Source organism: Haloferula luteola (assembly GCF_014201715.1).
Classification (GTDB): Bacteria; Verrucomicrobiota; Verrucomicrobiia; order Verrucomicrobiales; family Akkermansiaceae; genus Haloferula; species Haloferula luteola.
This window is the reverse complement of the sequence record NZ_JACHFD010000013.1, coordinates 115,343-156,127: the sequence shown is the minus strand read 5'-3', so window position 1 is coordinate 156,127 and position 40,785 is coordinate 115,343. Positions and strand designations below refer to the sequence as shown.

The 40,785-nt window shown below is 59.3% G+C and carries 42 protein-coding genes and 2 tRNA genes (1 of these 44 running past the window's edge); 30 read left to right on the top strand and 14 right to left on the bottom strand.

The annotated features are described in order from the left end of the window. The 4 genes from HNR46_RS21525 to HNR46_RS13665 all read left to right on the top strand — a co-directional run. Nucleotides 1-156, top strand: a 156-nt coding sequence (locus HNR46_RS21525; protein WP_184019735.1) for a transposase domain-containing protein, incomplete at its 5' end; no start/stop codon positions are given. A 515-nt stretch (nucleotides 157-671) separates the two neighbouring features. Further along, on the top strand, nucleotides 672-1,268 hold the full coding sequence (locus HNR46_RS13675) for a hypothetical protein (RefSeq protein WP_184019733.1): 597 nt from the start codon (nucleotides 672-674) through the stop codon (nucleotides 1,266-1,268). Nucleotides 1,269-1,382: 114 nt separating this feature from the next. Continuing rightward, on the top strand, nucleotides 1,383-1,898 hold the full coding sequence (locus HNR46_RS13670; RefSeq protein ID WP_184019731.1) for a transposase: 516 nt from the start codon (nucleotides 1,383-1,385) through the stop codon (nucleotides 1,896-1,898). Nucleotides 1,899-2,195: 297 nt separating this feature from the next. Continuing rightward, nucleotides 2,196-3,566 (top strand): L-serine ammonia-lyase, encoded by a 1,371-nt coding sequence (locus HNR46_RS13665; protein ID WP_184019729.1) that lies wholly within the window; start codon nucleotides 2,196-2,198, stop codon nucleotides 3,564-3,566. Between the two features lie 10 nt (nucleotides 3,567-3,576). Here the strand turns inward: HNR46_RS13665 and HNR46_RS13660 are convergent, their stop codons facing one another. Further along, nucleotides 3,577-4,626 carry a class I SAM-dependent methyltransferase gene (locus HNR46_RS13660; RefSeq protein ID WP_184019726.1) on the bottom strand — a complete coding sequence of 350 codons (1,050 nt, stop codon included), beginning with the start codon at nucleotides 4,624-4,626 and terminating at the stop codon, nucleotides 3,577-3,579. 85 nt (nucleotides 4,627-4,711) lie between these two features. On the opposite strand from HNR46_RS13660, the gene HNR46_RS13655 reads away from it, so the two are divergent. The 3 genes from HNR46_RS13655 to HNR46_RS13645 all read left to right on the top strand — a co-directional run bounded on the left by HNR46_RS13655 (nucleotide 4,712) and on the right by HNR46_RS13645 (nucleotide 9,666). After that, nucleotides 4,712-7,126: a transglycosylase domain-containing protein gene (locus HNR46_RS13655; protein WP_184019724.1), complete on the top strand. Its 2,415-nt coding sequence runs from the start codon at nucleotides 4,712-4,714 to the stop codon at nucleotides 7,124-7,126. A gap of 174 nt (nucleotides 7,127-7,300) precedes the next feature. Continuing rightward, on the top strand, nucleotides 7,301-8,269 hold the full coding sequence (locus HNR46_RS13650; RefSeq protein WP_184019722.1) for a hypothetical protein: 969 nt from the start codon (nucleotides 7,301-7,303) through the stop codon (nucleotides 8,267-8,269). Next, complete coding sequence (locus HNR46_RS13645; RefSeq protein ID WP_184019720.1) at nucleotides 8,266-9,666, top strand: TonB-dependent receptor; 1,401 nt, start codon at nucleotides 8,266-8,268, stop codon at nucleotides 9,664-9,666. Before HNR46_RS13650 ends, HNR46_RS13645 begins: the two co-directional genes overlap by 4 nt. Before the next feature lie 7 nt (nucleotides 9,667-9,673). Here the strand turns inward: HNR46_RS13645 and HNR46_RS13640 are convergent, their stop codons facing one another. Beyond that, on the bottom strand, nucleotides 9,674-10,099 hold the full coding sequence (locus HNR46_RS13640; RefSeq protein WP_184019718.1) for a hypothetical protein: 426 nt from the start codon (nucleotides 10,097-10,099) through the stop codon (nucleotides 9,674-9,676). A 129-nt stretch (nucleotides 10,100-10,228) separates the two neighbouring features. Next, nucleotides 10,229-10,666 carry a septal ring lytic transglycosylase RlpA family protein gene (locus HNR46_RS13635; protein WP_221285167.1) on the bottom strand — a complete coding sequence of 146 codons (438 nt, stop codon included), beginning with the start codon at nucleotides 10,664-10,666 and terminating at the stop codon, nucleotides 10,229-10,231. 211 nt (nucleotides 10,667-10,877) lie between these two features. On the opposite strand from HNR46_RS13635, the gene HNR46_RS13630 reads away from it, so the two are divergent. Continuing rightward, nucleotides 10,878-11,552 carry a hypothetical protein gene (locus HNR46_RS13630; protein WP_184019714.1) on the top strand — a complete coding sequence of 225 codons (675 nt, stop codon included), beginning with the start codon at nucleotides 10,878-10,880 and terminating at the stop codon, nucleotides 11,550-11,552. A gap of 26 nt (nucleotides 11,553-11,578) precedes the next feature. Then, nucleotides 11,579-11,932, top strand: coding sequence for a cupin domain-containing protein (locus HNR46_RS13625; protein ID WP_184019712.1), 354 nt, complete (start codon nucleotides 11,579-11,581; stop codon nucleotides 11,930-11,932). Nucleotides 11,933-11,939: 7 nt separating this feature from the next. Here HNR46_RS13625 and HNR46_RS13620 read toward each other — a convergent pair whose 3' ends face one another. The 3 genes from HNR46_RS13620 to HNR46_RS13610 are packed head-to-tail and all read right to left on the bottom strand — an operon-like array spanning nucleotide 11,940 to nucleotide 13,809. Beyond that, nucleotides 11,940-12,362, bottom strand: coding sequence for an HIT family protein (locus tag HNR46_RS13620; RefSeq protein ID WP_184019710.1), 423 nt, complete (start codon nucleotides 12,360-12,362; stop codon nucleotides 11,940-11,942). Nucleotides 12,363-12,391: 29 nt separating this feature from the next. Further along, nucleotides 12,392-13,228: an alpha/beta hydrolase gene (locus tag HNR46_RS13615; protein WP_221285166.1), complete on the bottom strand. Its 837-nt coding sequence runs from the start codon at nucleotides 13,226-13,228 to the stop codon at nucleotides 12,392-12,394. A 50-nt stretch (nucleotides 13,229-13,278) separates the two neighbouring features. After that, nucleotides 13,279-13,809 carry a gamma carbonic anhydrase family protein gene (locus HNR46_RS13610; RefSeq protein ID WP_184019741.1) on the bottom strand — a complete coding sequence of 177 codons (531 nt, stop codon included), beginning with the start codon at nucleotides 13,807-13,809 and terminating at the stop codon, nucleotides 13,279-13,281. Nucleotides 13,810-13,926: 117 nt separating this feature from the next. On the opposite strand from HNR46_RS13610, the gene HNR46_RS13605 reads away from it, so the two are divergent. Continuing rightward, nucleotides 13,927-14,748, top strand: coding sequence for a hypothetical protein (locus tag HNR46_RS13605; RefSeq protein WP_184019706.1), 822 nt, complete (start codon nucleotides 13,927-13,929; stop codon nucleotides 14,746-14,748). Between the two features lie 34 nt (nucleotides 14,749-14,782). Here the strand turns inward: HNR46_RS13605 and HNR46_RS13600 are convergent, their stop codons facing one another. The 3 genes from HNR46_RS13600 to HNR46_RS13590 all read right to left on the bottom strand — a co-directional run bounded on the left by HNR46_RS13600 (nucleotide 14,783) and on the right by HNR46_RS13590 (nucleotide 18,681). Next, nucleotides 14,783-16,048, bottom strand: a complete 1,266-nt coding sequence (locus HNR46_RS13600; RefSeq protein ID WP_184019703.1) for a Gfo/Idh/MocA family protein — start codon at nucleotides 16,046-16,048, stop codon at nucleotides 14,783-14,785. Nucleotides 16,049-16,229: 181 nt separating this feature from the next. Beyond that, entirely contained in the window at nucleotides 16,230-17,186 is a 957-nt protein-coding gene (locus tag HNR46_RS13595; RefSeq protein WP_184019701.1) for a thioredoxin family protein, read from the bottom strand. Between the two features lie 67 nt (nucleotides 17,187-17,253). After that, on the bottom strand, nucleotides 17,254-18,681 hold the full coding sequence (locus HNR46_RS13590; protein ID WP_184019699.1) for a class I SAM-dependent methyltransferase: 1,428 nt from the start codon (nucleotides 18,679-18,681) through the stop codon (nucleotides 17,254-17,256). A gap of 153 nt (nucleotides 18,682-18,834) precedes the next feature. On the opposite strand from HNR46_RS13590, the gene HNR46_RS13585 reads away from it, so the two are divergent. Beyond that, nucleotides 18,835-18,909, top strand: a tRNA-Cys gene (locus HNR46_RS13585). 1,133 nt (nucleotides 18,910-20,042) lie between these two features. On the opposite strand, the gene HNR46_RS21215 is transcribed toward HNR46_RS13585, so the two are convergent. Then, nucleotides 20,043-20,168, bottom strand: a complete 126-nt coding sequence (locus HNR46_RS21215; RefSeq protein ID WP_281375585.1) for a hypothetical protein — start codon at nucleotides 20,166-20,168, stop codon at nucleotides 20,043-20,045. A gap of 450 nt (nucleotides 20,169-20,618) precedes the next feature. Here HNR46_RS21215 and HNR46_RS13580 point away from each other — a divergent pair, with 450 nt between their 5' ends. The 4 genes from HNR46_RS13580 (at nucleotide 20,619) to nadS (ending at nucleotide 22,570) form a co-directional block, all read left to right on the top strand. After that, nucleotides 20,619-21,164 carry a hypothetical protein gene (locus tag HNR46_RS13580; RefSeq protein WP_184019696.1) on the top strand — a complete coding sequence of 182 codons (546 nt, stop codon included), beginning with the start codon at nucleotides 20,619-20,621 and terminating at the stop codon, nucleotides 21,162-21,164. Nucleotides 21,165-21,375: 211 nt separating this feature from the next. Further along, nucleotides 21,376-21,756, top strand: a complete 381-nt coding sequence (locus HNR46_RS13575; protein WP_184019694.1) for a hypothetical protein — start codon at nucleotides 21,376-21,378, stop codon at nucleotides 21,754-21,756. A 209-nt stretch (nucleotides 21,757-21,965) separates the two neighbouring features. Next, complete coding sequence (locus HNR46_RS13570) at nucleotides 21,966-22,283, top strand: type II toxin-antitoxin system RelE/ParE family toxin (protein ID WP_184019692.1); 318 nt, start codon at nucleotides 21,966-21,968, stop codon at nucleotides 22,281-22,283. After that, the gene (gene nadS, locus HNR46_RS13565; protein WP_184019690.1) at nucleotides 22,280-22,570 is read left to right on the top strand and encodes a NadS family protein; all 291 of its coding nucleotides are present in this window, start codon (nucleotides 22,280-22,282) and stop codon (nucleotides 22,568-22,570) included. Before HNR46_RS13570 ends, nadS begins: the two co-directional genes overlap by 4 nt. Before the next feature lie 787 nt (nucleotides 22,571-23,357). Here the strand turns inward: nadS and HNR46_RS13560 are convergent. Then, nucleotides 23,358-23,430, bottom strand: a tRNA-Lys gene (locus HNR46_RS13560). An 88-nt stretch (nucleotides 23,431-23,518) separates the two neighbouring features. After that, on the bottom strand, nucleotides 23,519-24,160 hold the full coding sequence (locus HNR46_RS13555) for an HAD-IIIA family hydrolase (RefSeq protein ID WP_184019688.1): 642 nt from the start codon (nucleotides 24,158-24,160) through the stop codon (nucleotides 23,519-23,521). Nucleotides 24,161-24,245: 85 nt separating this feature from the next. On the opposite strand from HNR46_RS13555, the gene HNR46_RS13550 reads away from it, so the two are divergent. The 5 genes from HNR46_RS13550 (at nucleotide 24,246) to HNR46_RS13530 (ending at nucleotide 30,127) form a co-directional block, all read left to right on the top strand. Further along, nucleotides 24,246-25,448, top strand: coding sequence for a NupC/NupG family nucleoside CNT transporter (locus HNR46_RS13550; RefSeq protein ID WP_184019686.1), 1,203 nt, complete (start codon nucleotides 24,246-24,248; stop codon nucleotides 25,446-25,448). Between the two features lie 46 nt (nucleotides 25,449-25,494). Then, nucleotides 25,495-27,045, top strand: a complete 1,551-nt coding sequence (locus HNR46_RS13545) for an excinuclease ABC subunit UvrC (protein ID WP_184019684.1) — start codon at nucleotides 25,495-25,497, stop codon at nucleotides 27,043-27,045. A gap of 47 nt (nucleotides 27,046-27,092) precedes the next feature. After that, entirely contained in the window at nucleotides 27,093-28,643 is a 1,551-nt protein-coding gene (locus tag HNR46_RS13540; protein WP_184019682.1) for a thiamine pyrophosphate-binding protein, read from the top strand. Further along, nucleotides 28,636-29,559 (top strand): MBL fold metallo-hydrolase, encoded by a 924-nt coding sequence (locus HNR46_RS13535; RefSeq protein WP_184019680.1) that lies wholly within the window; start codon nucleotides 28,636-28,638, stop codon nucleotides 29,557-29,559. The genes HNR46_RS13540 and HNR46_RS13535 overlap by 8 nt, the downstream gene beginning before the upstream one ends. Before the next feature lie 61 nt (nucleotides 29,560-29,620). Then, entirely contained in the window at nucleotides 29,621-30,127 is a 507-nt protein-coding gene (locus HNR46_RS13530) for a hypothetical protein (RefSeq protein WP_184019678.1), read from the top strand. Nucleotides 30,128-30,300: 173 nt separating this feature from the next. Here the strand turns inward: HNR46_RS13530 and HNR46_RS13525 are convergent, their stop codons facing one another. Beyond that, nucleotides 30,301-30,771: a hypothetical protein gene (locus HNR46_RS13525; RefSeq protein WP_184019676.1), complete on the bottom strand. Its 471-nt coding sequence runs from the start codon at nucleotides 30,769-30,771 to the stop codon at nucleotides 30,301-30,303. Nucleotides 30,772-30,813: 42 nt separating this feature from the next. Here HNR46_RS13525 and HNR46_RS13520 point away from each other — a divergent pair, with 42 nt between their 5' ends. The 10 genes from HNR46_RS13520 (at nucleotide 30,814) to thiE (ending at nucleotide 40,281) form a co-directional block, all read left to right on the top strand. After that, the gene (locus tag HNR46_RS13520) at nucleotides 30,814-31,416 is read left to right on the top strand and encodes a YceI family protein (protein WP_184019674.1); all 603 of its coding nucleotides are present in this window, start codon (nucleotides 30,814-30,816) and stop codon (nucleotides 31,414-31,416) included. Nucleotides 31,417-31,427: 11 nt separating this feature from the next. After that, complete coding sequence (locus HNR46_RS13515) at nucleotides 31,428-32,357, top strand: polyprenyl synthetase family protein (RefSeq protein WP_184019672.1); 930 nt, start codon at nucleotides 31,428-31,430, stop codon at nucleotides 32,355-32,357. 67 nt (nucleotides 32,358-32,424) lie between these two features. After that, a complete protein-coding gene (locus HNR46_RS13510) occupies nucleotides 32,425-33,537 on the top strand; it encodes an ABC transporter permease (RefSeq protein WP_184019670.1) in 1,113 nt (370 codons plus the stop codon). After that, entirely contained in the window at nucleotides 33,537-34,199 is a 663-nt protein-coding gene (locus tag HNR46_RS13505; protein WP_184019668.1) for an ABC transporter ATP-binding protein, read from the top strand. The genes HNR46_RS13510 and HNR46_RS13505 overlap by 1 nt, the downstream gene beginning before the upstream one ends. Beyond that, complete coding sequence (locus HNR46_RS13500; RefSeq protein ID WP_184019666.1) at nucleotides 34,196-35,407, top strand: hypothetical protein; 1,212 nt, start codon at nucleotides 34,196-34,198, stop codon at nucleotides 35,405-35,407. The genes HNR46_RS13505 and HNR46_RS13500 overlap by 4 nt, the downstream gene beginning before the upstream one ends. Beyond that, the gene (locus HNR46_RS13495; protein ID WP_184019664.1) at nucleotides 35,404-35,784 is read left to right on the top strand and encodes a hypothetical protein; all 381 of its coding nucleotides are present in this window, start codon (nucleotides 35,404-35,406) and stop codon (nucleotides 35,782-35,784) included. The genes HNR46_RS13500 and HNR46_RS13495 overlap by 4 nt, the downstream gene beginning before the upstream one ends. Then, nucleotides 35,781-37,574, top strand: a complete 1,794-nt coding sequence (locus tag HNR46_RS13490) for a cbb3-type cytochrome c oxidase subunit II (RefSeq protein ID WP_184019662.1) — start codon at nucleotides 35,781-35,783, stop codon at nucleotides 37,572-37,574. Before HNR46_RS13495 ends, HNR46_RS13490 begins: the two co-directional genes overlap by 4 nt. A 124-nt stretch (nucleotides 37,575-37,698) precedes the next feature. Then, the gene (gene accB / locus HNR46_RS13485) at nucleotides 37,699-38,178 is read left to right on the top strand and encodes an acetyl-CoA carboxylase biotin carboxyl carrier protein (RefSeq protein WP_184019660.1); all 480 of its coding nucleotides are present in this window, start codon (nucleotides 37,699-37,701) and stop codon (nucleotides 38,176-38,178) included. A gap of 59 nt (nucleotides 38,179-38,237) precedes the next feature. Beyond that, a complete protein-coding gene (gene accC / locus HNR46_RS13480; protein WP_184019658.1) occupies nucleotides 38,238-39,590 on the top strand; it encodes an acetyl-CoA carboxylase biotin carboxylase subunit in 1,353 nt (450 codons plus the stop codon). Nucleotides 39,591-39,642: 52 nt separating this feature from the next. After that, nucleotides 39,643-40,281 (top strand): thiamine phosphate synthase, encoded by a 639-nt coding sequence (gene thiE, locus HNR46_RS13475; protein WP_184019656.1) that lies wholly within the window; start codon nucleotides 39,643-39,645, stop codon nucleotides 40,279-40,281. Between the two features lie 15 nt (nucleotides 40,282-40,296). On the opposite strand, the gene HNR46_RS13470 is transcribed toward thiE, so the two are convergent. Further along, on the bottom strand, nucleotides 40,297-40,785 hold the 3' portion of the coding sequence (locus HNR46_RS13470) for a PfkB family carbohydrate kinase (RefSeq protein WP_184019654.1). It continues 471 nt past the right edge of the window; the window shows 489 of its 960 coding nt (coding positions 472-960); its start codon lies off the right edge, out of view; it ends in the stop codon at nucleotides 40,297-40,299.

Below are 40,785 nucleotides of genomic sequence, written 5' to 3'. Positions count from 1 at the left end.
GTTGAGAACTGTCGGCGGCTGGGCATCGACACCCGGGAGTATCTTGAGGACGTGCTCACCCGACTGCCGGCAATGAAAACCAGCGAGGTCGATCAACTCGTCCCGGGGAACTGGCTGCAAGCACAACAGGGAAAACGAGCACGGAAGGCTGCCTGATAACCGCTGCCGCCAAGAAAAATCAAACGGCGGCACAGACCACGGTTACGAATGGCTGGCTCGGGGAGCGTCTTGCCATGGGTCATCCCGGCAGTGTCAGTCGGGAGGTAGGACGCGTCGCAAGGGACCCAGAATTGGCGAGACGAGCGAAGAAAATGGCTAAGGTGCTTGGGTGAGTGTTAAAGTGCGAGGACTGACCCGAATGGCATGACCCGAATGGCACGGGAAGGAGACGAACCTATCGCATATGGGCTACTTGCGGTTGTGGCGGCGGATACCCGCGACTAGGTATAGCGTTTATGACGTTAAAGCCTTGAAGGCAGCTGGTGCCGGACTTATGATGGCTTGCTTGCTCTTTCTCGATGAATCTAAGGGAGTGAAGTTCGGGAATCTCGCATATGATTATATGAGAATCGGAGACCCTGCTTCTTTCGCTGAAGCCACAATCCTCCTCGATTCCATGGGATCGGGATGGAATGAGTGGGGAAATGTGATGCAGCGACTTGACAAATAGTATGCTAACAAAATACAAGACAGGCATGACGCAAGGACCAATTTCGGCTATTCGGCGCCCTGCTTCCGGCGATACGTATGCTCTGCTTTTTTGGTGTGTAGATAAGGAAGGCGATTTCGATGAGCTTTGGACAGAAGATATGATCTATTCGGTCTCAGACCTGTTTGGTATGGAGGACACGTGTTTCGGTGACTACGATATCAGAAATGTAATCCCCGAAAATGTGAGCTTAAAAGGCTGGCTAGCTCCTATTGTCCTAACGAAGGGATGGGATTTAGTTGGAGGGCTCTTTCTAGGTGGACATGCTAGAAGATTTGGGTTTCGCATGATCGAGATAGCAGCCGCATGTGTTTGCGAAACAAAGAGCATCTCAAAGTTCGTTAGCACCCAGCAGTGTACAGATCAGGCGCAAATTCGTGGACTCAAGATTCTTTTGCAATTAGTTGAACAAAGGAGCCAAATGGTTTTCGTGATGCAGATTGGGGGATGGGACTATGTCGAGGATGGGGAAGGATTTGAGAATCAAGATGGATGGCGAGCGTCTGGATTTCCTATTTCGGAGCGGGCGATGGGCCTAATTGGAGAGCGGTGCTCGTAAACGGTTCTCTTCAAAGGGGTCAGTCCTCGCACTTTAACATTGCGGCTGTCAAAGGGGTCAGTCCTCGCACTTTAACATTGCGGCTGTGGGCGTCACTTCGCACTCTCTGGGATCATGGCCCGTCCACTCCGCTATGAAGCAGTAGGCGCCGTTTACCACGTGATGGCGCGCGGCGACGGAGGGAGGGAGATTTTCGAGAGCGATCAGGACCGGCTGGATTGGGTGGATCGAATCGAGCGGGCATGTGGACGTTTCGGCTGGCAAGTGCATGCTTACGTGCTGATGGGGAACCATTTCCATTTGCTGCTTGAGACGCCGGAGCCCAAAAGTGTCACCGGTGACGGCGCACGTGCCCACGATGAGGCGGAAGCCGAGCGGTTGGTGGTGGCGGGCTTGGAGCATCTCGGATTGCCACCTGACTCGGAAGATCAGGCCGGCCGGGGACGGTTCCGAGACGAGAAGGCACTCGTCGCGTGGTGGACCCGGCAGCGTACGGCGGCGACGAATGGCTGGCTCGGGGAGCGTCTTGCCATGGGTCATCCCGGTAGTGTCAGGCGGGAGGTAGGACGCGTCGCAAGGGATCCAGAATTGGCGAGACGAGCGAAGAAAATGGCTAAGGTGCTTGGGTGAGTGTTAAAGTGCGAGGACTGACCCCTCTTCTCTCTCTGACCCCTCTTCTTGGGGGGATCTTACGAAGGGGGCGATTGGTCGAAGGCCTCGGGCACAATGGGCGAGTGCTGAGGCTGTGAAGTTTTGGGGAGAGAGGGGTGGAGAAGGGCGGGAATTTCCCGAGATTTCGAGGATTTACCTGAAAAGTGGGTGGGGAATTGGTATGCCGCCCGCTGTGATGGGAATCCGATGCCTTCTCCCTCTGCTACGACCGTGTCTGTTGCTCCGAGAAACTCCGCTGCTGCTGCGGGGGCCAAGATGATTTCCGCCTTAGATTTGTTCAGTATTGGCGTCGGGCCCTCCTCGTCGCACACGGTCGCGCCGATGCGTGCGGCCCGAAGTTTCGTGGAGCAATTGGAAGCGAATGGTTTGGGCAGTGAGGTGATGCGAGTGACGTGCACTTTGTATGGATCACTCGCGGCGACGGGGAAAGGTCACGGAACGGATGTTGCGATCCTGTTGGGATGGCTGGGGCACGACCCGGAGACCGTGGATGTGGACCGGATTCCTGAGTGGGTCGGTGAAGTTCGGGCGACTGGACGCTTGAAGCTTCCGTGGGGCCGAGAGATTGAGTTCAAGGAGAAGCGAGATCTGGATTTTCGTCGAATGAGGCCGCTGCCTCTCCATGCGAATGGGATGCATTTTTCGGCCCTTGACGGGGACGATGGGGTGCTGGCGGACCGGGTGATGTATTCGTTGGGGGGAGGGTTCGTGGCCGATGAGGAGGAACTGAAAGCGCGACGGGAAGCGGGGCAAGAGGTGCCAAGGCCCTTCATTTCTGCCAGCGGACTGTTGGAAATCTGTGAAGGAGAGGGGCTGACGGTCAGCGAGGTGATGTTGGGCAATGAGGAATCTTTCCGGCCGGAATCAGAGACTCGGGAGAGGCTGGATCGGATCTGGGTGGCGATGCAGGACTGCGTAGCCCGTGGGTGTGTGGGGGAGGGAACGTTGCCGGGTGGGCTGAATGTGGCCCGTCGAGCTCGCCGGATTCATGAATCTCTGCGGTCCCGGCCGGAGCAATCGTTGTCGGATCCACTGACGGTGCTCGACTGGGTCAATCTCTACGCATTGGCGGTGAACGAGGAGAATGCCTCGGGCGGCCGCGTGGTGACGGCTCCGACCAATGGAGCTGCGGGGATTTTGCCGGCGGTGCTGCACTATGCGGTGCGGTTCCGCAGTTCTCCCCATGGTGATGGGGTGCATCGTTTCCTGCTGGCGGCGGCGGCGGTTGGCCTGCTTTACAAGCGGAATGCTTCGATTTCGGGAGCGGAGGCGGGATGCCAGGGAGAGGTGGGAGTGGCGTGTTCGATGGCCGCGGCGGGGCTGGTGGAGTATCTGGGTGGAAGTCCGCGTCAGGTGGAGAATGCGGCGGAAATCGGGATGGAGCATCACCTGGGGATGACCTGCGATCCGATTGGTGGCCTGGTGCAGATTCCTTGCATCGAGCGCAATGCCATGGGGGCGGTGAAAGCGATCAATGCGGCCCGGCTGGCGATGGCTGGCGATGGCGAGCACAAGGTGTCTCTCGACAAGGTGATCCGAACGATGTGGGAAACCGGTAGGGACATGAAGGCGAAGTATAAGGAAACTTCACGCGGCGGCCTGGCGGTCAATGTGGTGGAGTGCTGAGGGTCTCGTTTCAACGAAACGAGGCTTCCATGATGTGAAATCGACTCCCGAGCTGTGCTGGGTGGGTCAGGGTCTGGAAGTTTCTTAGCAGTTTGGCGGTTTCTCGATCCGTGCGTCCTTCGAGCTTGAGCAGCCAAGGCCGGGCGATCTCGGTGAGGAATCGCGCTTGATTGGTGAAGTGTTCGACTTGGCCACCGAGGGCTTCGAGGGCTTCTCGAAGAGCGGAGAAATCGACGTGGGCTGTGAGATCCCGGGAGCCTGGGTCTTGCAGGGGATGGCCTCCCCGGCGGTGGGCCTGAAAGGTTTCGAGGGTGCCATCGGTGCGGGCGGGGTCGAAGTAGTCCTCCCGTTCGAAGCCGTAGTCGATGAAGAGCATTTTTCCCGGCGAGATGCAGGGCGCCAAGGGGGCGAGAAAAGCGGCGAGCTGCGGGCGGACTTCGGTACGGTAGCCTGCGGGCCGAGAGGGAAGGCCGAAAATGAGTGGGGGAGCAGCAGGACCGAGGGATTTCCAGATGAAGGATCCCTCGGGATCGAGGCCCACACCGAGTTCATCCCAACCGTCTCCTGTGGATTCGATTCGATGGCAGGTGAGGGCGTCGATCAATTCGTTGGCGACGAGGATGCCTGGGCGGGGATCCAAGGCATGAGGGGTTTCGACGATGCGAAGGTGAGCGGAAAAAGGAGCAAGAAGTTCGCGTTGGCGGGCGGCGAGGCTGGGGAGGGGTTCGATGATGGCGTATTCGAGGCGGGGAAGGAGGTCGGGATGTTCTTGTGTGAGGGCTTCTAGGATATCGCGTGCGAGTTGGCCGTCGTGAGCGCCGAGTTCGAGGATGCGGACGGGCCCGGGTTGATGGGAGAAAAAGGAAGCGAGGTGTTGGGCGAGCAACTGGCCGAAGAGGGGGCCGACGGAGACGCTGGTGAAGAAGTCGCCAAGGCGACCCACTTGGCGCCCGGGACGAGCGTAGTAGCCTCCTTCGGGGTGGTAGAGAGCGGCCTCCATGAAGCGGGCGAAGGAAATTCCACTGGAATGGACGATTTCCTGGTGGAGTTCCGCTAGCAAGCCGGGGATTGCCTGACGGTCCGGTTCCCGATATGCCGGAACCGGTTTCTCGCCCCCCGCGGGGAATGTTGCCTCATCTTTTGCCATGTCCAAAGCCACCCAAGCCGTCCGGAACAAGCGCAGGCGCCCGATCTTCTTCAAGCGGAAAGGATTCTGGATGGGCGTCCTGGTTCTCCTCGTGGTGATCGGTGTGGCGGGCTGGATGGTGGCTGACCGGATGTTGGAACCGTATCGCCAGCGGGCGATGGAGTATGATTTGTCGCTGGTCGACAAGGTGGAGGTGCCCAGTGTGATTTTGGGCCATGATGGAGGCGAGGTGGGACGGGTTTTTGTGCAGAATCGGAGTGTGATTGGGATCGATCAGGTGCCGGAGCGGTTCATTTCTGCGTTGAGGGCGGGGGAGGATAAGCGGTTCTACAAGCATCACGGGGTCGACTACTTCGGCATTGCCCGGGCGGCGATCGATTGGCTGCAGGCGGGCAAGGCCGTTTCGGGGGCATCGACGATCACCCAGCAGTTGGCGCGAGGCGCCTACGATTTGCAGGCGGACTGCAAGCGGCGGGGGGAAACGAGCATCGAGCGGAAAATCATTGAGGCGTTTCTGGCCCAGCGGATTGAGACGGTGTATTCGAAGCCGGAGATTTTGGAGTATTACCTGAACCGGATCTATTTCGGCAGTGGGTTTTATGGGATTCGCTCCGCGTCGTTGGGGTATTTCGGGAAAGAGCCTGAGGCGCTGACGGATGCCGAGTGCGCGACGATTGTCGGACTGATCAAGAATCCTTCGGGGCTTTCCCCGCTGAATGATATCGAGGCCTGCCGGGTGGCTCGTAACATGGTGATCGCCCGGATGATGAATCTCGACATGATCCGGCCAGCGGAAGCAGCGCGGATGCGAGCGGCGCCCATTGCGCTGAATCCGAAGCCGTTGCAGCGGGGGACGAGCCACCTTTACGAGCGGATTGCGACAGAGATCCGCAGTTTGCTGGGAGAAGATGCATTGGCTCAAGGGGGCTACACGATCCGCACTTCGATCGATTCGACGGTGCAGCACGCCGCGGAAGAGAAGTTGGAGGAGATGCTGCGGCAGGCGGAGAATCACTCCGGCTATCAGCACCCGAAGCGGGGCACGGGGGATCCCAAAAAGTGGCTGCAAGGAGGGGTGTTCATGGTGGATCAGCGCAGTGGTGGAGTGATTGCGCACGTGGGAGGGCGGGACTATGCGGATGTGCCATTCGATGTGATTGAGCTGGGACGCAGTCCGATGGGCACGGCGTTTTTCCCGTTTGTGTATGCGGCGGCGCTTGAGCGGGGTCTGACGCCGGCGAGCAAGGTGGACGATGAAGCGATGGACAATCGGGCGGTGATGGTGGGAGGTCGTGAGGGGATTCTCGGGGAATGGGGGATGGAGGTTTCCAATCCGCGCTACGAAGGTTCGGTGACGTTGCGGAGGGCCCTTGAGAGCTCGAAGGTGGCGGCGACGGTGCGAGTGGCGAATCAGGTGGGGCTGGATCATGTGCGGAGCACGAGCGCCGGATTTGCCTTGCCTGTGGCGGAGGCGGAGTTGTTGCCGCGTTTGGCGGTGGGCTGGGAGCCGGTTTCGCTGAAGGATTTGGTGCGGGCTTACACGGCTTTTGCTGACGGGGGCCGGCTCGGACCCAGCCAGCTATGGTATGTGGAAAGCATTCGCGATGCGCAGGGATCGATTCGCTATGAACGCTCGGTGCCGCATGCGGTTGGTGAGACGGCGGTGAGCCAGGCGACCGCGTTTCAAGTTCACTCGATTCTTCAGGGTGGAATGACGCGCGGAAGCGCCCAAGGGGTGCTCGATGAGTTGGTGGAAAAGCCGTTTCATGGTGCCTGCAAGACGGGAACGACGCATGATTTTTCGGACGTCTGGACGGTCGGATACAATGCCAACGTGACCTGTGGGGTTTGGATGGGCTTTTTGAATTCTGGGGAGCCGATTTATGAAGGCGCCTTTGGGCGGGATTTGGCGATGCCAGTTTGGACGGACGCGATGAATCAGGCTGCGCGGAATTATGGTGGTCGAGGCATTCCCCAGCCGGCGAGCGTGGTTGAGGTGGAGATTTGCCGGGTTTCCGGTGACCGGGTGACGCCCTATTGTTACGAGCAGGTGGAAGATCCGGTGACCGGGGCGATTCGTTCGCGGCCAGCCGGCATTCGTGAGTTTTTCCGGAAAGGCACGGAGAATCTGCCGTTTTGCCCGGTTCACTCGGGGTCGGTGGCGGAGGATCCGTCCCGCGGGGTGCTCGATATGACGGCGTTGGCGGTCATCGATGCGTCACCGGTGCGGCCGAAGAAGCCGGCCTTGTTGGGGGACGATCCTTTCCACAGCATTCAGATGACGGAGGATGATATTCCGCAGATCCGTGTGCGCCGGGAGCGAACCAATGTGCTGGATTCGTTCGATCTTGAGGACGGATTGAGGGAGATGTCGCTGCCACGGCCCGGGCGGTTGGAGATCGCCCCGGAATAATTTGCGGTCGCTGCCTTGCGTCGGAGGGCAAGTTCGGGACATCGTTGGGGCGTGCCGGAATCGCCGCCCCAATCCCGCCGCTGGAATGCCTTTGTCTGCCCGGAGTGCCGGCAGGTTTTTCGCGTTCGTGGAGATCACGAGGGCCGCGGGGTGGTATGCCCGGCTTGCCATCGCATGTTGAAATTGCCGGTGGAGGGCGATGCGTTGCCGCCATTGGTGGTAGAGCGGGTCCAAGCGCCGGAGGCGGACAGTGTGCCAATGATGCACCACCGCCCGGGGAAGCGCAGCGACGAGTTTGACGAGACTTTTTCGCGCCGCGAGCCGGTGGACCGCTTGGTGAAGCGGATTGTGGTGGCGACGGCCCTGACGATGGTGGCAGTGCTTTTTTGGGGATTGCTTTGGAGTCGCGGCAAGCATGCCGAGACGGTGGATTCCGGAGATGGGTCGGCCTTGTTGCCGCCGGCGCCGGAGCGGATGGAAGCGGCTCCGAGGAAGCGCGAGAGTTCGCAGTTGGCGAAGGTGGAAATTGGCGATTTGGAGCCCGCGATTCGCGGGGTGTTTGAGAACGATTCGGGAGATCCCTCGGCTTGGTTGCTGCATGCCGAAACGTCGCTTTCGCGATTCAGGGGAGAGCCGGGCGGTGAACGCCAAATGGGGACTCTCAAAGAGATTCATTGGAGCGTGCCGTTTGCTGCATCAGGGGAGCATATCGGGGTGGCGGTTCAGAATGGCGACTACGAAGGCTTCTGCGTTTGGCTGGCTCAGCAGGATGGGCGGTGGAAGGTGGACTGGGAAAGCACTGTGGGGTGGTCGCCCAAGACCTTTGAAGCGTTGACGCAAGAGCGACCAACGGAGCCGGTGGCGATGCGGGTGCGGGTGCTGAAATCGAATTACTACAATTTTGCCTTCGCGGATGACGATGCGTGGCAGTGTTTCCGGATCGAGTCGGCCAATGGAGAAGATTATCTCTACGGCTATGCCGAGGCGGGTTCGCTGACGGCTCGGACCTTGAATGCTGTCCAAAAGGAACGGAACGCCGTGACGCTTTCCATCCGGTTTCCGGAGGGTTCTGACAATCCCCGGCAGGTGATCATCGATTCGGTGATCTCCGAGAGCTGGGTGGCCGATATTGATTCTCCATGACCCGCGACAAGCAGAACACTTACGATAAGGCCCTGCGCCTGAATCTCGACCCCGCGGTTTACGGCACTTTGGCCGAGATCGGTGCTGGCCAGGAAACCGCGAACTGGTTTTTCCGGGTTTCGGGCACGGCCGGCACGGTCGCGAAGACGATCTCCGCCTACGACATGACGATGAGCGATGCCATTTATGGCAAGAGCCCACGGTATGTTTCCCGGCAACGGCTCGGGCAGATGCTGGAGCACGAATTCTCGATTCTGGAGGAACGTCTCGGGCCTGCCCGGGGGGATCACACGACCTTCTTTTCTTTCTGCAATACGGTCCGGGCCCGTGGCTACAAGGACCACGGCGAGTGTCATGGGTGGCTGGGGTTGCGGTTTCAGCTCAAGCCAAAGGACCCGCCGTCCGACATTTATCTGCACGTGCGGCTGCTGGACAAAACGAACGTCGAGCAGATGGAGGCGTTGGGGGTGATCGGGATCAATTTCATCCATGCTGCGTTTTACTTCCGGCAGAGTTTGCACCAGTTCGTGACGGCGCTGACCGAGAACCTTGTCTCGGGACGGGTGGAAGTGGACATGCTCAAGTTCCAAGGGCACGGTTACGACTTCTTTGACAATCGCTTGTGCGCCCTTCAGCTGGTGGAGAGTGGTCTGACAGAGGCGACTTATTTCCCGGCGAGTGGGGAGATTGAACAAGCCGCGGATGCTCTCTACAAGCGACCGATTTTGTTGCTGCGCGGGAGCTTCGATCCCGTGACTCGGCTCCACCTGGAGATGTTGGAGCAGGCTCGACTGGGCTTTGAAGCCTCACTGGCCGAGGAGGACCGAGGGCGGACATTGGAGCTTTGCGAGATTTCGATGACCAACCTGTTGCGCGGGGGGGCCGTGGACCATGTGGACTTCATCGATCGGGTCGATGCGTTGCAAGCCCTGGGAAAATCGGTGTTGATCAGCCGTCATGCGGAGTTCCACCGAATTTCGGGATATCTGGGTCGCTATACCACCCAGCCGGTGGGTTTGGTTTTGAGCATTGGACTGCTCAATGAGCTTTTCAAAGCCAAGTGGTCGGAGAATCTGTCGGGCGGCATTCTTGAGTCTTTTGGTCGGTTGTTCCGCAATCAGGTTTCTTTGTATGTGTATCCGTGGCGCAGCCGAGGAACGGGAGAAGTAGTGACGGCGGATTCATTCCGGGCTCCGGAATCGTCTCACCATCTTTACCGGCATTTTCTGGAGAATCGGATGGTGCGCAGCGTTCCCTATCGAGATCTTGACCTGCTGCAATTCACTGGTCGCGACATCATGAAGATGATCCGCGATGGGGATCCACGGTGGAAAGAATACGTTCCGGAGGTGGCTCAGCGCTCGGCCTTGGTCCATCAAGGGGTGGCCAGCCGGTGAGAGGACATCATTCGCGGCCGTAGTCGCTGCGGGAGCGTTTGATCAGATCAAACGGGCTGCCGCAGTACATGCAGCGGAACCTCTGGGTGAAAAGGAGACTGATCAAGGCGGTGGTGCCGTAATTGAAGGGGAAAATCCGCTGAGCGCGGGCGTTTTTGGTGGCGGTGTTGTCCAGTAAAGGCGTGCCCTTGCAGAGCGGGCAGCGCGCTCCTTTGCGAACGAGAAGTCCGCTCAGCCAGATAGCGGCTTGGAGTGCCATGACGATGACCAGCGGGATGCCCAGCGAGCGGTCATCGTGGATGATCATGAGGCTGGCCAGAGTTCCAGTGGCGACGAGGCAGAGGAACTGAAAGCTGGTGATCGCCATGGCGAGGACGAACGACCGTTTATGGGGTAGGGATCGATATTCCCGGATGCTTTCCGAAAGGGGCATGTCAGGTGGGTTTGGGGCGGGCTACCCACGAACAAGCACCGTTTTTGGGGTGCTGACCATCAGGAAATGCGTCGGGCCCCTTCCGAGGAAGGGGCCCGAGAGAAATCCGAGGAACCAAATGGTGGCGAATCAGTTCCCGCTGCCGGTCATTTTGGAAAGCACTTCGACTTTCACAGAGACGATGCCGCGGGAGTAGAAGCCCAGCCGCTTGGCGACGCCTTCGGTGACGTCGATGATACGGCCGCGGGTGTAGGGGCCGCGGTCGGTGATGCGGACGATTTCCGACTTTCCGTTGGAGAGGTTGGTCACTCGGACCTTGGTTCCAAGGGGAAGTGTTTTGTGGGCGGCAGTGGAGGCCTCGTTGTTGAGGCGTTCGCCGCTGGCGGTGTGGGTGCCGCCATTGCAGCGGATCCCATACCATGAGGCTTTTCCTTGCTGGACGGATTTGACCGCCCAGTCCGTACGGGCGATGCCGTTTCCGCTGGTTTGGTTGGCGAGGGTTGCGCAGGAGCTCAGGATCATTGCTCCGACGAATGCCAGCATCGTAGTGAACGATTGGTGCTTCATCGTTTTGGTGGTCTGTTGCCTGGTCGTTCTCCCCTCGGGGAGAAACGGCGCCGAGCGCATAGCCCTCTGGAGATGAAGGGGCAAGCCCAATCTGTGCTCCGACGGATCGCCCGCAAATGCCGCAGGTTGCAGGACTTATGCCAGGAGTACTTCAGGTCGCTTAGAGAAAAAGAATGACAGCGATGGCCTTTTTTTTGCTATTTCACCCTCCATGCTGGGTTCGTGGTTTCCCTCCAGTCGGGACCGCTTCACCGAGGCGGATTTCGAATTTTTGGCCGGATTGCTGGCTCCGGGCGATGGTCGTCGCTTCCTGTGGACTCTGTGGGAAGACCGTGAGGCACTGCGCGAAATGCTGGATTTGAAAGAGGTCCTGCGTGGCCTTTTGGAGGGTCCATCAGCGGTGCAGGTATCGCCCTATTTCTATTTCTATGTGCTGGTGAGGCATGCCTTTCTGGAGGCGGGAATCGAGGATGTGGGGGTTGCTGACTACGTTGCCGGGGTGCTGAGTGAGCGGGTCGGCGCGGATCCCGATGATGTTCTGCGGGGCATTCCCACGGGCTTGGTCCATGCGGCGGATTTCGTCACGATCATGGAAAATGCCCATGGAAGGCTACGTTTTCATCTCCAACTGGCTGCGGGGAACCAGTTTTTGGTGCTCACGGGGTTGTTTCCAGCGTTTCTCCGCAGGCGTTCGGAACGCTGTGGAGCTCCAGGGGTAGGGTTCTATGAGTCTTTTGCGCGACGGGTCTTCCACGATGTCGCGGAGAATCCGAGCGCACCTCGCGAACTGCCTAGGCGGATGTTGAATCAGCTTTCGGAGTGTCTGCCCCAGGCTCGGCGGTCTCTCAACAAGATGGCGGAGGATTACGTTTTCCTTGGCGATTGACCCTAGGAACGCTTGGCATGGAGGGCATGGAAGTTCGCCAGCTTGCCGATCAGGCTCCATTCACCACCAAGGACGGTTCGACCATTCGCAGTATCCTCGATGCCTCCAATGCACCTGTGGCTCAACAGAGCTTGGCAGAGGCAAGTCTCCCGATAGGCCGGGCGACGGACCGCCATTATCATCGCGAGAGCGAGGAGATCTACTTCATCCTCGAAGGTCGCGGTGTGATGGAGATCGACGGTGAGGAGAGGGAGGTCGTGGTGGGGGATGGGATTTTGATCCCAGCGGGTGCCTGGCACCAGATTCGGTCGATTGAGCCCCTGAGGTTCCTTTGTTGTTGTGCTCCTCCGTATCGGCACGAGGACACTTACTTCGAATGAGGTCGTCTCAAATGACTTCGACTGGAAAGGCGGCAGAAAAGGCGTCCTGAACCTCACGGATTTTCTCCGGGTGGTAAGGTTGCTTGCCGGAGTAGGCCCAGACGGTTCCCGGCCAGGCGGGATCGTCCTCGCTGCGTGCGACGAGGTGGACATGCATTTGCCGGACTTGGTTGCCGATGCAGGCGACATTCATTTTTGTCGGCTGGAAGGATTCGCTCATCCATTGGCTGATCGAGCGGATCAACTGGGTGACCGCCGCGTACTGGACATCATCGAGTTCGTGGAGGTCTTCGATCGGCTCGGGAACTTCGGGCACGATGAGGATCCATGGAAATTGAGCGTGGTCTTTGAGGAGAATCCGGCATCCGTGGAGATGCCCGAGAGGATGGGTCCCCGAGGCAAGATGGGGATGGAGGGAAAAGGTGGACATGGCTGGGCGACAGGGTGAGCGCGGGTGGCTCAGGGGTCGAGTCCTAGAAACGCTTCAACGGCCTTGGTCGTGGGATCTCCACGGCGGCCGAGATCGTGGCTGAGGGAGGTGTGGTCCTTGTTGGGGATGGCGACCACACGAGCGTATCCTCCCTGGCGGCGGAGGGCTTCGGCCATGAGCAGTGCCGGATGGTGGGGAGGGGTAGAATCGCCCGGATGGAGGAGAAGAAAGGGGGCGACACCGCGGTGGACGTGATATACGGGCGAGGCGTTTCGCTGAGTCGCGGGATCGGATGTAAACGCCGAAAGGATCGCTTGGCGCAAAAGTTCCTGCATGCGGGGCCGGGTGAGTTCTGTAGGGATGTCGTAGCCCACCCCATCGAGAAGGATGACGCCCTGAATGGCTCGCGGATCACCGCCAGCTTTGCGCAAGCGGGAGGTGTCAGTGGCGGCGAGAGCGGCGAGCTGGGCACCCGCGGAGTGGCCGAGAAGGTAAATCTCACGGGGATCCCCGTGATGCTCGGCAATGTGTTTCTCCACCCAGGTGATGGCGGCGCAGACGTCGTCGATGTGGGCCGGGTGATGGACGGCCGGTGACAGGCGGTAGTCGATGGAAACGACGATGTAGCCCAGTCCGTTGAGCCAGCGGGTTTTCGGCTGGAGGAATCCTGAGGCGGATCGGCTGCCGGCAGACCAGCCTCCGCCATGGATTGCGACGATGACGGGATGCAGGGTGCCGGCGGGGTGTTTGGGGAGATGGATGTCGAGACGCTGCTCGGCGGTGCCACCGTCGATGTAGGGAACATCGCGCACGGTCCGTGCGGTGAGGGGCAGGAGGAAGAGAAGGGTGATGAAGAGAATCTTCACGGCAGGGAACCCCTGCATGGGCGGCGGGATTCGCAAGCTAGGGATTCTCCTCATTGGCCGTGGGGTGCCGATCCTCTGGCGAGGAATTTTCGGGACTGAACGACATATTTGTCAGCCCATGCCGCGACCTTGGCCTGCTCTTGGAGATCGAGGGTGCGGACGACTTTTGCTGGGGTTCCCAACACCATGGATCCCGGAGGAATGACCGTGCCTCCGGTGACCACTGCTCCGGCTCCGATGATCGAGCGTTCGCCGATCACTGCTCCATCCAGAATGATCGCGCCCATGCCGACGAGCACTTCGTCCTTGATCGTGCAGGCGTGGATGATGGCGGAGTGTCCCACGGTAACCCGCTCGCCCACATAGCAGCCATAATCATCGGCCAAATGGACGACGGCATTGTCCTGAATGTTGGATCGGGGGCCGATGATGATCTCGTTGATGTCTCCACGGAGGGTGGCTTGATACCAGATACTGGACTCCTCGTGGAGGGTCACGCGGCCGATGATATCAGCGCTGGCGGCGACAAATGCACTCGGGTGGAGCACGGGCGCGAAGGATTCGTAGGTTTCGATGGCCATGTCGGCGCGATTCAAGCCCGTGATGAAGGGGGAGGAAAGCCGCGTTTCCGTCCCTTGACGGATGCGCGGGTGGGCGCTTGCTTGCGTGAGGCGGGACGTTGCCCCCCTGAGGAGTTCATGCGAGAAACGCTGGTAGTCGTTGGTCTGGTGGTGTTGGCGATCGGTTTACGGTCGTCGCGTACCGGCGTGGTTCGGAAGCTTGGAGCTTTGGTCTTTCTCGCTGCCTCCTACGTGCTGGTGGTTTTTTTGACCGGGCGTTGGTGGTTGGGGATCTTAGGAGTGGTGCCATGGTTCCTGCTGCCGTGGATCGAGTTGCTGACGCGGATTCGCTGTCTCCGGCTACCGGTGAACAACGCGCTGAACCACCGGCGGCATCCGGATCCAGCGTTTTTCCCTCATGCTCCGGAGGCGGCTGCTTCCATGGAAGAGGCGGGATTCGAGCATGTTGCGGATTGTTCATGGGAATGGGGAGGGATGCGCCAGTACCTTCAGCTCTACTGGCATCCTGAGGAGCGGGCAGAAGCCACCATCCATCTGTGCGAGCAAAGTGAAGTGGCCTTTTCCTTTCTCTCGATCACCTCCCGGCATTGCGACGGGAGGACGTTTCGGACGACCAATTTCCCATTTTCACCGACGCTGAAGTCCCCTCAGGGAGTGCGATGGAATCACGTTCCTTGCGAAAGGAATGCCTTTGAACAGATTCTCGCGGACCACCGGCAGTATCTGACGAGGCTGCGGATCGACCTCGGGACCTTGCGAATGCCGGATCCGGATGAAATCGAAGGGTCCATCGAAGAGGAAATGCGGACGCAGCTCCAACACAATCTGGAGGAGGGCATCCTGCGAGCGAGCTTCGATGATCGCTACTTTGAGTATTCGACCCGCGGGTTGTTTTTCCTGTGGGGCCAGTTTGTGAAGGATATGATCCGACTTTGCTGAGCCCAACCCGCGGGTCGGCGTGAAACCGGGGCCATCAGGCGTCCCCGGGGATCGGCGGAGCTTCAGCGGGCAGGGTGATGGGGCCCTTTTCAAAGTCGGCGGCGGCCGGGTTCATGGAGAGGCCGAAGAAGGGTGACTTCTCGTTTTTCATGATGTCGACCCAGCGGACCATCTGCCCGGTGTAGGCGGATATGCGGCCCATGATGGCGACGGCAGTGACTTCTGCAATGCGTTGGGCATCATTGAGTGGCTTCTCCTCCAAAACGCTGCGCAGCAGGTCGACGTGCTCTTGGACCATGGAGTTCTCGGTATCGACTTTGATCTCAGGAATGGTGACTTCCGTCCCTGCCATTTTGCCGCCGCCGTAGCAGGATCCGGTCGCACCGGTGAAAGTCTCGCCGACGCGATTGTAGACGCCGGACATCTGGCGGCACTGCGAGTGAATGTGGACTTCATCGCCGAAATCGAAATCGATGCTGAAGAAGTCGAATTGGTTTCCGGTGCGGCGGCGTGCGCGGCCACCGAATCCGAGGGCGGAAACCGGAAGCCGACCGAGAAACCAGCAAGCGACGTCGATTTGGTGGACGTGTTGTTCGACGATGTGATCGCCAGAGAGCTCAACGAAATTGAGCCAATTGCGAGTGAGATATTCGGTGTCTGACCAGCCTTCTTCCCGGTCGCGAATCCACGGCACGCGGTCGTTCCATTGGATCAGTCCGCCGCGGATCGGTCCGATGGCTCCGGCATCGATCTTCGCCTTGTTTACGAGATAGCCCAGTTGGTGTCGGCGTTGGGTGCCGGCGACAACGCCGAGGCCTTTGCTGGCGGCGAGCTTGCCGGTTTCGATCACCGAGCGGCAGCCCCCCGGATCGACCGCCACAGGTTTTTCCATGAAGACGTTTTTTCCGGCTGCCACGGCTGCAGCGAAGTGAACCGGGCGGAATGCAGGAGGGGTGGCGAGGAGGACGAAATTGCAATCGGTCTTGAAGGCCTTCTGGTAGGCATCGTAGCCCGAGAAGACCTGATCGGCAGGAACCCCGTGGGCTTCTGCGGTGCGTTTCGCGTTTTCCGGGAAAGCATCGGCAGTTGCGACGACTTTGGGGCTCAACTTGAGGATCTTGCAGGCCTCCAAGAAATCGTTGAGGGCGCCATTACCACGGCCGCCGCATCCGACGAGGGCGACCTTAATTTCAGGGGCGCTGCCAGCGACTTGTGCGAACAATTGGGGTGAGGCCGCAAGGGCGGCGCTGACGAGGCTGCCCTGCTTGAGGAAATGTCGGCGGGAAAAGTTGGGGTTCATGATTGGAGTCGTGAAGTGCGGTTTCCGGACAGGGTTGGGCCCGGGTACCGATGGGAACGGCGAGGCGTTCCGGGATTTTTCATCAGCTTGTGGCAGCAAAAGAAAAAGCGCCGTCAGCCAGTGGCGGACGGCGCTTCGTAGAGATTCAGTTCAGCTTCCCAGGGGTTTCCGGGAGGGAACCTCAGTCGTGATCGTGGCCGGTATGGTCTTCGGCACCTTGCTCCGCCATGGCGGCGACGCGTTGCTTGAAGCCATCGATTTGTTGACCCATTTCTGAGTCGGGATCCACGGCCTTGGCTTCGTCAAATGCGGTGGCGGCGTCGTCGAAGCGGCCCAGTTGGGCGAGGATCATGGCTTTGATGGTCGCGATTTGCTGCTTTTCGGCTCCTTCGAATGCTCCGCTTTTCAGGGTCTCTTCGGTGAAGGAGAGAGCGCCTTCATGGTCGCCTTTCTGGCCGAATTCGTTGAGTTTGGACTCGAAGCCAGCGTAACGCTCCTTGGCTTCCATTTCCTTGACGAATCCGGTGGTGTCCTCGGGGTCAGCGGCTTTGATGTCATCGACCACACCGCCGTAGAACTTGCCGACAACGGCATCATCGAGGCCCATGGCATCGAGGGCGGAGATCAGGGCGTTGGCCTTTTCCGGGCCTTCGAGATGGGAAGCCTTTTCGAAGGCTTCGTCCCGCGTCGTGCGGTTTTTGAGCAGTTCGTCGAGGTGCTTCACATAGGCCTCGGCGCCTCCTTCTTGGTATCCGGTCCGAGCAAACGGGCGCCCTTCTTCATCGGTGAGAAGAATCGTAGGGAATCCTTGAATGGCGTAAGCTTCTTGAAGCTTGGCATTCTGCTCCTGAGTTTCCTCCGAGAGCTTGGAGGTATCACGAGGGTAGTCCAGCTCCACGAGCACGAACTTGTCCTTGATCCCCTCTTTGAAGGCATCTTCTTGGAAGACTTCTTCGTTGAGCTTGATGCACCATCCGCACCAGTCCGAGCCGGTGAAATCGATCAGCAGCGATTCCTTCTCCTTGGCCGCTTCGGCCTTGGCGGCCTCGAAGTCTTGGGTCCAGCCTTCACCGCCGGCCAGGGCGGTGCCGAGAGTGGCGGCGCAGAGGGCCGCATGGAAGACGTGTTTCATTTTCATCGGTGGCGACGCTCCTTCTCTGAACGGCGTTGTCGAGCGATTTCCTCCGCAAGGTGGAAATGATGGATTATCCAGGGAACAATCCACGACTCGCCAAATGCTGGATCCAGGGCCGAAAATCGAGGTCGGGAGCCGCTTCGCGAGCGAAGTTTTCGAGTTCATCCAGCGTCCGGCTGCCGTCCAAGGCGGCGACCACTTTCTGGTGGTTGTCGGGGAAATGGCAGGTGCGATGGTAGGCATCCACCAGCCCGCGATTTTGACGGGCGAAGTGGAGATTCAGTGAGGAAAGTGCGGGTTTGGTCGGGGTTGGGGCGATGGTGACCTTCTCGGCACGCAGTTCGACCCAGCCGATGCGAGCTGCCTGAAAGATCCATTGGGAAACGGCTCGTCCTCCCTTTTCCGGGTCCCAGCGAGGGCCGAGACGTGCGGCGCAATCTTCCATCAGCCGGGTCAGAGGCCGGGTCGACGGGGCGGCTTCGACCAGCGATGCGTGGAGCAGGCTGATGATTTCTCCCTGCACAGCTGCCGGAGGAAGCTTGGCGACGGCGAGGCGGACTCCGAAATGCAGCACCACCGACTGCGTCGTCCCGGGATCGAGTGCGGTGTCGGAGCGGCAAAACAAACTGACTCGATGAGTACGACCCGAAAGCAGATCCAAGGTTTGCTGAAGGAGCACGGGATCTTTCTCCAGAGGTTTTAATGAGGCCAAAGCTTCCGCAGGGAGGTGGGGCGGGAGATTGTCTGGCAAGGCCGCTTCACCAAGGTAGCGGAGCTTTCGATCGCCGGCCCATTTCAGTACTTGGCCAAAGTGGAAGGCGTCGCATACCGGAGCCAATTCATCGAAGGGCAAGATCTCTGGGCCCTTGCGGCGCAGATCGCGGAAAATCGAGGCGAGATGTTGGCAGTAGGGGGCGTCGCTCAGAGCGGAAGTGGATTCCAAGACTTCAAGCAAAGGGTCGATCTCAGGAGTTCCCTCGGTCAAAGCCCCCAGGGCCGGCAACATGGCCACCGCTTGCTGACGTAGCGCCCACCCTGGCAAAGTGTTGTAGCTGATGCAGGCAATTCCCGAATCGGCGAGAGAGGAGGCAATCCGCTCCAGCAAGATCGCTTTGGCGGCATCGTCGATCCAGGACAGCAGGCCGTGGGCGATCACGTAGTCGAAGGGTTCGTCGGGTGCCTGCCAGTCCCGCAAGTCGGCATGTTCGAAGTGAATGTTGGTCAGCCGCGCGGCGCGGGCCGCTTGTTCGGCCGCCCGAATCGCAGAGTCCGAGAAATCCACGCCAACAAACTGACTTTCGGGAAATCGCTCGGCCAGAGGCAGCAGGTGCTGCCCTGACGCGCATCCTAGCTCGAGGACTCGACATGCCTCTGGCAAAGCCGGAGCGATCACTCCTGCACAGCGGGCGGAGGCGGCTAAGACTCCCGGGTGGGCTTCCGGGTGAGACAGTGCAGGGTAGCGGCGCTGGGAATAAAGCTCGCGGACGGCGTCGGACATGCGGCGGAGAATGCCGAATGAGATCGAAAGTCCAATCGGGAACCTTTCGAAAGCACCATGCCGGCAAAGAAGAGCACGATTTCTTAGAAACCCCGGCATTGACACGGTCCGCTCGCCTGCTTAACAACCCCGTCCCGCGTCCGAAGGGGCAAGGGCGGAGTAGCCAAGTGGTAAGGCAGAGGTTTGCAAAACCTCCATTCGTGGGTTCGATTCCCACCTCCGCCTCCATTTTCTCCTCAAGCTTTTCGAGGGTGACGGGCCGGGAATGACCTCCCTCCTCACAGGCCATGAGGTCCGCCCTCTGCATTCAGCGAGGATCCTCTCCACCCCTTGTCGGTCGCTTTGGAGCTGCACATGATTCGTGATGCTTTTGGGGACGCCAGCTCAAGTGCGTCCATCGCAGGATGGACGTTGCCGTCTTCACGGAGCTGAGTTGGAGATCGATCGAAGGCTTCCTCTCCTCTCATGCTGATGCGTTCGGACGATCATTCCTGAATGATTGCAATTTGCAGGAAAAAGACTCCGGCCGAAGGTTTTCAAAGATAGTCGTTCTTCATTTTGCAATGATGTATCGAATGAAGACATGAACTGCAAGATGATGAAAGGCAAAGCGTCATGAAGTTCATTCAGTCATCTTAGGGAGTGCTCCTCCATGGATGATTGTGAACGAATGCTTCTGTTTCAATAACCCTCAAATGCGGGGCTTGGCGGATGGGGGATTCTTTGCAAGGCTTCGTTCGAGCCAAGGGAACTCGAACCCCACCCTCCACCGTCCCCGGCGCCCCCACGCCGGCTTTTTCCCCAAGGGCCTCGGAACTCTCGAACCCCGGAGTGAGCCGAGGCCCTCCCCATTGAAAACACAGGGAAGGAAGGCCACGGGAGGGAGAACTTTTGCGAGTCCTCTTAGCGGCGACGCTTGCGATTCATCCGGTCATATTGCCTCCGCCACCTCGGTTTGAAGAGATTACGGATCATTCTTGATAGGGCTTTGAAGAGCGACATGAGGGGACGGGGAGATGTTGGGAAGTCTCTGAAATTGCGAAGGGGATTCCGAAGTAAAAACTATGTTAGAAAAATCAAGATGATAATCCTTACGATCTTGATTTGATGAGTGCAGAAATTGCACGTCGAGCCGATGGAAGGAGTTGGATCCGGCGGAAAGAATACGATTCCTCTCGGAGTGAAGATGATGGCGGGATTCGCCATCCCTTTCATGATGAACCTGCTGAGCATGACAGAGGCTCACGGTTGAGCGGGTTGCTCCGCTCGCCAGCGGCATGCCTCGCCGTGGCTCGGGCATCAAGCCGAGCTCAGGGCAAAGCTTTGTCGAGATCGCAAGATGTCGACGCGGGCGCGCCGTCTCATCGAGGGTCATCGAGATCGACCACTGCCGTCCAATGCTTGTCCGAGTAGGTGCGTGATGGATCACGACTCCAGAGGTGCGCTGGAGCGTTTTCGAAGTAGTGGAGACTTTGGTGGGCATCCATCCGGCCTCATTGGGAGCTCGATGAGTGGGAGTCCAACGATCTCGCCGAGATCCGGGAGAGTGACTTCCGCCGGCGGTCACTCGATGCTCTCCTTGCAACCTGGAATATCGAGCTGGACCGGGCACGATCTTGGGTACTCTCGAACAAGCGACCGAAGATCGACGTTGGAGGGAGGAAGCCGGAACTGCTCGACATGGATGATGCCAACAGACCGCTGCGACGGAAGCGAAACCACCGCGAGGAGAAGGCGGCTCGTGAATACCCAGAGCCAGAGCAGAAGCTTCCAATCCTATGGCCACGCAGGAGCTTGCAGACGTGCTGCGGATTCGGTAGGGGGGGGCTCTGACGATTGTCCATGTTTGATCCCGACCCGACACCTCTTTCCCAACCCTCAGCTCACTCCGATGGTGCCCGACTGCTTCAAGTCGCAGCCATAGGGTCTCGTCAGAAATGAGCACATTGAGTGATAGAGATTACAGTTTTGAGGATGGCGTCAAAGCTGGCGATTTGATCCTCGGTCTCATCGAGAAAATTGATCCAGACCTGCGTGAAGATTGCAGGACATTTCTCTCTGCTGAGCAGCTTGATCCTTTGCTGGAGAGATTTCGCGAGATCACAAAGTCACGTTCGCCCATGCCGTGTGTGGAAGGGTTGATCTCTAGGCTTATCAAACCCACGATCTTTGAATGCAGCTTGATGACGTTCTGGGGAGCCGCCGATTTCTGGAAGAATCAGGAGGAAAACTTCCCCAGCTGCGAGATCGCACAAGATCTTGGTTTCGTGCAGCTCGGATTTTGGAGGGGAGATTGCGATGGCGACGCTTGGATCATCGATACAGCGTTGCAGCGTCTGGCTTCTCTGTCCTTGGACGTCTGCGAGTTTGGAGCTGATCAGGTGCGGCTTAGTTGCACCCTGATTTTCGATTCCCCATGGCAGTGGCATTCCTTTCTGCGGTGCGTCGCTTGGGAGCGTGGTTGGATCCCAGAGAACAAATGAGTGCGATCTTATGAGCCATGGGTGGCAACCCTGCGGACTGGTCTGCTCTCCTGATGGATTCATGCCCGTCCCCAGTCTGCTGGTTACCACGACTTCTGACGTTCGGCAAGAAATGACGGCTGACGAAGTCGCTCAACAGATTGCGGATTTGGCAGTGCGGTAGGAAGAGCATTGAAAGGGCGATCAGAAGGTCCGGCACTTTGCCCAATGCTTGGAGCATGTTGAGGACAGTGTTGTATTCGACGGGCTGTTCCGATTTTTCCGCGAGGCGGGCTACGGTGATCCTGGGACGTTTAGGCAGGAGATCGCCGGGGCTCTTCTCTTCCTTCGAGCTCCGGAGCCCACCATCACCCTTAAGGAGATCATCAGCGAGAGCGTGGGGTGCTACAATTTGAGCTTCGAACAATTGCCATGGTGCCTTTCGCTTCATTTCGGGAAGGAGCCTTTCCGAGCGGCAGTCGAATCGGCGTTGGAGAGCAGATCCCTCAGCGAGAAGCTCATTCAGAGCCTAATGACGTATCTCCAGTGGATTCGGGTTCCTGAGGAGGAAATCCGAGAGGAGCTTAAGCCTTTCAGCGAACGCAACTGCTGAAAAAGGCGAACAAGCTGAAGTTGGCGACCTCTTACAGCGGCCTTGTTGCGTTACCATTTTGGCGGTTCAATCCGGCAACGAGAATCGGCGTGCCGCCATGAGGGCCGGGATCGCCATTTCTCTGAGGTTGGCCAGAAAACACCGGATCAGAGTCTGCCCCGAAATCAGGCTTGAATGCATGCGTCAATGGCGTATAGTGATGCCCGAGGATGATCTTCCATGAGACCGACGTTTTCACAGCGCGTATCGTCGAACTCATTGATGACGAATCATACTCTGCGCTGCAGGCCGTACTGGTCGCAGATCCCGAGGCTGGGGACCTCATTCCCCGGTCGAAGGGATTGCGGAAGATTCGTTGGATGGGCAGTGGACGAGGCAAGCGGGGTGGAATTCGAGTGATCTATTATTTGGTCCACCACGAGGAGATCTTCATGATCTACGCCTACCCGAAGAACCGAGAAGCTGACCTGAACCAACGCCATCTCCAGATCCTCAGGGACCTGGTTGAACAACACCTGAACCAATGAACGACGAAGATTTCGAACTGCTTTGCGAGAGCATCCGTCAAGCCGGTGAGATCCGCCAAGGGAAGAGGAAGCCCTCTCGAACCTTCAAGGTTGGGGATCCCGACGCGAAGGCGATTCGGGAGCGCCTTGGTCTCTCCCAGTCTCGATTCGCCGCAATCATCGGGGTCAGCGTTCGCACTCTGCAGAATTGGGAGCAGGGTCGGCGCGAGCCCGAGGGTCCCGCGAAGGCGTTGCTGCGTGTCGTCGACCGAGAGCCGCAAGCCGTGCTCCAGGCACTCCGCGCCTGATTGGAACAGAACAAGGCCAACGAGACCGTGGGAAAACCCCGGTTGAGCCGGTCGTTCCTTTGCTTTCCGATGGTGGCGAGTGATGGACGCCGTTTCGGATTTTCGGGCGGGCGTTTCCCATCCGGGGTCATGGCGCCTCGTGATGAGTTCCTGTGACGCTCCGCCGAGACCACCCGTGCCGTGAGGCAAGGAAGGTGCACCCCATGGCGGGCTCGCCGGTGGGGTAACCCGGTCGATAGAGAGCGAGCTTGCCGATGTTGTGTTGTGCATGATGCTCCAGGGGTTCCAGATGACTCCCACTTTTTCCCGTCCGCGGTAGTGGATGCGGTTGAGGCCTTTGGCGTGTCGCAGGTTGGCGAAGATCGTTTCGATGGTGCCCATGCGGTAGCTGTGGCGAGGCCTTCCTTCGGGGGGCGGGCTCAATGCAGACGCTCAAAGTACGGCGTTTGCCGTTTTTACTCATGCAGCGCGAGCGGAACTCGCAGATACTGCAGAAGTCGCTTTCGATCTCGTAGATGTGGAAGGCGCCTTTGCCGCCGGTGGAGGTGCTGGTGCCGGGTTTGTGAAGAAGGAGCTGGGCGGGGGAAGCGCTGAGGGAGCAGCTCAATGGCTCGCAGTGTCAATAGAGGGCCGAGAGGAAACGATTTTGACGAGGTTTCCCGTCAAATTCAGGAGGTACAGAAGCGCATAGGGACACCAGGAGCCTTGCTGGATCTGTTCCCACTTTTGTTCCCGTTTCGGGCTTTGCCCCGGGGGGGTGGTGCAGCCCGTGAAAGGAGAAGGAAAGTACGCGGACCGGGACTCGAACCCGGGACCAATCGGTTAAAAGCCGAGTGCTCTACCAACTGAGCTATCCGCGCTTTGGGTTGCCGGAAGGGCGGGGAGGGGGTTAGGGGTGGCAGGAGGCTTTGGCAACACCTTTTTTCCAAAAAAGTCCGGGGATGGGTTTCAAGACCAGTTGAAGTCGAGCAGGGTGGAGTGCGGTCGATTCACATGGAAGGCCCGGATGCCACAGGCGCGAGCGGCTTCGATGTCGAGGGGGAGGGAGTCGCCGATGTGGATCACCTCGCATGGATCGAGGGAAAGCGCTTGGAGAGCGTGGCGGAAGATGAGAGGGGAGGGTTTTCTGGCACGGGCGTCTGCGGAGGAGAGGATGAGGTGGAAAAAATCAGCGAGTCCGAGAGATTGGAGGATGGGATGGAGGCGATGGTCGAAGTTGGAGACCACGGCGAGTGTGATCCCTTCCGAGTGGGCTCGTTCGAGAACCGCCGGGGTTTCTGGAAACACGGTCCAGGCTTCCGGTTGGGCGTAGTGGTGGAAAAGCTCGGAGAAGGCGGCCTCGGTGATGGGTTGTGCCAAAGCCGTTTCGACGAGGTCGCGCCACCATTGGCGTTCGACTTCATGACCGGGGCGGGAGGAGGAGAAATCGGGAGCGGGTTGGCAGGCGAAGGCACGACGGAATGCCTGATCGAGTTCGGCCGAGGTGCGGTGGATTTGGTGTTTGGAGAGGATGCGTGAGTAGACGTCGCCAACGGGTTCGGCGAGGTCGATGAGGGTCCCGGCGGCATCGAAGAAGAGGGCTCGAATCACCAGAGGAGGGTGGTGGGGTGAGTTGACAAAAGCGAGAGCAAGGGATTCTGGCGGATCGGCGCGGAATCCGCTAGATCGCCTCATCATGGCGATTGTGGGCATGTTGGTGTTGCTGGGAGTGGCGTGGGCGATGTCTCGCGCCCGCGGGGCGATTCGTTGGCGGACGGTGGGCTTGGCTTTTGCGTTGCAGCTGGGGATTGGAGTGTTGGTGTTCCGGGTGCCGTGGGGGCGAGCGGGGCTTGAGTGGATTTCGGAGCGGGTCGCGGCTGTGATCGCGGCTGGCCAGGAAGGGATCACTTTTTTGTTTGGATCCTTGGCGACAGGCGAGGGGGTGGGGTTTGTGTTCGCGTTTCGGGTGTTGCCGGTCATTGTCTTTTTCTCCTCGCTGATCGCGGTTCTGTACCATTTGCGGATCATGCAGGGGGTGATCGCGGTGCTGGGAGGAGGTCTGAGGAAGTGGTTAGGGACCAGTCGGGCGGAATCGTTGAGCGCGGCAGCAAACATTTTTGTGGGTCAAACGGAGGCTCCGCTGGTGGTGAAGCCGTACATTGAACGGATGACCCGATCGGAGTTGTTTGCGGTGATGTGTGGGGGCTTGGCGAGCGTGGCGGGATCGGTGTTGGCGGGCTATGCGGGTCTGGGAGCGGAGCTGAAACACCTTTTGGCCGCGTCATTCATGGCGGCTCCTGGAGGGTTGCTGTTTGCGAAGTTGTTGATGCCGGAGACGGAGTCGCCGGATGAGGTGATGCTGGATTGGAGCGAAGAGCGCCCTGCGAATGTCTTCGATGCGGCGGCGGCCGGGGCTTCGGATGGGATGAGACTTGCGCTGAATGTGGGGGCGATGTTGTTGGCCTTCATTGGGCTGATTGCTCTTGTGAATCTGATATTGGGAGGGGTCGGAGGGTGGTTCGGCCAGGAGGGGTGGAGCTTGGAGGCATTTCTTGGCTGGTTGTTTTCACCGGTGGCTTGGCTGGTGGGAATTCCCTGGAAGGAGGCTTCGCAAGGGGGCGCGTTGATTGGTCAGAAGTTGGTGCTCAATGAGTTTGTCGCTTACGTGCAGTTTCATGATTGGAAAGAGGCGCTGAGTGGCCGGACACGGGCGATTCTGACGGTGGCGTTGTGTGGGTTCGCGAATTTGTCTTCAATCGCCATTCTGCTGGGTGGCTTGGGGGGGATTGCGCCGACCCGCCGAGCCGAGATTGCCCGATTTGGCCTCTTGGCGGTGATGGCTGGGACATTTTCGAATCTGATGAGTGCGGCGATCGCTGGGCTGTGTTGGGTGGGGTGAAATCGCCTTGAGCTTTGGCGCGTCCGGATTTCCTTGGGGCGCGCACATGGCGGTCGATTTGAAAGCGAAGCTGCGGGAGCTGCCGCATCAACCAGGGGTCTATCTGATGAAGGACCGCTTGGGCTCGATCATTTACGTGGGGAAGGCGAGGGATCTGAAAAAACGGGTTTCCTCGTATTTCATGGCTTCGCGCAAAACGCGGGCGGATCTGAAGACGCGTGCTTTGATCGATACGATCGTGGATTTCGAGATCCATCTGGTGCGTAACGAAGCGGAGGCCTTGTTGTTGGAGGGGAAGTTGATCAAGGATTACCGACCGCGCTACAATGTGTCGTTTCGCGACGACAAGCGGTTCTTGTTGGTGAAGCTGGATCCATCGGAGCCATGGCCGCGTTTCGTGCTGACGCGATTGAAGCGGGATGACGGCTCACGGTATTTCGGGCCATTTGCGCATTCGGGGGCATTGCGGGCGACGATTTCATGGGTGAACCGGAAGTTCGGGTTGCGAGTGTGTCGGCCGCGCGAGCCTGACGAAACGGCATACAAGCACTGCAATGCGGACGTGATTCGAAATTGTTCGGCGCCGTGTGTGGGCCGGATTGCGCGCTGGGAGTATCTGAAGCGGGTCGATGAGGCTTGCGAGGTGCTGGCGGGAAAAGGTCGTCGAGATTTGTTTGATCAGATCGAAGTGGAGATGGGGAAGGCGGCGGAGCGGCTGGATTTTGAGAAGGCGGCTTTGTTACGAGACGTGTTGGACAACCTGAAAAAGACTCTGAATCCGACCCGCCAATTTACGCGTGGGCGTGGGGTGCCAACGACGGTGAAGCCGCTGGAGGATTTGGCGGAGCTGGGGGAGGAATTGGGCTTGGAGGGTCCGCCGAGAGTGATGGAATGCTTTGATATTTCGAATGTTTCGTCGAACCACATTGTGGCCTCGATGGTGCGGTTCACGGAGGGCCGGCCGGACCATCAGAATTATCGAAGGTATCGGATTCGGACGGTGGAAGGGCAGGATGACTTTGCCTCGATGGCGGAGGTGATTCGGCGGCGCTACTCACGCATTCTCAGGGAGAATTCGAGGCATGCTCCAGATTTGGGTGAGTCTCAGGAAGACGTGGTGGAGATTCAGCGGCGGTTGGCCAAGGAGGGGCGGGCGAAGATCGTGCTGCCTGACTTGGTGATCGTGGATGGTGGCAAGGGGCAGCTTTCGTCGGCCGTGCGGGAGCTTCGTCAGCTTGGGTTGCACGACTTGCCGATCGTCGGTTTGGCGAAGCAGCGGGAGGAGGTGTTTGTGCCCGGGAAGAGTGATCCGATCCTGATTCCGCATGAGCGGGGGGCCTTGAAGTTGTTGCAGCGGATCCGCGATGAGGCGCACCGATTTGCGAACGGCTACAACGAGTTGCTTTACCGGCGGCGGATGAAGGAGAGCATCCTGGACGATTGCCCGGGAGTTTCGCCACGGCGCAAGCAGGCGCTGCTGGAGAAGTTTGGCAGTGTGGAGAGAGTCCGGAAGGCGACGGTGGGGGAGATCGCGTCGATTTCAGGGATATCGGAGAAGGGAGCGATTGCGATTTTGGAGTGGCTGGAGCAGCGGTAGATTTCTCGCCGCTTGGCGACGGCCCGATTGTGGGTAGGTTTGCCGCCGTGACGACGTGGGACATTGCGGTGGAAACGGTGAGGGCGTGCCTGGAGAATGGAGTGCGCGAGTTTGTGGTTTGTGCAGGAGCTCGGAATGCGGCTCTGGTGGAGGTTTTGGCACGTGCGGAGGCGGCGGGTCATGTGACTTTGCGGCAGCATTTCGAGGAGCGCTCAGCGGGATTTTTCGCGGTGGGAAGGTGCATGCAGAGTGAACCCTGTGCGGTGGTGACGACGAGCGGCACGGCGGTGGCTGAGTTGCTGCCAGCGGTCATTGAGGCGCACTATCAGGGCCGGCCGCTGGTGCTGGTGACGGCAGATCGACCCGCGCGATTCCGGCAGAGCGGGGCCCCCCAGGCGATTGTGCAGCCCGGAATTTTCGGAGGCTATGCGGGTGCTGGAGAGTGGGCTGACTGGGATCGACGTTCGCCATGGCACGTGAACGTCGAGTTGGAGGAAGATTTTGTGATGGGTGAGGTGGAGTGGCCGGAGCTTGCGGGGCCCGGGGAGGCTCAGTGGCCCCGTTTGGCGGCGTCGGGATTGGCGCGGTGGCTGAAGGACGATCTGTTCCGGGGGTTGGTGGTGATGTTGGGCGAATTGGAGCCGGAAGACCGGGAGGACGTGTATCATTTCGTGCTCGATCTGAAGGCGCCGGTGGTAGCGGAGGCGACCAGTGGTTTGCGAGAGGCCTTGGGCCCGGTGGTGCTGGCGGATCCGGATCGCGCTCTGCGGCATCAACTCCCCGGGAAGGTGCTGCGTTTGGGTGCGGTGCCGAGTGGGAGATTTTGGCGGGATTTGGAAGAGCTGCCGGAGGTCGAGGTGTGGAGCGTCACGCGGAGCGGTTGGTCGGGTTTGGCCAGGGACTCGCATGTTACGTTGGGAGAGGTCGGGCGAGTGATTCGGGCTTTGGGCGAAGCGGAGGAGGCGGGAGACGCGTTGGGTTTGCTGGATGGGAATTCGCGGTCGGCGGCGGAGATCGAGGAATGGCTTGAGGCCTACCCCGATAGTGAGCCTGGGATGTTGCGGTCGCTGTCCCAGTATGCGGCGCTAGGAAATGGAGTCTTTCTGGGCAACAGCCTACCGATTCGGGAATGGAATCGGTTTGCCCAATGGGACCAAGCGATTCCTGAAGTCCGGGCGAATCGGGGAGCCAATGGCATTGATGGCCAAATTTCGACTTGGTTGGGATGGTCAGCGGCGCGGGAGGATGCGTGGTGTGTGGTCGGGGATCTGACGGCGCTTTACGATTTGGCGGCTCCGGCGATGCTGGGTCAGGTGGAAAGGAAAGGCCGGGTGCTGGTCGTGGTGAACAACGGTGGGGGACAAATTTTCTCGAGGGTTCCGCGGATGGCAGCGATGAGCGATCGAGGCAAGGAATTGATGGTGAACCCGCACGAGCTGTCCCTGCGAGGATGGGCGGAGATGTGGGGGATGGGATATTGCCGGATTGCATCACAGGACGACTTCGACGGGTTGGAAGCTGGCGAAGTGCCGTTGTTGGTGGAGTTGGTGCCATCGGCGAAGGAAACAGCAGCCTTTTGGGAGCGGTTGGATGGATGATGGTGCTCCAAGTTGGCGCGAGGTTTTGCGCTGGAAGCTCGGTCGAGGTCCGCAGGATGCGGATGAAGGTGCCCCGGACACTCCGGCGGAGGTGGTGTCATGGGTGCGGCGGCCATTGCCGGACACGGGGTGGCGTGTGAGCTGGCTAGGTCACGCCTCGTTCTTGTTGGAGGGGCAGGGGCGGCGGTTGTTGATCGATCCGGTGTTCTCCGATTTTTGTGCTCCTTTACCGCTGCCGTCGATGAAGCGGCTTTCCCCGCCGCCATGCTCGGTGGAAGCTTTGGGCGAGGTGGATGCGGTGCTACTGACTCACACGCATTACGATCACCTCGATCTGCCCACTTTGAGGCATTTTCGTGGATCGATGATGGTGGTTCCGACGGGGTATGCGGGATGGATGCAGCGGCGGGGATTTGAGTCGGTGCGGGAGTTGGGATGGTGGGACGAGATGGAGCTTTTCGACGGGGTGAGTGTGAAGGCGAGTCCGGCACGGCATTTTTCGGCCCGGACTCCTTTTGATCGCAATCCATCGGGCTGCTGTGGATATCGAATCGAGGGGGGTGGGGTCGCGTTGTGGCATGCTGGAGACAGTGGAGATGCTCCCATTTTCGATGAGGTAGGGGAGCGATGGGGGCCGGTGGACTTCGGCATGATTCCGATCGGTGCCTATTCGCCACGTTGGTTCATGTCGCGAGTGCACCTTGACCCCCGGCAGGCGACGCGGGTGTTTCGGGTGACGCGGTGTCGGCGAGCGGTGGGCATGCATTGGGGAACATTTCGGCTGACGGATGAGCCGATGGGTGAGCCGCCGTTGCTGCTGGAAAGGGAGGGAATCGAGGGATTCTTCACTGGAAAGGTGGGAGAATCTTGGTGGGTTGGCCCCCTCGAAAGCATGCAAAGCGATGCGGAGTCTTGAGGGTTGAGAAAAATCTTGGAGCTCGTTAAACAGTTGGACGAATCGTCTTCGCTGTATCGGCATGAACGTGGTGCTCCGCTCCTTCAACCTTTCCGGAAAGTTCCGGAAGCGGAGCGGTCGGCCGCGGCCTTGGTTGACGGTGGCCGGAATGTTTCTACTGGTGGTGGCGTGGATGCCTTGCCTGATTGGAAGCATCTTGGGGATTTTCCGCTGCAGCGGCAGCCATGAGGTGCGTTGCTCGATGTTGCCGAATGGCGGATTCGAGATCGTGCTCCATCATGCCGAAGGGGCTGGTTCCTGGCATCATCACACTCCGGTGGAGCAGGTTTTGTTCGGGGATCCGAATGAGCATCACCCCGATCACCAGATCGGTGTAGGAAGTGGTCGCAACGAATTGCTTCCGGATGGAAAACTGCCGGAGGTCTCTCCGGTGGTGATGGAAAGTCTCCCGTGGGAATTGGAGGGGCGAGAGGTTGAGTTTTTTCCGGCTTGCTTAGCCGAGGAGGAAGCCTGTGCGCTTTCTCGTGATGGCCCCCCGATATGGCGGGGCGGTGTGATGAGAATTTGAGAAAAGGGTGATTTCGCGGCGGTCAAGGTCGCGGCGGAATCTGGCTTTGAATGTGCCCGATATGACGACGTCGGGCGCGGCAATGGCGATCCCTTTTCTCTTTTGATTTCTCGATGATTCTTTTCCCATTTTCAGCATCGCTCGTGAGGCAGCGATGGGTGTCGCAAGTGGCCTTAGGGGAGATACGTTCCTGGGGCTTCCTTGGCTGGATCCCAATATTGGATCGAAACGATCTTTTTCCCGGAGAGCTTGAGCACGGTGACTTTGCCAGCTTGCTGGGGGAAGTGGGCGATCAATTCGGCATCGTCTCCGAGGATGATGCGGTGGGCGTACTTCCGCATTTTCGGGAGAGCGAACATCCGGCCGATGCCGGGCATGCCGTGGATGTTGGCCATGTAGATCGCCTTCTTGCCGGGCAGGTAATCGGCGCCGAGCCCGTCGAGAACCTTGTTGGCGGCCTTTCCGGTTTCCATGTCGTGGCTGACGAGGAGATAGCGTGTGTTTTTGGGCTCAAGCGTGTAGGCTTTTTGATGCTGATCTTTTGCCGAAAAGACCTCGATGGTTTCTCCCGCCTTGTAAGGATCGGCGAGGCAGGGAAGGACCAAGAGGGACAGCAGCAGAAACAGAAGCGAACGGATTTTCATGGCGATCGTGATGGTTTAAGAAACTCAGAACCCCTGTGGACGATGAAAACGAAAAAATCCCACCGGAGCGTGGGCCTCAACAAACACTGGATCGCGGGAAAGGCGATGCGGAAATCCATCGGCCTCGCGCTCAGCGGGCTGCTGCTGGCAGGAGCGGTGCAAGCCGCGCCTTTGAAGATCGACCCGAAGCGCAGCCGTATCCAGGTTGACGCGAAGGCGACGGGGCACGCTTTCACCGGGACGCTTGAGGACTATGAGGCAAAGGTGGACGGAGATGTGTCGACTTTGTTGCCTCAATCCTTTGTTTTGAAGTGGACCTTCGACGACTTGAAGACGGGCGAGGCGGATCGGGATCAGGAGATGCTCAAATGGCTGGGATCGGCGAAGCCGGCGGGTTCATTCAGGTTCACAAAGACATGGGAGAAGGATGGCAAGCATTTCGCCATGGGGAACTTGACGATTCACGGTGTGAGCAAGGCGATTGCTTTTCCTTACACGGTGGAAAAGGACGGGGAGTGGGTGACGATTGATGGGGCAGTGCAGCTGGACTACACGGATTTTTCCCTGCCGATTGTCCGCTCGATGGCGATCATGACCGTGAAGCCTGAATTGAAGGTGCGCTTTCATTTGGTCGGTAAACTCTAAGTGACGAAGCCATGAATCCTGATTTTTGGTGGGCCAAACGGGCCAGCTGTGCGAAGGCACTGATGGCGGAAAGTTTTCGGCAGGGGATGGGTCGGCCGGAGGGAGTTGAGCGTCGGTTGGCGGCAGCGCTGGGTGATTTATTGGCACGACCGGGCTCGTTGACCCGGGCCGTGGCGGCCTATTTGGTGGGGATCGAGATGGGGGTGCCCGAGGCTCAGGCGCGGGCGATGGCGTGTGGGATTGAGTATCTTCACACGGCTTCGTTGGTGTTCGATGATCTGCCGGCGATGGATGATGCAGTCACCCGCCGGAGCATGCCGGCGCTTCATGTGTTGCATGGTGAAGGCACGGCCATGTTGGCGGCCTTGGCGATGATCAATCGGGGTTATCTTTTGCTTTGGCAGGGCATGAATGGGGCGTCATTGGCGCGTCGTGAACGAGCGGGCGAGTGGGTGGATCGGTGTTTGGGTACAGTCGGGATGATTGGGGGCCAGTCGCATGACCTCGGGGATTGGCAGGGTGGGCAATCGGCGGCGGACGTCAGTGAAGTCGCGGCTCGAAAGACGGGGGATCTCTTGAGGTTGACGTTGGTGTTGCCTGCGATGATTGGCAGGGCGAGCGAGCGAGAGCTGCAGTTGCTGGATCGGCTCGCATTGTTGCGAGGACTGGCCTATCAGGCCGCCGACGATGTGAAGGACGTGGTGGGTGGTGCTGGGAAAACAGCAGGCCGGGACGAGGCGCTGGGACGCCCGAATCTGGTGATGGCGGAAGGATTTGCCGCGGCGGTGGTGCGATTGGAGCGTTTGGTGGTGGTGGGTGACCGGGTGCAAGCTGCGCTTCCCGGGCCTGCGGAGCGCTGGGGAATGTTGGTTCCTCTTCGCATCGAAATTCCGGAAGGGGTCGCCGCGTTGCTATCGGAGGGGGATACCGCAGCCGGGTGAGAGTTTGTTGAAAAGGAGGGAGGGGATCGAGGATCCCGACGAAAGGAGAAGTGGAAACCAAGAGACGATGAGCCTTTGGAAATTGATTTTGACGAATTTGCGTCGGCACCGCGTGCGCACCGCGATTGGAGCCACAGGGATTGCATTGGGGGTGGCGACTTTGCTGAGCGTGGTGGGGTTGCTCGGCGGTGCGGTGAAGATGTTTGAGAAGATCCTCCGCAGTGATGCGGAGATGGTGGTGTTTGAGCGCAATGTTTCGGATTTGTTCTTCAGCAATGTGCCGGAAACCTTGGTCGAAGAACTGGAAGAGCAGTCGTTTGTGAAGGAGGCGCAGCCTGTTTTGTTCACGATCATCGCAGCTCCGGATCGCCCTGTGGTGACTTGCTTTGGGATTCGAGCGAGTGATGGCAGGCTGGAGAAGGCGGAGTGGCTGAGCGGAGGGCTGGAGGGATTTTTAGACGACGGGCGCGGTGTGGTACTGGGAGAACGAGCGGCCGATTTCCTCAAGGCAACAGCAGGCGATGAAGTGGAGCTTGGGCAGGATCGCTATCCAGTGGCGGGCGTGGTGAGAATGGAAAATGGTTTCGAAAACGGGGGGGTCTTCATGCCCCTCAAGGAATGCCAGCGGGCCTTTCACAAGGAGGGGGGGTCCTCCGTGGTCACGGTGGCTCTCGCCGAGGGGCATGAGCCCAGAGAGGTGAAGGCATGGATCGATGCCCACCACGACCGTTTGACCGCCCTGGAAAACGAGGAGTTCAGTCGAAGCTATTCCCAGTTCAGGATTTTGAAAACCACGGCCTGGGTGGTGGGCGGATGTGCCTTTTTGTTGGGAGGTTTGAGTGTGACGAATACGATGATTCTTTCCGTCTTCAGCCGCATTCGAGAGCTCGCGGTTTTGAGGGTGTGTGGTTTTTCGCGGGGGCAATTGGCACGAATGATTTTGGGCGAGTCGCTTGCACTTTCGAGCATCGGGGTGTTGGCCGGATGGTTGCTTTCGATAGGCGGTCTGCGTTTGCTGAAGGTTCTCCCGGCGCTCCAAGGTTACATTGAACCCCAAGTGGGCATGCGGGAGGTTCTGGGGGCGGTGGTATTGGCGATGTTGACGGGGGTGGGTGGAGCTCTTTATCCCGCCATTCATGCTGCGAAGTTGAAACCGGCCGAGGCTTTGAGATTTGAGTGATGGAAACGATCATCCAAGTGAATGATGTGTGGCGAAGCTACGACGAAGGTCGTATTGAGGTGCTCAAGGGTGTCGATTTGCTCGTCGAGGCGGGAGAGACCTTGGCTTTGGTTGGGAGTTCTGGGTGTGGGAAGTCGACCTTGCTCAATGTGATTGCCGGACTGGAGCTGCCGCAGGAGGGCCGGGTGACGGTGGCGGGCCGGGGCGTGTTCGACGAGGTGTCGCGCCGGGAGCTCTTGCGCCATACGGTGGGATTTGTGTTTCAGTTGCATCACCTGATGCCTGGATTGACCCTGGAGGAAAATCTCCTGGTGCCAGCCGTGGCGGTGGGGATGTCCGCATCCGCCGCGCGTGATCGTGTTCGTGAGTTGGCAGAGGAAACCGGGCTTTTACAGCGTCTGGACCGGAGGGTGCGAGAGCTTTCAGGTGGGGAGCGTCAGCGTGGTGCCTTGTGCCGGGCGCTGATGAATCGCCCTCGAGTTCTGTTAGCGGATGAGCCGACAGGTGCCTTGGACGAGCGCAATCGAGAGGCGGTGTTCGAGCTATTGATGAAATTGGTGGCGGAGCGTGGGCTCACGTTGGTGATGGCGACGCACGATGTGGATTTGGCGAGCCGCTGTTCCCGGGTGGTGCGGATGCGGGACGGGAGGGTGGAGGAGTGAATGGGGGAGTTCGAAGTGCGGCGCGGCATGCGCTGGGGTGGCTGGTGGTGGCCAATGCCGTCGGGTTGTGGTTATCTCTGCTCCTTTTGTTTCCCAAGTGGCAGGTGGGCGAGTGGACGTATGGGAGATGGGTGCCCGTTCATTTGAATGGGCAGCTGTATGGTTGGACGGCGTTGCCGATGGTCGCGTGGTTGTTTGGGGTCTACGGGGTTTCCCGTCGATGGGCAGATGCTGCGCTGGGTGCCTGGTCTGCCGCCTTGGCTGTGGGGGGGCTCAGCTGGTTGAACGGTGGGAGTTCGGGGAAAATATTCCTCGACTGGAAAGGAGGCGCGTTGGCGGGGTTGCTGGTGGCGATGGGGATATTGTGGGTGGCCTTGTGGCGCGGAGAGTGCCGATGGCGTCCGGTGCTGCGATGGGGAGGCTTGGTGGGGTTGGCGATGATTCCTGTGATGATGGCGGTGGCTGCCTCACCGGAGCTTTATCCTCCGATTGATTCGACGACGGGAGGGCCCACGGGATCGAGTTTGTTGGGGTCGACGTTGTTTGTGGTGGGATTGATGATGTTATTGCCTGCCAGCGTTGGGCTTCGCTTGGCAACAGACGGGCGAACTGGGAGGATCGTGCTCGGGTATTTTGGGCTTTCCTGGGCCGTCTTCGGGGTCACCGAGTTTCTCGGAGGCACGCATTGGGATTTCTGGCAAGAGGGCGCGATGGTGATGCTGGTGCCGTGGGTGGTGGGCCTGCCCATCTGGTGGAGGCGTTATGAGTGGCCGGAGGGTACTCAGTGGTGGCGCCAGGCGATGTTCGGATGGTGGGCGCTGTTGGTGTTGAGTGGAGTGACGGCGTATTTTCCCGATGTGTTGGATCGGCTCAAATTCACTCAGGGATTGGTGGCGCATTCGCATCTGGCGATGGCGGGTTTCACTACCTCATTTTGTGCCTGCCTGCTTCGTCTCCTTGGCGTGAATTTGGGCTCTCGCTTCAGTGCGTGGCTTTGGCAGGGGGCGGCATGGGTGATGGTGGGGGTCTTGATGGGAATGGGATGGGCTGAAGGCGGCGGCGTGGCGTGGATGGCAGAGAATCCCGGCTGGAGAATTGCAGGGTGGGGAATCCGATCTGGCTGTGGGGTGGTGATGTTGGCGGTGTCCCTGCATTGGTGGTTGGCAGCGGGGGTGTCCGGGGAATCCAAGTGTGGTGCAAAAGCATGATGACGATCGTCAAGAGATGGAGTGCTGGCGTGGGTGCCATGGATGCTTTGACTGGCCTGATGCTAGTGTTTTGGCCTGGGTGGGTGTTGAGTCTGTTAGGGATTGGTGAGGTCGGACCGGAGTCTTGGGTGTGGGTGCGCTGGATTGGAGTTTTTGTGGGGAGCGTGGGCTTCAGTTATGGTTGGGTTTGGCGGGGGGCACGAGAGGCCGAGGCGGTATGGGGTTGGACAGCAATGGTTCGAGCTTGGGTTGCGGTCTTTGTGACGGTGAATGTTTTGTCTGGGAGACTGGAGACGGCGTGGGTGGGGGTGGCTGCGACGGATGGCGTTGTGGGCATCGTGCAATTTTACGGAATTCGGAAGCGGTGGTGCCGATGAAGATTCAAGCACGAGCGGCCGGTGCAGTGGCGGCGGTCTATGGTTTCTTTTTGATTTTTGCGCAGTTCGCGTTCGTCGAGTTGTTGCGTGGGCACGGGGCGGGGCCTGCAGCCGAAAAGTGGGCTTTGGGAGCCATGGCGGTGGCGGGAATTGCGGCGGGTTTTGGGGTGGCCAAACGAGGGGCGACGGTTGTCGGGCTGCGGCTGGCGTTGGTGCTGGCGGCCTGTGCAGCGGTTCTCGCGCCGTGGGCATCGGGAGGGGTGAGTGGGATGGGAGTGGCGGTCCTGACGGGCCTGGCAGTAGGAGGGGGAACGGTTTCCTTGGCGGCCTTGTTGCCTGGTTGGTGTGGAGCTCGGTGGATTGGGTGGGGCACCGGACTGGGGTACGCGATCTGCAATGTGCCGTGGGTGTTTTCTGCAAGTCCTGAGATGCAGGCCTGGATCGGTGCTGGATTTGCGCTTTTGGGCAGTTGGCTGGTGCCTTCGGGGTTGGAGGAGCAACGGGTTCCTTCAGGGCCGAGTCACGGTGAAGTGGGGGTGGGAGGGGCTGTGGTGGCGGTGGGTGTTTTCCTGGCGTTGGTGTGGTTGGACTCCGCGGCATTTTTCATCATCCAGCATGAGCGGGACTTGAAGGAAGGTACTTGGGGGGGCGCGATGCTCTGGCGCAATGCGGGCCTGCATTTGCTTGCGGGTGGACTGGCTGGTGAATGGCTGGCTCGAAGAGTTTGGAAGGAGCCGGTGGCGGTGGCATGGGGGGTCTTGGCGATCGCGGCGTTGGCGGTGAATCATCCGTCCACCCGCGGGTTGGCGGGTTGGATGTATCCTGTGGGAGTTTCGATTTATTCGGCAGCGTTGGTGACCTGGCCGGGTTGGGCAGGGCGCTCCTCGACAGTGGTCTGGAGGGCTGCCTGGGTTTTCGCCGTGGCAGGATGGTTCGGGTCTGCCAATGGGATTGGAATGGCTCAGGCCCTGCAGCGAGTGCCGTGGGAATTTGTGGCAATCTCGGGAGCTGGGTTGGCCCTCGCTCTCACTGGATGGCGTGCGTGGCGGCAGTGGCTGGCGGTGGGAGGAGTGTTGGGGATCGCGTGTTGGCGTTCCCAGGGGGGAACGGGAGCGTCGAGGGAAACTGCGGAAGAAAGGGGCAGGCAGGTGTATTTGGCGGAGGGGTGCATTGCCTGCCATTCGCGATTTGTCCGACCGGAGGATCCCGAAGGTTGGGGTCCGCCCTCGAACGTGGATAAGGTGCTGCACGAACGCCCGGTGACGATTGGAAATCGGAGACAGGGACCCGATTTGACCCATGTTGGGGCGCGGCGATCGGCAGCATGGCTGAAGGAACACTTTCTAGCTCCTCAGAAATGGGTGGTGGGGAGCCCGATGCCGTCGTACGCGCATCTTTTCGAGGACGATCGAGGAGCGGACTTGATCGCATGGCTGATGTCGGATCAGGAAGATGCGCGCGAGTGGAGGGGGGTGCGATCCCTTGAATGGCGTCCTGAAGGGGAGCCTGAGGGTGAGGGCTCGCGGTTGTTTGCGGCTCATTGTGCGGTGTGTCACGGTCCGGAAGGACGAGGTGATGGAGAGTTCGCAAAGCGCTGGGTGCGGCAGCCGGCAAATTTGGTCGAAGGTCCATTTGTGTGGACGGTGGATGCTTCAACGGTCGCGCGAGCCATTCACTGGGGCTTGCCGGGGACCGACATGCCGGGGCATGAGCTGCTTTCTGACGGGGAAACTCTAGCACTGGCGAAGTGGGTCCTGGCCTTGCGAACCGGGGGAAAACCCGAGGAATGAGCCGGTTGAGGGACCGGGTTCCCGCTTGACGCGATTTCCCGTGACTCCCTAGCCTCCGGGAATCGGATCGCACGGGACGCCGCCCCGGAATTCTTCCAGAAATTCATCACCAACCTTCAACGACGTGGACATCAAGGAACTTCGCAAGATCGTCGAGCTCATGAACGAGCATGGATTGACCTATTTCGACATGTCGAAGGACGGCTTCCATCTCAAGCTCAAGAAGGGACAGGATCTGGACTCCCTCAAATCGCTGCTGTCGGTGCTTCCGACGGCGGCTCCTGCAGCTCCAGTGGCCCTCCCTGTCGCGGCCCCGGCCTCCGCGCCCGCATCATCGGGCGCACCGACCTCGGGGGCGCCGACGGTCGATGGAGAACCGATCACTTCTCCGATGGTAGGAACTTTCTACCGCAAGCCGTCACCGGACGCGCCGTCCTTCGCCAGCGTCGGGGACACGATCAGTGAGGGGCAGACCCTGTGCATCATTGAGGCGATGAAGGTGATGAACGAGATCAAGGCGGAGCGTTCGGGAACGATCACGGCGGTGTTGGTCGACGATGGCACTCCGGTCCAATTTGGCGATACGCTATTCACCATCAAGTGATGGTGTGATGGGGACCTAATCCTCCCTTTCCCTCTTAAACTTCTTATCCCCATCGCAAGATGTTCAAACGCGTTCTTGTCGCCAACCGGGGCGAAATCGCCCTCCGTATCATTCGAGCCTGTCGCGAACTCGGCGTCGAGTCCGTGGCCGTGTATTCTGAGGCGGACGTGGACTCGATGCACGTTCAGTTGGCTGACGAAGCGGTATGCATTGGCAAATCCGCGAGCAAGGACAGCTACCTGAAGCCCGATCGCATCATGGCGGCGGCAGAAATCACCGAGGCTGAGGCGATCCACCCCGGTTATGGGTTTCTCTCTGAGAACGCGCGTTTCGCGGAAATCTGCAAAAGCTGCAATGTCCAATTCATTGGGCCCTCTTCAGAGGTGATTTCGATGATGGGGGATAAGGCGACGGCCCGTGCCACCGCGGTTGCCAATGGTGTTCCGGTGACTCCGGGGACGGATATTTTGACCGACCGGAAGGTGGCCTTGGAAGAGGCGAGGCGGATCGGTTTCCCCGTCATGATCAAGGCGACCGCAGGGGGCGGTGGCCGCGGGATGCGCCCATGTTTTGATGAAAAGGAGTTCCATAAGCTCTTTGATGCCGCTTCCAATGAAGCGATGGCCGCATTCGGCAATGGCGATTGCTACATCGAGAAGCTGGTGCTCAATCCTCACCACATCGAGTTTCAGGTCATCGCCGATCGTCACGGGAATTTCCTCCATCTGGGAGAGCGTGATTGCTCGATGCAGCGACGTAATCAGAAGATCATTGAGGAATGTCCCTCGCCGTTGCTTTCGGCGGAACTGCGCCAGCGGATGGGGGATGCGTCGGTGAGCCTCATCCAGGCGATTGGTTACGAGAATGCAGGGACCATCGAGTACCTCGTGGATGACAAGGGAGAGAATTTCTATTTCATGGAAATGAACACCCGGATTCAGGTGGAGCATCCGGTGACCGAAGAAGTGATGGGCTGTGAATTGATCAAGGAGCAAATCCGGATCGCAGCGGGCGAAAGCCTGTCTCATCATGTCCTCAATGCGGTTCCCCGTGGGCACTCCATCGAGTGCCGGATCAATGCGGAGGATCCCTACAACCATTTCGCGCCGAGCCCTGGGACGATCGACCTTTGGTATGCCCCCGGCGGCAAGGGCGTGCGGGTCGATACCCACGTCTACTCCGGCTACACGGTGCCTCCGCACTACGATTCGATGATCGCGAAGTTGATCGTCACTGCCGCCACGCGGGAGATTGCAATTGCTCGGATGAAGCGCGCCCTGGGTGAATTCATGATCCGGGGCATCAAGACCACGATTCCCTTCCAGCTCGAAATCCTCAATCACCCTGATTTCCAGGCTGGGAACTACGACATTGGCTGGGTCAGCCGGTTCATCGAAGAGAAAAAGGGTTGATGCGCGCGTCGCCCAACCGCTCCAGCCTGTGGGTCCTGTTTCTGTCCTGTCTGTGAAGCCATCACTCGCATCGGCACGGCTGTATGCCATCCTCGATCTTGGCTATGTGTCTGAGCCCAAATTGGAAGAAGTGGCTCGTGAGCTCCTTGAGGGCGGAGCGGATCTGCTTCAGCTGCGGGCAAAGGGATATGGAGAGAGCGACATTGAGGGATTTTGTCGGCGGGTGCTCCCGATCTGTCGTGAGTTCGGAGTGCCGCTGATCGTCAATGATTTTGCGAAAGTCGCCGCCGCGATTGGCGCAGACGGTGTGCACATCGGTCAAGAGGATGGATCGCTTGAGGATGTTCGGGCAATCGTGGGCGAGGAGATGATTGTGGGGCGATCGACCCATTCCCCGGAACAGGCTCATGCGGCACAAGTCGAAGGGTTTGATTACATTGGCTTTGGCCCCTTGTTTCCCACTCCGACGAAGCAAGGGCGGCCGGGGATCGGTCTTGAGAACGTGCGCCCCGTCGAATCGACGATGGGGAGCCAGCTCCCGGTCTTCTGCATCGGCGGAATCCAGCGTCGGAACCTCGCGGAGGTGCTGGCAGCGGGTGCTCGACGGATGGTGATCGTCTCTGATCTGCTCACCGCGTCCTCGATTGTGCAGGCGACCCGCTCGGTCAAGGAGCAGGTCGCTGATCGTTGAGCCAAGCAGTGCGTTTTACCAGGCCGTCATTTCCCGGAACCGCTGGAGTCGTGCTTCCACCTTCGAGGAGTCGATTTCTTCAAGACGGCGGGTGGAGAAGGCTTCACAGGTGAACGAGGCGACCACTGAGCCTTGGGTCACCGCCTGCCGGAGGTTCTCAAACGTGAATTCACCCTTGGAATGGGCGGCAAGGTAGCCAGCAAGCCCGCCAAGGAAGCTATCTCCGGCTCCGGTGGGGTCGGCGATGCCGCGAAGAGGGAAAGCAGCGCAACGGAAAAAGCTTTTTGGGCAAGGGAACTCTGTTTCGTCGCCCTCGGAGGAGAAAAGCATGGCGCCGAATTCGCCCAGTTTGATCACCACAAAGCGTGGGCCTTTGCCGAGAAGGAGGCGTCCGGCCTCGATCAGGTTGGCCGTTCCGGCGAAGTCACGTGCCTCGCTCTCATTGATCACGAAAAGATCCAGCTGCTTGAGCACCTCATGGAGTCGTTCGTTGGCGATGGAAAT

What these genes read in the sequence shown, in the direction of transcription:
- HNR46_RS13675 (WP_184019733.1), top strand. Translation starts at nt 672, where the DNA reads ATGCTAACAAAATACAAGACAGGCATGACGCAAGGACCAATTTCGGCT.
- HNR46_RS13670 (WP_184019731.1), top strand. Translation starts at nt 1,383, where the DNA reads ATGGCCCGTCCACTCCGCTATGAAGCAGTAGGCGCCGTTTACCACGTG.
- HNR46_RS13665 (WP_184019729.1), top strand. Translation starts at nt 2,196, where the DNA reads ATGATTTCCGCCTTAGATTTGTTCAGTATTGGCGTCGGGCCCTCCTCG.
- HNR46_RS13655 (WP_184019724.1), top strand. Translation starts at nt 4,712, where the DNA reads ATGTCCAAAGCCACCCAAGCCGTCCGGAACAAGCGCAGGCGCCCGATC.
- HNR46_RS13650 (WP_184019722.1), top strand. Translation starts at nt 7,301, where the DNA reads ATGTTGAAATTGCCGGTGGAGGGCGATGCGTTGCCGCCATTGGTGGTA.
- HNR46_RS13645 (WP_184019720.1), top strand. Translation starts at nt 8,266, where the DNA reads ATGACCCGCGACAAGCAGAACACTTACGATAAGGCCCTGCGCCTGAAT.
- HNR46_RS13640 (WP_184019718.1), bottom strand. Translation starts at nt 10,099, where the DNA reads ATGCCCCTTTCGGAAAGCATCCGGGAATATCGATCCCTACCCCATAAA.
- HNR46_RS13635 (WP_221285167.1), bottom strand. Translation starts at nt 10,666, where the DNA reads ATGAAGCACCAATCGTTCACTACGATGCTGGCATTCGTCGGAGCAATG.
- HNR46_RS13630 (WP_184019714.1), top strand. Translation starts at nt 10,878, where the DNA reads ATGCTGGGTTCGTGGTTTCCCTCCAGTCGGGACCGCTTCACCGAGGCG.
- HNR46_RS13625 (WP_184019712.1), top strand. Translation starts at nt 11,579, where the DNA reads ATGGAAGTTCGCCAGCTTGCCGATCAGGCTCCATTCACCACCAAGGAC.
- HNR46_RS13620 (WP_184019710.1), bottom strand. Translation starts at nt 12,362, where the DNA reads ATGTCCACCTTTTCCCTCCATCCCCATCTTGCCTCGGGGACCCATCCT.
- HNR46_RS13610 (WP_184019741.1), bottom strand. Translation starts at nt 13,809, where the DNA reads ATGGCCATCGAAACCTACGAATCCTTCGCGCCCGTGCTCCACCCGAGT.
- HNR46_RS13605 (WP_184019706.1), top strand. Translation starts at nt 13,927, where the DNA reads ATGCGAGAAACGCTGGTAGTCGTTGGTCTGGTGGTGTTGGCGATCGGT.
- HNR46_RS13600 (WP_184019703.1), bottom strand. Translation starts at nt 16,048, where the DNA reads ATGAACCCCAACTTTTCCCGCCGACATTTCCTCAAGCAGGGCAGCCTC.
- HNR46_RS13595 (WP_184019701.1), bottom strand. Translation starts at nt 17,186, where the DNA reads ATGAAAATGAAACACGTCTTCCATGCGGCCCTCTGCGCCGCCACTCTC.
- HNR46_RS13590 (WP_184019699.1), bottom strand. Translation starts at nt 18,681, where the DNA reads ATGTCCGACGCCGTCCGCGAGCTTTATTCCCAGCGCCGCTACCCTGCA.
- HNR46_RS21215 (WP_281375585.1), bottom strand. Translation starts at nt 20,168, where the DNA reads ATGGATGCCCACCAAAGTCTCCACTACTTCGAAAACGCTCCAGCGCAC.
- HNR46_RS13580 (WP_184019696.1), top strand. Translation starts at nt 20,619, where the DNA reads ATGAGCACATTGAGTGATAGAGATTACAGTTTTGAGGATGGCGTCAAA.
- HNR46_RS13570 (WP_184019692.1), top strand. Translation starts at nt 21,966, where the DNA reads ATGATCTTCCATGAGACCGACGTTTTCACAGCGCGTATCGTCGAACTC.
- nadS (WP_184019690.1), top strand. Translation starts at nt 22,280, where the DNA reads ATGAACGACGAAGATTTCGAACTGCTTTGCGAGAGCATCCGTCAAGCC.
- HNR46_RS13550 (WP_184019686.1), top strand. Translation starts at nt 24,246, where the DNA reads ATGGCGATTGTGGGCATGTTGGTGTTGCTGGGAGTGGCGTGGGCGATG.
- HNR46_RS13545 (WP_184019684.1), top strand. Translation starts at nt 25,495, where the DNA reads ATGGCGGTCGATTTGAAAGCGAAGCTGCGGGAGCTGCCGCATCAACCA.
- HNR46_RS13535 (WP_184019680.1), top strand. Translation starts at nt 28,636, where the DNA reads ATGGATGATGGTGCTCCAAGTTGGCGCGAGGTTTTGCGCTGGAAGCTC.
- HNR46_RS13530 (WP_184019678.1), top strand. Translation starts at nt 29,621, where the DNA reads ATGAACGTGGTGCTCCGCTCCTTCAACCTTTCCGGAAAGTTCCGGAAG.
- HNR46_RS13525 (WP_184019676.1), bottom strand. Translation starts at nt 30,771, where the DNA reads ATGAAAATCCGTTCGCTTCTGTTTCTGCTGCTGTCCCTCTTGGTCCTT.
- HNR46_RS13520 (WP_184019674.1), top strand. Translation starts at nt 30,814, where the DNA reads ATGAAAACGAAAAAATCCCACCGGAGCGTGGGCCTCAACAAACACTGG.
- HNR46_RS13515 (WP_184019672.1), top strand. Translation starts at nt 31,428, where the DNA reads ATGAATCCTGATTTTTGGTGGGCCAAACGGGCCAGCTGTGCGAAGGCA.
- HNR46_RS13510 (WP_184019670.1), top strand. Translation starts at nt 32,425, where the DNA reads ATGAGCCTTTGGAAATTGATTTTGACGAATTTGCGTCGGCACCGCGTG.
- HNR46_RS13505 (WP_184019668.1), top strand. Translation starts at nt 33,537, where the DNA reads ATGGAAACGATCATCCAAGTGAATGATGTGTGGCGAAGCTACGACGAA.
- HNR46_RS13495 (WP_184019664.1), top strand. Translation starts at nt 35,404, where the DNA reads ATGATGACGATCGTCAAGAGATGGAGTGCTGGCGTGGGTGCCATGGAT.
- HNR46_RS13490 (WP_184019662.1), top strand. Translation starts at nt 35,781, where the DNA reads ATGAAGATTCAAGCACGAGCGGCCGGTGCAGTGGCGGCGGTCTATGGT.
- accC (WP_184019658.1), top strand. Translation starts at nt 38,238, where the DNA reads ATGTTCAAACGCGTTCTTGTCGCCAACCGGGGCGAAATCGCCCTCCGT.